This is a genomic window from Hypericibacter sp. (assembly GCF_050729195.1).
Classification (GTDB): Bacteria; Pseudomonadota; Alphaproteobacteria; order Dongiales; family Dongiaceae; genus Hypericibacter.
Genome location: NZ_JBOHKS010000210.1, coordinates 1 through 43,617 on the forward strand (window position 1 = coordinate 1; position 43,617 = coordinate 43,617).

44 protein-coding genes are annotated in these 43,617 nt (G+C 65.3%); 18 read left to right on the forward strand and 26 right to left on the reverse strand.

The window, feature by feature from the left end:
- The first annotated feature begins 87 nt into the window (after positions 1-87).
- From ACREE8_RS16280 to ACREE8_RS16290, 3 genes are all read left to right on the forward strand, one after another.
- The gene (locus ACREE8_RS16280) at positions 88-1,485 is read left to right on the forward strand and encodes an aminotransferase (protein ID WP_431574065.1); all 1,398 of its coding nucleotides are present in this window, start codon (positions 88-90) and stop codon (positions 1,483-1,485) included.
- 72 nt (positions 1,486-1,557) lie between these two features.
- A complete protein-coding gene (locus ACREE8_RS16285) occupies positions 1,558-3,687 on the forward strand; it encodes a tetratricopeptide repeat protein (RefSeq protein ID WP_431574066.1) in 2,130 nt (709 codons plus the stop codon).
- 24 nt (positions 3,688-3,711) lie between these two features.
- Positions 3,712-3,975, forward strand: a complete 264-nt coding sequence (locus ACREE8_RS16290) for a DUF3303 domain-containing protein (protein ID WP_431574106.1) — start codon at positions 3,712-3,714, stop codon at positions 3,973-3,975.
- Positions 3,976-4,107: 132 nt separating this feature from the next.
- Here the strand turns inward: ACREE8_RS16290 and ACREE8_RS16295 are convergent, their stop codons facing one another.
- The 3 genes from ACREE8_RS16295 to ACREE8_RS16305 form a co-directional block, all read right to left on the reverse strand.
- Positions 4,108-4,623 (reverse strand): hypothetical protein, encoded by a 516-nt coding sequence (locus ACREE8_RS16295; protein WP_431574067.1) that lies wholly within the window; start codon positions 4,621-4,623, stop codon positions 4,108-4,110.
- 15 nt (positions 4,624-4,638) lie between these two features.
- Entirely contained in the window at positions 4,639-6,318 is a 1,680-nt protein-coding gene (locus ACREE8_RS16300) for an FAD-dependent monooxygenase (protein WP_431574068.1), read from the reverse strand.
- A gap of 633 nt (positions 6,319-6,951) precedes the next feature.
- The gene (locus ACREE8_RS16305) at positions 6,952-7,851 is read right to left on the reverse strand and encodes a LysR family transcriptional regulator (protein ID WP_431574069.1); all 900 of its coding nucleotides are present in this window, start codon (positions 7,849-7,851) and stop codon (positions 6,952-6,954) included.
- A gap of 165 nt (positions 7,852-8,016) precedes the next feature.
- Here ACREE8_RS16305 and ACREE8_RS16310 point away from each other — a divergent pair, with 165 nt between their 5' ends.
- Together ACREE8_RS16310 and ACREE8_RS16315 are read left to right on the forward strand one after the other, a co-directional pair.
- Complete coding sequence (locus ACREE8_RS16310) at positions 8,017-9,429, forward strand: aldehyde dehydrogenase family protein (RefSeq protein ID WP_431574070.1); 1,413 nt, start codon at positions 8,017-8,019, stop codon at positions 9,427-9,429.
- A gap of 187 nt (positions 9,430-9,616) precedes the next feature.
- Positions 9,617-10,066, forward strand: coding sequence for a nuclear transport factor 2 family protein (locus ACREE8_RS16315; protein WP_431574071.1), 450 nt, complete (start codon positions 9,617-9,619; stop codon positions 10,064-10,066).
- A gap of 153 nt (positions 10,067-10,219) precedes the next feature.
- Here ACREE8_RS16315 and ACREE8_RS16320 read toward each other — a convergent pair whose 3' ends face one another.
- The 13 genes from ACREE8_RS16320 to folK form a co-directional block, all read right to left on the reverse strand.
- A complete protein-coding gene (locus ACREE8_RS16320; RefSeq protein WP_431574072.1) occupies positions 10,220-10,684 on the reverse strand; it encodes an N-acetyltransferase family protein in 465 nt (154 codons plus the stop codon).
- A 15-nt stretch (positions 10,685-10,699) separates the two neighbouring features.
- Positions 10,700-11,122 (reverse strand): hypothetical protein, encoded by a 423-nt coding sequence (locus ACREE8_RS16325; RefSeq protein WP_431574073.1) that lies wholly within the window; start codon positions 11,120-11,122, stop codon positions 10,700-10,702.
- A gap of 34 nt (positions 11,123-11,156) precedes the next feature.
- On the reverse strand, positions 11,157-13,394 hold the full coding sequence (gene parC, locus ACREE8_RS16330) for a DNA topoisomerase IV subunit A (RefSeq protein WP_431574074.1): 2,238 nt from the start codon (positions 13,392-13,394) through the stop codon (positions 11,157-11,159).
- 90 nt (positions 13,395-13,484) lie between these two features.
- Positions 13,485-14,759, reverse strand: coding sequence for an NAD(P)/FAD-dependent oxidoreductase (locus ACREE8_RS16335; protein ID WP_431574075.1), 1,275 nt, complete (start codon positions 14,757-14,759; stop codon positions 13,485-13,487).
- 57 nt (positions 14,760-14,816) lie between these two features.
- Positions 14,817-15,569 (reverse strand): DNA repair protein RecO, encoded by a 753-nt coding sequence (gene recO, locus ACREE8_RS16340; protein ID WP_431574076.1) that lies wholly within the window; start codon positions 15,567-15,569, stop codon positions 14,817-14,819.
- Between the two features lie 264 nt (positions 15,570-15,833).
- The gene (era, locus tag ACREE8_RS16345) at positions 15,834-16,772 is read right to left on the reverse strand and encodes a GTPase Era (protein WP_431574077.1); all 939 of its coding nucleotides are present in this window, start codon (positions 16,770-16,772) and stop codon (positions 15,834-15,836) included.
- Positions 16,769-17,491 (reverse strand): ribonuclease III, encoded by a 723-nt coding sequence (rnc, locus tag ACREE8_RS16350; RefSeq protein WP_431574078.1) that lies wholly within the window; start codon positions 17,489-17,491, stop codon positions 16,769-16,771. Before rnc ends, era begins: the two co-directional genes overlap by 4 nt.
- Entirely contained in the window at positions 17,488-18,216 is a 729-nt protein-coding gene (gene lepB, locus ACREE8_RS16355; protein ID WP_431574079.1) for a signal peptidase I, read from the reverse strand. Before lepB ends, rnc begins: the two co-directional genes overlap by 4 nt.
- Positions 18,217-18,367: 151 nt before the next feature.
- Positions 18,368-18,775 (reverse strand): holo-ACP synthase, encoded by a 408-nt coding sequence (acpS, locus tag ACREE8_RS16360; RefSeq protein ID WP_431574080.1) that lies wholly within the window; start codon positions 18,773-18,775, stop codon positions 18,368-18,370.
- 25 nt (positions 18,776-18,800) lie between these two features.
- Positions 18,801-19,568 (reverse strand): pyridoxine 5'-phosphate synthase, encoded by a 768-nt coding sequence (locus ACREE8_RS16365; protein ID WP_431574081.1) that lies wholly within the window; start codon positions 19,566-19,568, stop codon positions 18,801-18,803.
- 56 nt (positions 19,569-19,624) lie between these two features.
- A complete protein-coding gene (locus tag ACREE8_RS16370) occupies positions 19,625-21,778 on the reverse strand; it encodes a RelA/SpoT family protein (RefSeq protein ID WP_431574082.1) in 2,154 nt (717 codons plus the stop codon).
- A 135-nt stretch (positions 21,779-21,913) separates the two neighbouring features.
- The gene (gene rpoZ, locus ACREE8_RS16375; protein ID WP_431574107.1) at positions 21,914-22,336 is read right to left on the reverse strand and encodes a DNA-directed RNA polymerase subunit omega; all 423 of its coding nucleotides are present in this window, start codon (positions 22,334-22,336) and stop codon (positions 21,914-21,916) included.
- A 202-nt stretch (positions 22,337-22,538) separates the two neighbouring features.
- Entirely contained in the window at positions 22,539-23,057 is a 519-nt protein-coding gene (gene folK, locus ACREE8_RS16380) for a 2-amino-4-hydroxy-6-hydroxymethyldihydropteridine diphosphokinase (RefSeq protein WP_431574083.1), read from the reverse strand.
- A 175-nt stretch (positions 23,058-23,232) separates the two neighbouring features.
- Here folK and ACREE8_RS16385 point away from each other — a divergent pair, with 175 nt between their 5' ends.
- Together ACREE8_RS16385 and ACREE8_RS16390 are read left to right on the forward strand one after the other, a co-directional pair.
- The gene (locus ACREE8_RS16385) at positions 23,233-23,829 is read left to right on the forward strand and encodes an NYN domain-containing protein (RefSeq protein WP_431574084.1); all 597 of its coding nucleotides are present in this window, start codon (positions 23,233-23,235) and stop codon (positions 23,827-23,829) included.
- Positions 23,830-23,940: 111 nt separating this feature from the next.
- On the forward strand, positions 23,941-24,528 hold the full coding sequence (locus ACREE8_RS16390) for a uracil-DNA glycosylase (protein WP_431574085.1): 588 nt from the start codon (positions 23,941-23,943) through the stop codon (positions 24,526-24,528).
- Positions 24,529-24,548: 20 nt separating this feature from the next.
- Here the strand turns inward: ACREE8_RS16390 and smpB are convergent, their stop codons facing one another.
- Both smpB and dapA read right to left on the reverse strand, forming a co-directional pair.
- Positions 24,549-25,022 (reverse strand): SsrA-binding protein SmpB, encoded by a 474-nt coding sequence (gene smpB / locus ACREE8_RS16395; protein WP_431574086.1) that lies wholly within the window; start codon positions 25,020-25,022, stop codon positions 24,549-24,551.
- 25 nt (positions 25,023-25,047) lie between these two features.
- A complete protein-coding gene (gene dapA, locus ACREE8_RS16400; RefSeq protein ID WP_431574087.1) occupies positions 25,048-25,923 on the reverse strand; it encodes a 4-hydroxy-tetrahydrodipicolinate synthase in 876 nt (291 codons plus the stop codon).
- A 340-nt stretch (positions 25,924-26,263) separates the two neighbouring features.
- On the opposite strand from dapA, the gene ACREE8_RS16405 reads away from it, so the two are divergent.
- The 4 genes from ACREE8_RS16405 to ACREE8_RS16420 all read left to right on the forward strand — a co-directional run bounded on the left by ACREE8_RS16405 (position 26,264) and on the right by ACREE8_RS16420 (position 30,892).
- The gene (locus ACREE8_RS16405; RefSeq protein ID WP_431574088.1) at positions 26,264-28,255 is read left to right on the forward strand and encodes a lytic transglycosylase domain-containing protein; all 1,992 of its coding nucleotides are present in this window, start codon (positions 26,264-26,266) and stop codon (positions 28,253-28,255) included.
- Positions 28,252-28,944, forward strand: coding sequence for a haloacid dehalogenase type II (locus tag ACREE8_RS16410; RefSeq protein ID WP_431574089.1), 693 nt, complete (start codon positions 28,252-28,254; stop codon positions 28,942-28,944). The genes ACREE8_RS16405 and ACREE8_RS16410 overlap by 4 nt, the downstream gene beginning before the upstream one ends.
- A gap of 126 nt (positions 28,945-29,070) precedes the next feature.
- Positions 29,071-29,895 carry an alpha/beta fold hydrolase gene (locus ACREE8_RS16415; RefSeq protein ID WP_431574090.1) on the forward strand — a complete coding sequence of 275 codons (825 nt, stop codon included), beginning with the start codon at positions 29,071-29,073 and terminating at the stop codon, positions 29,893-29,895.
- A complete protein-coding gene (locus tag ACREE8_RS16420) occupies positions 29,864-30,892 on the forward strand; it encodes a threonine/serine dehydratase (RefSeq protein ID WP_431574091.1) in 1,029 nt (342 codons plus the stop codon). The genes ACREE8_RS16415 and ACREE8_RS16420 overlap by 32 nt, the downstream gene beginning before the upstream one ends.
- A gap of 94 nt (positions 30,893-30,986) precedes the next feature.
- On the opposite strand, the gene ACREE8_RS16425 is transcribed toward ACREE8_RS16420, so the two are convergent.
- From ACREE8_RS16425 to ACREE8_RS16445, 5 genes are all read right to left on the reverse strand, one after another.
- A complete protein-coding gene (locus tag ACREE8_RS16425) occupies positions 30,987-31,424 on the reverse strand; it encodes a bactofilin family protein (protein ID WP_431574092.1) in 438 nt (145 codons plus the stop codon).
- A gap of 28 nt (positions 31,425-31,452) precedes the next feature.
- Complete coding sequence (locus ACREE8_RS16430) at positions 31,453-32,859, reverse strand: peptidoglycan DD-metalloendopeptidase family protein (protein WP_431574093.1); 1,407 nt, start codon at positions 32,857-32,859, stop codon at positions 31,453-31,455.
- Between the two features lie 336 nt (positions 32,860-33,195).
- Positions 33,196-35,094, reverse strand: coding sequence for an adenylyl-sulfate kinase (cysC, locus tag ACREE8_RS16435; RefSeq protein ID WP_431574094.1), 1,899 nt, complete (start codon positions 35,092-35,094; stop codon positions 33,196-33,198).
- A gap of 14 nt (positions 35,095-35,108) precedes the next feature.
- On the reverse strand, positions 35,109-35,903 hold the full coding sequence (gene cysD, locus ACREE8_RS16440) for a sulfate adenylyltransferase subunit CysD (protein WP_431574095.1): 795 nt from the start codon (positions 35,901-35,903) through the stop codon (positions 35,109-35,111).
- 195 nt (positions 35,904-36,098) lie between these two features.
- Positions 36,099-36,482 (reverse strand): cupin domain-containing protein, encoded by a 384-nt coding sequence (locus ACREE8_RS16445; protein ID WP_431574096.1) that lies wholly within the window; start codon positions 36,480-36,482, stop codon positions 36,099-36,101.
- Between the two features lie 297 nt (positions 36,483-36,779).
- Here ACREE8_RS16445 and ACREE8_RS16450 point away from each other — a divergent pair, with 297 nt between their 5' ends.
- From ACREE8_RS16450 to ACREE8_RS16480, 7 genes are all read left to right on the forward strand, one after another.
- Positions 36,780-37,028 (forward strand): BufA1 family periplasmic bufferin-type metallophore, encoded by a 249-nt coding sequence (locus ACREE8_RS16450; RefSeq protein ID WP_431574097.1) that lies wholly within the window; start codon positions 36,780-36,782, stop codon positions 37,026-37,028.
- Between the two features lie 84 nt (positions 37,029-37,112).
- Positions 37,113-37,964 (forward strand): MNIO family bufferin maturase, encoded by an 852-nt coding sequence (bufB, locus tag ACREE8_RS16455; RefSeq protein WP_431574098.1) that lies wholly within the window; start codon positions 37,113-37,115, stop codon positions 37,962-37,964.
- A complete protein-coding gene (locus ACREE8_RS16460; RefSeq protein ID WP_431574099.1) occupies positions 37,951-38,739 on the forward strand; it encodes an HvfC/BufC N-terminal domain-containing protein in 789 nt (262 codons plus the stop codon). The genes bufB and ACREE8_RS16460 overlap by 14 nt, the downstream gene beginning before the upstream one ends.
- A 55-nt stretch (positions 38,740-38,794) precedes the next feature.
- Positions 38,795-39,514: a glycosyltransferase family 2 protein gene (locus tag ACREE8_RS16465; RefSeq protein ID WP_431574100.1), complete on the forward strand. Its 720-nt coding sequence runs from the start codon at positions 38,795-38,797 to the stop codon at positions 39,512-39,514.
- Between the two features lie 19 nt (positions 39,515-39,533).
- The gene (locus tag ACREE8_RS16470; RefSeq protein ID WP_431574101.1) at positions 39,534-39,812 is read left to right on the forward strand and encodes a lipid-A-disaccharide synthase N-terminal domain-containing protein; all 279 of its coding nucleotides are present in this window, start codon (positions 39,534-39,536) and stop codon (positions 39,810-39,812) included.
- Positions 39,813-39,843: 31 nt separating this feature from the next.
- Positions 39,844-41,529: an ArnT family glycosyltransferase gene (locus ACREE8_RS16475; protein WP_431574102.1), complete on the forward strand. Its 1,686-nt coding sequence runs from the start codon at positions 39,844-39,846 to the stop codon at positions 41,527-41,529.
- On the forward strand, positions 41,513-42,202 hold the full coding sequence (locus tag ACREE8_RS16480) for a phosphatase PAP2 family protein (protein ID WP_431574103.1): 690 nt from the start codon (positions 41,513-41,515) through the stop codon (positions 42,200-42,202). Before ACREE8_RS16475 ends, ACREE8_RS16480 begins: the two co-directional genes overlap by 17 nt.
- Here the strand turns inward: ACREE8_RS16480 and ACREE8_RS16485 are convergent.
- The 3 genes from ACREE8_RS16485 to ACREE8_RS16495 form a co-directional block, all read right to left on the reverse strand.
- Complete coding sequence (locus tag ACREE8_RS16485) at positions 42,199-42,402, reverse strand: hypothetical protein (protein WP_151177027.1); 204 nt, start codon at positions 42,400-42,402, stop codon at positions 42,199-42,201. The genes ACREE8_RS16480 and ACREE8_RS16485 overlap by 4 nt on opposite strands.
- 201 nt (positions 42,403-42,603) lie before the next feature.
- Positions 42,604-43,389, reverse strand: a complete 786-nt coding sequence (locus ACREE8_RS16490) for an enoyl-CoA hydratase-related protein (protein ID WP_431574104.1) — start codon at positions 43,387-43,389, stop codon at positions 42,604-42,606.
- 26 nt (positions 43,390-43,415) lie between these two features.
- Positions 43,416-43,617 (reverse strand): hypothetical protein (locus ACREE8_RS16495; protein WP_431574105.1); only part of this gene is annotated, 202 nt, incomplete at its 5' end.

Consider the following 43,617-nt stretch of genomic DNA (forward strand, 5'->3'; position numbering starts at 1 on the left):
CCGCAGCCGCACCCCTCCCCCTACCCCCTCCCGCAAGGGGAGGGGGCGTGATTTCTTTGCAATGGATCGCAGCCCTGGGAGATACCCATGAAGAACATGAAATATGACGGCAAGGCGCTCTGGCAGATGGACCGGGATCACTACATCCATCCCTGGACCGACTTTTCCACCTTCAAGGAGACCGGCTCGGACGTCATCGCCGAGGGCGACGGCATCTATGTGTTCGATGCCGACGGCAAGCGCTATATCGACGGCATCGGCGGCCTCTGGTGCGTCAATATCGGCTATGGCCGCGAGGAGATGGCGCAGGCGCTGGCCGAGCAGGCGCGGCGCATCTGCTACTACTCGACCTTCACCCATCTGACGACGCCGCCCGCGGCCGAGCTGGCGGCGAAGCTGGCGCAGCTGGCGCCGGGTCCGCTCAACCACGTCTTCTACACGACCGGCGGCTCGGAATCGAACGACAGCGCGGCGCGCCTCGTCGCCTTCTACTTCAATCGCCTCGGCAAGAAATCGAAGAAGAAGATCATCGCGCGCGTCGACGGCTATCACGGTTCGACCCTGCTGACCGCGACCATCACCGGCGTGGGGTTCGACAAGATCGGCTTCGATACGATCGACGACATGGTCCATCACATCCCCTGCCCCAATCCCTATCGCCGGCCGGACGGCATGACGGTCGCGGAATATGGCGACCAGTGCATCGCCGATATCGAGAACAAGATCCTCGAGCTGGGGCCGGAGAATGTCGCCATGTTCTTCGCCGAGCCGATCATGGGCGCCGGTGGGGTGATCGTGCCGCCGCCGGGCTATCACAAGCGCGCCAAGGCGGTCTGCGAGAAATACGAGGTCATGTACATCTCCGACGAGGTGGTGACGGCCTTCGGCCGCCTCGGCCATTTCTTTGCCTCGAAGGATCATTTCGATTTTCAGCCGGACATCATCACCTCGGCCAAGGGCATCACCTCCGGCTATCAGCCGCTGGGCGCCATCCTGCTGTCGGACGAGATGTATGACGTGATCAGCGTGCCCCAGGAGAAGGGCGCGATGCTCACCAACGGCTTCACCTATTCCGGCCACCCGATCGCCTGCGCGGCGGGGCTCAAGAACATCGAGATCATGGAGCGCGAGGATATCTGCGGCCATGTGCGCGAGGTCGGGCCCTATTTCCAGAAGCGGCTGGAGAGCCTCTACGACCTGCCGATCGTGGGCGACGTCCGGGGCAGCCATTTCATGCTCTGCGTCGAGTTCGTCGCCAACCAGAAGACCAAGGAACTGCTGCCGCACGAGGCCGCGATCGGCAGCCGCATCTCCCGGCTGGCCCAGGAACGGGGCGCCATCATCCGGCCGATCGGCCATCTCAACGTGATGTCGCCGCCTCTGACCATGACCAAGGCCCAGGTCGACGATCTGGTGGAGATCATCCGCCAGTCGGCGGTCATCGCCATGGACGAGCTCAAGCGCGAGAAGCTCTGGAACGGCTGAACCGGGAAGAATCGGGAGCAAGGCCGGTCGGATTAACCCGTCCCTAGGGTGACCGGCCTATCCTGCCTTCCCATGGGGGACGAACCGGCCGTCAACAATCTGACCGCGGCGGTCGACCGGCTGAAGGCCGGCCGGCCCGAGGAGACCCTCGCCATCTGCCGGGCGCTGGTAACGGCCCAGCCGCAGGATGTCGAAGCCTGGCATCTCATGGGCGTCGCCCATGCCGCGCTGCGCCAGCCGCCGCAGGCGCTGGTGGCCTTGCGGGAGGCCGCCCGCCTCAAGCCCGATCATCTGGAGATCCAGCGCAATCTGGGCGCCATCCTGGCGCAGGGCGAGCGTTTCGAGGAGGCCGTGCCCTATCTCGAAGACGCTCACCGGGCCGACCCCGATCACGCCGGCACGCTCATGAATCTCGTGCGCGCCTTGCGCCAGAGCGGCGACAGCGCCGCCGCGATCGCCCGCCTGGAATCCTATCTCGCCCGGCATGGGCAGGACGCCCAGGGCTGGTACGAGCTGGCGCTGTTGCGCGAGGCTCAGCGCCAGTCGGGCCGCGCGATCGAGGCGCTGGAGCAATTGCTGCGGCTCGACCCGGCCCACAATGCCGGCGAACGGATGCTGGCCACATTGTATTTCAACCGCCGCGACTTCACGGAGGCCGCCGATTGCTGGCGCCATGTCGCCGCGCGCATGCCCGACGACGCGATGGCGCAGCGTCAACTCGCCGATGTCCTCGCCATCCAAGATGAGGACGAAGCCGCCGATGCGGCCTATGCCCGCGCCCTGGAACTGCGCCCCGACTGGGGCACCGAGTTCCGGCGAGCGACGTTGATGCCCTCGATCATGGAGAGCAGCGCCGCGATCGTCCGGTTGCGGGCGCGTTATGGCGAGCGCATTGCCGCCCTGGCGCAGCGCAATCCCCGGCTTGCCGATCCCGAGCGCGAGGTCAGCACCTGCGTCGCCTTCAACCTCGCTTATCACGGCCATGACGACCTCGCGCTGCAGCGCCAGCTGACGGCCCTCTACCTTTCGGCCTGCCCCGCGCTCGGTGCCCGGGCGAAGCATCTCGACGCCTGGAAGCCGGGGAGCCGGTTGCGGCTGGGCGTGGTCTCGACCAACCTCACGGCCCACACCGTGGGATTCGTGACGCTCGGCCTGCTGCAATGTCTCGACCGGGAGCGGTTCGAGCTGGTGCTGCTTCGGCCGCCCGCGCCGGACAACGCCTTCCATACCGCGTTCGGCGTGCTTGCCGACAAGGATGTCCGTATTCCCTCGGACCTCGCCGGCGCGCGCACGGCGATCGCGGAGCAGGCCTGCGACATCCTCTATTATCCCGACATCGGCATGTCGCCCTTCACCTACTTCCTCCTGTTCTCGCGCCTGGCGCCGGTGCAATGCGTCGGCTGGGGCCATCCCGATACGACCGGCATTCCCAATGCCGATTACTGGATGTCCTCTTCCGTCTGGGAGCCGCCCGGCGCTCAAGCGCAATACAGCGAGACGCTGGTCCGATTGGCAGCGCCACCGATCCACTACCGGCCGATGATCCCCAACCCGCCGTCGCGCAGCCGCCAGGATCTCCGCCTGCCGGAGACAGGGCGGCTCTATCTCTGCGCCATGAGCCTGTTCAAACTTCACCCGGCCTTCGACCCGATGCTGCGCGCGGTCCTGCGACGGGATCCGACAGCGTGGCTGCTGCTGGCCGAAGGCCACAGCACGGCCTGGCAGGAGCCGTTGCGGCGGCGCATCGCCGGCGGCGACGAGGCCCTGCTCCAGCGCATGATCTTCCTGCCCCGCTACCCGCTGGAGGAATTCACCGCCCTCGCCTCGGTCGTGGATTGCCTGCTCGACCCGATCTATTTCGGTGGCGGCCGGACCAGCCTCGACCTGTTCCATACCGGCGCGCCGATCGTGACCTGGCCGGGACCTTTCATGCGCAGCCGCATCACCAGCGGCCTCTATCGCCGCATGGGCGTCGACGAGCTGGTCGCGCGCGACACCAAGGACTATGTGGAACGGGCGCTTCGCGTCGCGCAGGATGAGGATTATCGTCACGCGGTGAAGGCCCGGATCCGCGAAGCCTCGGGCGCGCTCTACGAGACGGTCGAGGCGGTGCGCGAGGTCGAGGACTTCTTCGCCGCTGCCGTCGCCGCGGCGGCCTCGGGCAGCGGTCCCGTGAACTGGGACCGGTCACCGCCGCCATAACGAAGGAGACGTCGCGTGCTCTTCATGGTGATCGAGAAATTCCGGGACCAGAACGTCAAGGCGGTCTATCGCCATTTCCGCGACAAGGGCCGGATGATGCCGGAGGGGCTGACCTTCGTGAACAGCTGGGTGACGGCCGATGTCGGGCGCTGCTTCCAATTGATGGAATGCGACGACGTCACACTGCTGCAGCGTTGGGTCGCGGAATGGTCGCACTTGGTCGAGTTCGAGATTGTGCCGGTGGTCACCGGGAAAGACGCGGCTGCCGCTTTGGCGTCGCAGCTCTAGGTCGTGTACTCATAAATCAAGATCGATGAAGTACGGTTCCAATCCACAACATGGGATTCGCGACTATGCGTTTCCGCTGCCTGGGTAGCCCCAACGGAAATTCTCACCGCGGAACTCAGCGCTTTTATCCCCTCAATGGGAATTGTCGAACTCCGAGACGCGTTTCAGGCTGTTGATCCAGAGATCATGCGCTCTGTGCATGGCGCCTGGGTCTGAATCGCGAAAAGCAACAGCGTTGGCCCCCTTCACCACCTCTTCTGTCACGACCTGGCAGCCGTTCAGCTTCTCGATCAAAAGCCATGTGTGAAAGGTAGCGAGGCCATCCGCCTCGCTGAACCAACCAATACGGCTATTGGGGAGAAACTCGTATACCCAGCTTTTGATGGCCAGGCCGAAGGTAGTCCATCGGAATCGGCCGCCTTCGCGCAAGACACCAGAGCGGTCGTCTAAGATCTGCACGTCTTCAGAGTTCGTGTACCAATGCGGCCAGTTCTCCGCCTCAACTATGTGCTGCCACACGGTTACAGTCGACGCATGGATGAAAACCTCATTGTGAGCGAACAAAACGGCGTCATCGGGCGAAAATTCTGGTGGCCAATGAACTTCAGTGGATTTCATTTTCAAGTCATCGCTCATGGTGGATGCCATCGGCTACCTCCGTCGCTACTTTCTTTCCCAGTGCGACCTCTGATCAATCTCTCCCCATCCCGTCGCGCGAGCGGCAAGCGCGGCGGCGTTGTCTGGCGGGCTGTCACCGCGCCAGGCGATGTGCAGGTCCGGCCGGAGCAGCAACGCCTTGCAGCCATAGACGTCCTGGATGCGAGGCTCGCCCAGGCGCACGACGTCAAACGGCGCGCCGATTTCGCGGAAAGCTACTTCCAGCGATCCCGTTTCGAACCGTCCCACCAGGTCGAGCAGCGTATATTCCTCGCCAAGCAGATCCTGCAGCGCCCGTCCATCCTTCAGCCACATATGCGGAACGCGCACCCCGGGCCGGGTGTGAGGTGTGTAGATGCAGGTATCCCACTCCGCGACGTTGTCCGCCTCCTCGGCAATCAGCGGCGAACCTGCATAGGAGTAGCCGAGCTCGACACCTCGCATGTCATGCATGCGACGATGATGGACTTTGGCGGAGGCGGCGATCGTAGCCCGCGCTGCAACACCTTCGGGTGTGACGTCGCGAACATTGGGTGTAATGAGCTTTCGCCAGATGGGTACGCTTGCAGCGGCCCATTCGCACGCTTGGCGATTGCGCAGGCCGATCGGGCGACGCTCCTGCTCGTACCCATCGAGCAGGCCTGGCCCGCCCCAACCCTCAATGACGCCGGCGAGTTTCCAGGATAGATCAAATGCGTCACCGACCCCTGTGTTCATGCCCAGACCGCCGAAGGGGATAAGCAGGTGGACTGAGTCACCCACTAGGAAAACGCGGCGGTCGCGGTAGCGCTCGGCGACGAGCAGATGATGGCGCCAAGGGACCACGTGGCGGATCTCGATCTCACAGGGGAAGCCGACGATGTCACGGATGACTGCCTCGAAATCGGTGTCGGGTGGCAGGCCGGTGTGCAAGGTGAACTCCTTACGACTGCCCTGTACGACCAAGGTCTCGACATGCGGCCAAGCGAAATTGTAGTGCCGGCCTTTACCGATCGGAATGCGCTCATAGAGATCGCTTGATCTGAAGATGACTTGGCAGGCGTCCCGGATTCGGCCCCGGCCTTCGAGCTTGATACCAAGCTTCTTGCGAACTGTACTCACGCCGCCATCGCAGCCTGCCAGGTAAGCGCCGCGCAGCAACTGCTCGGAGCCGTCCAGCAGGCGCGCCAGTACCGTCACACCAGAGTTGTCTTGCGCAAAATCGATGAGTTCGCAGCCATTGCGCACGGTGACGTTTAGCGTTGCTTCGGCGACCTCCTTCAGCAGAGGCTCGAGAGCATTCTGCGAGACGAGTTGATAGGGCTCTAGCGGAAGTGATCCGTCTTGGCACGACGCGATCCCTGCGCGGCTCTCGGCCACCGAGGGATAAGGCAGTACTGCCAGCGGTGGATCGCAGAGCCGGGTGACAATGAAGACATCCATCGGATTCTCGGGCGGATAACCCAACGCGCGGACACGATCAACGATGCCTATGCGGCGATAACATTCCATCGTGCGCGCATTGGAGCGATCCATTTTGGGCCAAGGTGCGGTTGTCGGGTTGCGCTCCACGATCAAGCACCGAACGCCGCGTCGACCCAAATCGATCGCCAAGGTCAGGCCCACGGGGCCCGCGCCGGCAACGATCACGTCAAAGTCACTCGCGTCGCCAATCGGTGTATCCACACTGTTGAGGGAATGTCTCACCACGCACCTCGATAATCGTTTGCCCAAGCCATTGAGTTGCCTCCGTTGATCTCACCATCGACCCCTCGCTTATCAAGGTTGTGGCGCGAATAGCGGTGATGAACTGAATGGATGAGCTGCGTGCGACGCCGGTGCGCCAGCGACAATCGGGGAGATCCAACGGCACCGAGCGGAACGCTACTTCTGGACGGGCGCGCGAAAGATGCTTAAGCGATCTGATCCTATTTCCCGCGGTCTCCAATGAAGAACCTGAGGCCCCGTAACCCTGACACTCGCAAATCGGCAAAGTCCCGCACCAGCCGGGCCAAGCGCCTGGCCGAGGGCTTGCTGCCGACTATCGGGGCCGTCCGCAGCAACGGCGTCGTCACTCCCCGGGGGAATGGCTGGGCATTCAATGAGGAGGTCATATCAGCGCCTGGCGGACCACATAGGTGCAGAGGATCTTGGCGCGTGCGAGCTGGAGGAGTTCGTCACCTCGCTGCAGCGGTTGCCCCGGCGTGCCTTGCGGCAGCCACCCCGCTTCACGCCGAGCCCGTCACGGTCGGGGTCGTTGCTGTGACAGCGATGCCTGGAGAGCCGATCGGGAGAGCCGGCCGGCTAAAGACGGCGTGGGAGTGGCCAACGCAAGCGTCGTCATTCGCCGAACAAATCCAGCACGATGCTGCGCAACCACCGATTGCCCGGATCGGAATGCTGTTGCCGATGCCAATACTGCATGATGTCGATGGACGGGATCGGAAAAGGAGGTTGAAGAATCTGCAGATCGGCGATCCGTCCAAATAGCTCACCAATCGGGACGGGTACTGTCACGACGAGGTCGGTTGATGCGATGACCATCGGGATGCTCAAGAAATGCGGTGAACGCAACAGCTCCCGTCTGCGGACCCCGTGTCTGCGCAAATATTGTTCGACGATCTCCTGGCTTCGGCCTTCGGTCTGCACTACAGCGTGCGGCAGGTCCCGGAACCGCTTCGGCGTCAGTCCGCCATGAGCCGCGGGATGCCCCGCGCGCACGACGCAAACGAAGCGGTCCCGGAACAGCCGTTGCTGGAGAAGGTCCGTGCCGCCGATGTCGGGAAAATGGCCAATCGCCAGATCGACTTGACCATTCTGCAAAGCAGCCGTCAGGTCCCGGGGCGGCATCGAAACTGAGCGGACGTCGACCGCTGGCGCCTCGGACATCAGCCGCCCCACTAGCTTCGGCAACATGGCGAGCTCGCCGACGTCCGTCATCGCGATCGTGAAGCTTCGGCGAGCAGTCTTCGGGTCGAAGACAGGCGCCGCCAGCACGCGCTCGCGTACACTCGCCAACATCGATTGCACGACAGGCGCCAGTTGCACCGCTCGCGCGGTGGGCTGCATTCCGGTAGGCACCTTCACGAACAGTGGATCGCCGATGCTCTTGCGCAACCGCTTCAGCGCGTGGGAGAGCGCCGGCTGGCTCAGCTCGAGCTCCTTGGATGCAAGCCCGAGATGCCCGTGACGCCACACGGCGTCGAAGACGCGCAGCAGGTTCAGGTCGAACTTATCCATTCCGCTCATCACCGTTATTCATGCCATCGACTTGAGTCATATGACGTTGATGGCCAGATCACCAAGGGTCAAGGGCGCCAATTCGAGACAAGCCCGTGCGAGATCTGCGGAGACCAGGTCTCGGAGACGCCCACTAAGCATGAGCCAGAGGGCAAAGGAGAACATATGAGCGACTACAAGCTACTGATCGGCGGCAGGCTCGTACCCGGAGCGATGACGCTGAATGTGATCAATCCGGCGACGGAGGGCGTGCTGGCCATGGCGCCGCGCGCCGACTGCGCGCAGCTGGAGGAGGCTGTTGCGGCCGCCAAGGCCGCCTTCCCGGCATGGTCGGCGACGCCGATCCGCGAACGCGGCGCGTTGCTGGCCAGGCTGGCCGACGCGATGGAGGCCCGGCAGGGCGAGTTCGCCCGGCTCCTGACCGAGGAACAGGGCAAGCCGCTGGCGGCGGCCATGCATGAGATGGATGCCGCCATTGCCAGGATACGCTACTTCGCGACCCTCGATTTGCTCCCCAGAGTGCTCCGCGAGGACGCGACGCGCAGGATCGTGCAAGAGCGCATGCCGCTCGGCGTGGTTGCAGCGATCACGCCATGGAACGTTCCGGTTCTCCTTCTCGCCCAGAAGATTGCGCCGGCGCTGCTTGCCGGCAACACGGTGGTGGCAAAGCCGGCGCCGACGACACCGCTGACGACGCTGAAAGTGGGCGAACTCTGTGCCCAGATTCTGCCGCCCGGCGTGATCAACATCATCGTCGACCAGAACGATCTGGGCGGCGCGCTCACCAGTCACCCCGATGTCGCCAAGGTCACCTTCACCGGATCGACCGCGACCGGCAAGAAAGTGATGGAGAGCGTCGTGAGCACGCTGAAGCGCCTGACGCTGGAGCTTGGCGGCAACGACGCCGCGATCGTGCTCGACGATGTCGATCCGAAGGAGGTGGCGCCTAAGTTGCTTGCCGGTGCACTCTTCAACTGCGGCCAGGGCTGCATCGCCATCAAGCGTCTCTATGTCCATGAGTCCCAATATGACGAGATCTGTGACGAGTTGGGGCGGCTTGCCCGTAAAATCATCATCGACGATGGGCTCAAGCAGGGCACCCAGATGGGGCCGCTACAGAACAAGGCGCAGTTCGAGAAGGTGAAGGACTTCCTTAAGAGCGCCAGCGAGAGTGGCAAGATCATAGCAGGCGGCAATGCGCTGCCCCGCAAGGGCTATTTCATCCAACCGACGATAGTGCGCGATATCGATGACGACGCGCGGCTGGTCAAGGAGGAACAGTTTGGTCCGATCCTGCCGGTGCTGCGCTACTCCGATGTCGACGACGCCATCGCTCGCGCCAACGATACGGACTACGGGCTCGGCGGCAGCGTCTGGTCGAACGATCTCGCGCGTGCCGCTGCAGTGGCCGCGAAGGTCGTCTCCGGCACGGTCTGGATCAACCAGCATCTCGACATGCACCCCGACATACCCTTCCGGGGCGCCAAGCAGTCTGGCATCGGCACCGAGCAGGGTCAGGAAGGGTTGGAGGAGTACACGCAGGCCAGAATTGTGAACATGGCGAAGGCGCGGGCATAGGGCGCCCCTCCTCCTCGCCGCAGCGAGCGCGGCGGGGAGGACTCTTGATCAGGGGGTGGGTCGAGGCTCGTGCTGGTGGCGTTTGCGAGTCGCAAGAGTGATTCGCAACGCGCTCGGGTGAAATTGGATGAATCGAAAGGATGGCACGCCAATGGTAGTAACGTTACGCACGCCAGGATGTTTCGCCATGCGCTCAGTTCTCATGGCGATCTCTATCGCCCTGCTGCTCATAGCGCCGGCTTCGGCGTCCGACGCCGGGGTGTTCTCTCGGGTGGAGCGCTTTATCGACGCCTGGAACAGGAACGACGCTGCGGGAGTGACCGATTGCATGTCGGCCTCTCCGACGATCATCGACGATTTTCCGCCCCATTACTGGTCGGGGTCGAGCGCCCTTGTTGACTGGGGAAAGGATTATGCGATCCTCATGAATGAGAATGATATCACCGATCCTCGCGTGATGTTGTCGAGGCCAACCATCATCGACGTGCACGGCACCAAGGCGTATGTCGTGGTGCCAGCGACCTATAGCTACAAACAGCACGCCAGACCGATGCAGGAGAAGGGCATCCTGACTGTTGCGCTCGAAGGATCACATCAAGGCTGGCGCATCACGGCATTCGCCTGGACAAAACAATAGGCAATACCCACTAAGTGGCTATCCTGACGGATGGCCGTTTCGGGTCAAACTCGGCCGCAGCAACAAGTCTGCATCGAGTCCGCTGTTGCCCCAACATCGGAAATCGCCGGTCGGATTCACGGCTTCAGGAAGTTGCCCTGCAACGGCTCGCTCTTAGCCCAGTAGCAACCGCATGCCGGTATGGTTCGCCTCGAACCCAAGGGATTCGTAGAAGCGCCGGGCGTCGGTCCGGGATTGGTGGACGAATAGCTCGACCACCTGACAGTCCTTCTGCTTGGCCTGATCGACCGCCCAATCCAGCAACCGATGGCCGATGTGGCGATTGCGATAGCGTTTATCGACGCGGACATCCTCGATCAGCATCCGTCCCGCGCCTTGATGGCTGAGGCCGATCATGAAATTGAGCTGCAGGCAGCCGATGATCGTCTTGCTGCTGTCCTGCACCACGGCCAGCACGGCGTTGGGATCGCGGCGCAGCTTGTCGAACGCCTCCCAATAGCTATCGGACAAGGGTTCGTCGGGCTCCTCGCGGTTACGGCCCAGCGGATCGTCGGCCAGCAGCCGGACGATCGCCGGAACATCGTCGCGCAACGCCCGGCGGATGGTGATGTCATCCATGGCAGGCCGCGACGATCACCGCACCCGTTCTGGCGATTGTCGGCGGGCTTCGATCGCCATTTCCAACTCGCGCTCTCGCTTGGCATGGTCGGCCGATTTGATCTCGGTCCTGCCCATCAATCGCCCCCAGGAGGTCTTATCGGTCCAGACTATGCCCGTGGCCACGGCCCACCATTTCACCCTCGGCCAATCATCTGCTCGTTCCAAGGCCCAAAGGCGCCACCGCGGCACGGATATGGACCACCAGAGCCACCCCAATGCGACGGCCAGGAACAAACAGATATAAAAAATGGTGCCGGGCATCTCGCCCAAGGTGAAGCCTACCAGATCGCTCAAAATGAAGATGGCCGTTGTAATCAAGGCCATGGTGGGAACGACGACCCCGAAAACGCCTGCCAAGATCACCTTTCCGACAGTGAGCTGAGTGGCGGCTGTCACTCTTAGACCTCGTTATCCACGGTCAAACTACCTTTTAGAACTTGTTCGAGCGCGGGAAACCCTGCGGCGGCAGACGGCCCGCCTGGGCTCGCTGGCCGATCCAATCCTTGAGGCCGGTTTCGGTCCGGCTCCGGTCGCCCGAGCGCCAGCTCAGGCCTTGCTTCAGCCGGAAGCTCTTCACGTCCGAGAGGCCGCCATCCTTGTATTTCTGCAGAATCACACCGCGGCCGCGCGTCATCTCAGGCAGTTCGTTCAAGGGGAACAGCAGCAGCTTGCGGTTAGTCCCGACCACGGCGACATGGTCGTCGCCCTCTTCCACGAACGCGAAAGCCGTGGCCTCCTCGCCTTCGGTCAGGTTCAGCACCTGCTTGCCGGCGCGGGTCTGCGCGATCACCTCGTCCTCGGGCACGACGAAGCCGCGGCCCGCGGTCGAGGCCACGATCAGTTTGCGGCCGGGCTTGTTGACGAACATACCGACGGGATCCTGCTCGCCCAGATCGATCATCAGCTTGAGCGGCTCGCCATAGCCACGGCCGCCCGGCAGCTTGTCGATGCCGATGGTGTAGAAGCGGCCGTTGGTGCCGAACACGATCAGCTTGTCGGTGGTCTCGGCCTGGAGATGGAAGCGCGGCCGGTCGCCTTCCTTGAACTTGATCTCGTCATCGGCCTCGACATGGCCCTTGAGCGCGCGCACCCAGCCCTTGGCCGAAGAGACCACGGTGACCGCCTCGCGCTCGACCATCGCCTCCATCGGGATCTCGACATCGGCCGGCACGGTCCCGAGGTCGGTGCGGCGCTTGCCCAGCGGCGTCTTCGGTCCGAAGCGCTTCTTGATGTCGGCGATCTCGTCGCCGACGCGCTCCCACTGCCGGTCCTCGTCCTTGAGCAGGCCCTTCAGGGTCTTGCGCTCGGCCGTCAGATCGTCGTTCTCCTTGCGGATCTCGATCTCTTCCAGCTTGCGCAACGCCTTCAACTTCATGTTGAGGATGGCGTCGGCCTGGACCTCGGAGAGATCCCACTTCTTGATCATCTTCGCCTTGGGATCGTCCTCCCGGCGGATGATGCGGATGACCTCGTCGATATTGAGATAGGCGATCAGCAAGCCGCCCAGCACTTCCAGGCGGCGCTCGATGTCGGCCAGGCGGAAGCGGCTGCGGCGCAGCAGCACCTCGCGCCGGTGATCGAGATAGGCCCGCAACACCTCCGCCAGCGACATGACACGCGGCGTCTGGTCGGCGCCCAGCACGTTCATGTTGAGCGGGAAGCGGACCTCCAGATCGGTCTGCCGGAACAGCTGCTCCAACAGGTGATCGGGATCGACATTCCGGCTCTTGGGCTCGAGCACGATGCGCACGTCGGTCGTGGATTCGTCATGCACGTCGTCCAGGAGCGGCAGCTTCTTCTGCTGCAGCAGGTCGGCGATCTTCTCGATCAGCCGCGATTTCGGCACCTGATAGGGAATCTCGGTGATGACGGCCTGCCAGGTGCCGCCCTTGAGCTCTTCCTTGACCCATTTGGCCCGCACGCGGAAGGAACCGCGCCCGGTCTTGTAGGCTTCCAGAATGGCCGAAGGATCCTCGACCAGGATGCCGCCGGTCGGGAAGTCCGGTCCTTTGATATGCTTGACCAGCGAGGCGATGGTCGCATTCGGCGACTTGATCAGATGCAGCGCCGCGTCGCAGATCTCGCCGATATTGTGCGGCGGGATCGAGGTCGCCATGCCGACGGCGATGCCTTGCGCGCCGTTGGCCAGGAGGTTCGGGAAAGTCCCCGGCAACACCAGCGGCTCGGAGCCCTCGCCGTCATAGGTCGGGCGGAAATCGACCGCGTCCTCGTTGATGCCCTCGAGCATCAGGGCCGCGACCTCGGTCAGCCGCGCCTCGGTGTAGCGCATGGCGGCCGGGTTATCGCCGTCGATATTGCCGAAATTGCCCTGGCCATCGACCATCGGGTAGCGCTGCGCGAAATCCTGCGCCAAGCGCACCATCGCGTCATAGATCGAGGAATCGCCATGGGGATGGAACTTGCCCATGACGTCGCCGACGACGCGGGCCGATTTCTTGAAGCCCGAGCCCGGATCGAGATGGAGCTGACGCATCGCATAGAGCAGCCGGCGATGGACCGGCTTGAGACCATCGCGCACGTCGGGCAGCGAGCGCGCCATGATGGTCGAGAGCGCATAGGAGAGGTAGCGCGAGCTCAGCGCATCGGCGAGCGAAACGATATTGATGTCGCCGCTGGGCGGCGGAGGGGCGGCTTTGGTCTTGGCCATCTCGGACTCTGGCTGGGGAATCGCGAGTTATAGTAGACCGAGGGGGTCGCCGGTCAATGGATTGGGTGTCGCGGGGGATTTCCGGGCCGGCTACCAGCGGCGATCCACGCGATAGGGCGTCATGTCGAACCCCGAAGGACGGCTCGCGACCAGATCCGCGATCAGCCGCCCGGTGATGGCGCCGTAGGTCAGGCCCAGATGACCATGGCCATAGGCGAAGAAGCAGTTGGCATAGTCGCCGCCGCTGATGACCGGCACGGAGTCGGGCACCGAGGGCCGGAAGCCCATCCATTCGGTCTTGCCCTGCTCCTGGAGCCCCGGAAACACGGTGCGGCCGCGCTCCAGCAGCACCCGCGCGCGATCATAGTTGGGCGGCAGATCGAGCCCGCCCAGCTCGACCGTGCCGGCGAAGCGAAGCCCATGCTCCAGCGGCGTCGCGACGAAGCCGTAATCGGCGATATGGATCGGCCGGCGCGGCGTGACCGCCGGGTTCGGCAGCATGACGTGATAACCGCGCTCGGTGTCGAGCGGCACCTTATGGCCCAGCATCTGGGTCAGCCGCTTCGACCAGGCGCCGGCCGCCAGCACGACGGCATCGATCGCATGCTTGCCGGCGGCGGTCACGATATGGGTCGGCCCTTGCGGCCCCATCTCGAAGCCGCGGACGTCCTCCTGCAGGATCCGCCCGCCCTTCCTCACGAAATGCTGCGCCAGCTCTTGCACCAGGCGGAAATTGTTCACCGTCTGCGCATGCTCGGGATAGAGCACGCCATGCTTGAAGTCGGGCGCGAGCGTCGGCTCCATCTGGCGCAGCTCATGCTGGCCGAGGATCTCCACCTTCACGCCGCGCCGGCGCGAGAGCTCCAATTCATGCTGGGCGCCGGCGAAGCTCTTGTCGCTGCGATAGACGCTGAGCCAGCCTTCCTCGCGCAGCATGTCGAGCAATCCCGCCTCGCCCATCAGCGTCTTGAAGGCGGGAACCGATTGCTGCGACAAAGCCCAGAGCGCGATCGAGGCATTCTCGACCCGCGCCGGCGCGCTGGCCGCCACGAACTTCAACAGCCAGGGCGCCAGCTTCGGCAGATAGCTCCAGCGGATCGCGAGCGGCCCCAGCGGATCCATCAGCATGCCCGGCACGCGCCAGAGGATCCCCGGCATGGCGACCGGCTCGCAGGAGGCACCGGCGATGATCGCGGCATTGCCTTTCGAGGTCCCCTCGCCCGGCGGCCCCCGGTCGATCACGGTGACGCGATGTCCGTCGCGCTGCAGATAGAGCGCGGCGCAGATCCCGACAATCCCGGCGCCGATGACACCGATATGGCGCGGCGCGGCGGGCTGAACCGGCGCCTTGGATTCAATCGTCATCAGGGGGAGTCCTCTTGCGGATGGGCCCTTATCGGGTAGAGGAACCGAGGGCCGGAATCAAGGCGTCAGCGGCCGCTGTTCCCGGCGGCGCATCCGGTCGACGAAGCGCTCGCGCGAGGGCGGCAGGCCGCCCCGGCCGCCGACGGCCACCAGCGCGTGCTGCTCCAGAAAATAGCCGGTAAGAGCGAGCCCCTGCATCAGCTCCTCGCCTTGCGCCGTCCGAGCGGGGTCGGCCACGAAAGGCGGCAAGGGCAGCAGGCGATCGCGCCAGGGCTGGGCCGCCTCGGCCGCGACCGCCCGACCGCTCTTGGGCGAGACGAACGCCAGCCCCTCGGTCACGCCGGTGATGGCGCAGGAGGCGAGGTCGAGCCCATAGCCCAGATCGCCCAGCAGGGTGAGCTCCCAGCGCACATACGAGGAAGTCCAGCCGGGGCTTTCGCCTTCGAGCTCCTCGATGAAAGCGACCAGCCCGTCGAACACGCTCGGATGCGGCTCGCGCTCCGGCAAGGCGGCCTCGGTCACCGAGAGCGCCGAAGAGAGGCCCGCCAGGCGATCGGGATCGTCGAGCAGCCGCGCCGCGGGGCAGTCGAGCAGCTCGCAGGTGAGGTGGCCCAGATGCTCCGCGAGCCGCGCGCGCCAGACCGCCTGCACGCGATTGCCCGGCTGGTAGCGCCCGCCGGCCGACCGGCTCATGGCGCCCTTCACCAGCCCGGCATGACGCCCCTGCCCGCGCGTCAGCAGCGAAACGACCGCGCTGCCCTCCCCCAGAGCCCGCGTCGCCAGCAGGATGCCTTCCTCTTGCCATTCCATCGGGGGTGACCGGACTCACGATAAATATTCACGCCCCCCTTGCGGGAAGGGGTAGGGGGAGGGGTTTTCCTCGAGCACAAGCGCTGCTCCGCAAATGCTAGTGCCCATCTTCGCAGTTACAAAGCCGAACTGTTTTGGCGACGCTCTACGCGCGTGAGCATTCACGGCGCCTCAGTCGCATAGATCGAGAAGACCCCTCCCCCTACCCCCTCCCGCGAGGGGGCGTGGAATCTCTTGAGATCCCCTCGCCCTTAAGAAACCACCTCACGCGTCCCAGTCGAGGCCGAGGTCCCTGAAGCGTTCGCGTTCTTCGCTCCACCCCTGGCGGACCTTGACGGCGAGGAAGAGGTGGACCTTGCGCTCCAGCATTTCCTCGAGCTCGGCCTGCGCGGCTTCGCGCACCGCCTTGGCGCGCGTGCCGCCCTTGCCAATCACGATCGCCTTCTGGCCGTCGCGCTCGACCAGGATCATCTGCTGGATCTTGACGCTGCCGTCCTGGAAATCCTCCCAGCTCTCGGTCTCGACGGTGAGCGCATAGGGCAGCTCCTGATGGAGCTGCCGGAAGAGATGCTCGCGCGTGACCTCGGCCGCGAGGAGGCGCAACGGCACGTCGGTGGTCTGGTCCTCGGGATAGAGCCAGGGACCGGAAGGCAGGCGCGATATCAGCAGCTTCATCAGGTCCTCGACGCCGTCGCCAGTCTCGGCCGAGATCATGAAAATGTCGCTGAAGCACCCGGTCGCGTGCATCTCGGCGGTGAGGGCCAGAAGCCGCTCATGTTGTTTGACCAGATCGACCTTGTTGAGGGCGAGGATGATCTGGCGGTCGGACCGTTTCAGGTCCGCGATGATCCGCGTGGTCTCCTCGTCGGGCTGCTTGTGGCTGGTGTCGATCAGCAGCACGACGAGATCGGCATCGCCCGCCCCCTGCCAGGCCGCCGCCACCATGGCGCGGTCGAGCCGGCGGCGCGGCGCGAAAATGCCGGGCGTGTCGACGAACAGGATCTGCGCATTGTCGCGCATGGCGATGCCGAGCACGCGGCTGCGGGTGGTCTGGACCTTGGGCGACACGATCGAGACCTTGGCGCCGACCAGCCGGTTCACCAGTGTCGATTTGCCGGCATTGGGCGCGCCGATCACGGCGACGAAGCCGCAGCGCGTCTTCGCCGGCTCGTCTTTCTTCCTGGCGCTCTTCTTGAGGCTCATGGCTTGAATCCGTCGGGATCGATGCGGGCGAGGATCGCGGCCGCCGCGGCCTGCTCCGCCGCCCGTTTCGACTTGCCCGATCCGGTCGCCTTGCCATGGCCCTCGACCCGGACCTCGACCACGAAGCGCGGCTCATGCGCGGGGCCGGCGGTCGAGGCCAGCGCATAGGCCGGGAGGGCCAGGCCCTGCCCTTGCGCCCATTCCTGGAGCGCCGTCTTGGCATCCTGCGGCGGGCTGATTTCCTCGGCAACGAGCGGGCGCCAGGCCGGTTCGACGAAGCGGCGCGCGGCTTCGAGGCCGCCATCGAGATAGAGCGCCGCGATCACCGCCTCGCCGGCATCGGCCAGCAGCGCGGGGTTGTCGCGTCCGCCCGAGCCCGCCTCGCTCGCGGCCAGGCGCAGATGGCGGCCGAGGCCGATCGCCGCCGAGATGCGCGCGATGCTCTCGCGACGCACCAGCTCGGCGAAGCGCCGTGCCAGGGCCCCCTCGTCTTCCTGCGGAAACGTCCGATAAAGCATCTCAGCCACGATCAGGCCCAGCACGCGGTCGCCCAGGAATTCGAGCCGTTCATAGGTGCCGAGGCCGCGCCCGCCCTTCAAGCCGGCCAGGCTCGGATGGGTCAGGGCCGACAGCAGCAGCGACTTGTCATCGAAAACGTGGCCGAGGCTGGTTTCGAGCTCGGCGACCTCGGACCCGTTGATGTCGGGTCCCCCGCTCACCGCACCGCCTGGAACAGGCGATCGTAGCGGACGGCGCTGAACCATTTCCAAGGCTCGAGCCAGCCGGCGGTGCCGTCGGTCGAGAAGAACAGGAACTCGGCGCGGCCGATCAGATTCTCGGCGGGGACGAAGCCGACATCGCTCATGACGCGGCTGTCCTGCGAATTGTCGCGGTTGTCGCCCATGGCGAAATAGTGCCTCGGCGGGACGAGATAAGGCGCGGTGTTATCGAGGAACTCATGGTCGCTCGTCTCTAGGATCGGATGCTTCACGCCATTGGGAAGCGTCTCGATATAGCGCGTATAGACGCGGCCATCGTCGTCGGTATAGGGGCCGACTTCCTCGCGGGTGACCGGTGTTCCATTGATCTGGAGGATGCCGCCCACGACCTGGATGGTGTCGCCCGGGAGCCCGATGATCCGCTTGATATAATCGGTCTGGTTGTCGGTCGGCTTCTTGAACACCGCCACGTCGCCGCGCTCCGGCTCCCCGCCCAGGATGCGCCCGCTGAAGAGGTTGGGGCTGAAGGGCAGCGAGAAGCGGCTATAGCCATAGGAGAATTTCGAGACGAAGAGATAGTCGCCGATCAGCAGCGTCGGCTTCATCGAGCCCGAGGGGATGTTGAACGGCTCGTAAGCGAAGGTCCGGATCACCACGGCAATCAATACCGCATAGACGACCGTCCTGATGGTCTCGCCGAAGCCACCGGAATTCTTTCGCGCCATAACCCTCTACGCCGACTCAGATTGTGCGCCCCGCCGAGCCGGAGCCGCGCGGATCAAGCCAGTTAGCGGCACCCCATGTCAAGCGCACTTCCAGCCGCAGAGCGCCTGTCGAGCCCGGCCGGAACCCGGCAATTCTAACGGGATTTCAAGATTATCGAGGCCCGGCCGGCAAGGCCGAGATGATCACGAAGGCCTGGGCCTGCGGGTCGTCGTCGGTGATGGTCAGATCGATCTGGGCGACCATGCCCGCCGGCGTGATCTTCGCCAGCCGCGCCGCCGCCCCGCCCGTGAGCTTCATGGTGGGTTTGCCCGAGGGCAGATTGACCACCCCCAGATCCCGCCAGAACACACCCTGGCTGAAGCCGGTGCCGAGCGCCTTGGCGCAGGCCTCCTTGGCCGCGAACCGCTTGGCATAGCTCGCCGCCCGGTTGGCCCGCCGATCGGACTTCGCCCGCTCGATATCGGTATAGACCCGCTCGATGAAGCGTTCGCCGAACCGCTCGAGCGTCCGCTCGATACGCCGGATGTCGATGATGTCAGAACCGATACCGAGGATCATTGCGTTCAATCCTTGCAGGAAGGGGTCATGGCCGGCCCACGCTCTGCCGCGTGCCGCCGGCCTCCGCACGGGCCTGGTCCATGAGCTTGCGCATGCCGCGGATGGCGCTCTCGAAGCCGACAAAAATTGCCTCGCCCACGAGGAAGTGGCCGATATTGAGCTCGGCCAGGGTCGCAATCGCGGCGATCGGGCCGACGGTGTCATAGGTCAGGCCATGGCCGGCATGGCATTCGAGCCCCACGCCCTCGGCATGCGCGGCGGCGGCCACGATGCGGGCAAGCTCGCGATCGCGCGCCACGCCTTCGGCATGGCAATAGGCACCGGTATGCAGCTCGACCACCGCCGCACCGATCGCCTTGGCCGCGTCGAGCTGAGCCGGGTCTGCTTCGACGAACATCGAGACGCGGATCCCGGCCGCCGCCAGCTCCCGGACGAAGGGCTCGAGCTGGGCGCGCCCGTGCGCCACGTCGAGCCCGCCTTCGGTGGTCCGCTCCTCCCGCTTCTCCGGAACGATGCAGGCGGCATGAGGGCGATGCTTCAGCGCGATCGCCAACATCTCGCGGGTCGCGGCCATCTCGAGGTTGAGCGGCAGCTCGATCTCGCGCGAGAGACGTCCGATGTCATCGTCGGAGATATGACGGCGATCCTCGCGCAGATGGGCGGTGATGCCATCGGCACCAGCCTGGGCCGCGAGCCGTGCCGCGCGGACGGGATCGGGATGCGGGCCGCCCCGCGCGTTGCGGATGGTGGCGACATGGTCGATGTTCACGCCGAGGCGCAAAGAGCTTTTCATACGGATCTCATCCTTGGCCGAGGACGGGCACCGGCGACGCGCCGCATGGCCGGAATCTATCCTCGGGCCCTTTCGACCGACGATACGGTCGGAGTCGCGCGCAACGCGGCGATGATGTTGGTCAGGTGACGCACATCCTTGACCTCCACGTCGATCATCATCTCGAAGAAATCGAGCGACCGGCGCGTGATCTTGAGGTTCGAGATGTTGCCCTCGCTCTTGCCGATCACCGAGGAGATGTTGCCGAGACTGCCGGGCTCGTTGTTGAGCACCACATGCAGCCGGCCGACATGGACCTCGGGGTCGCCGGAGCCGTTGTCCCAGCCGACATCGAGCCAGCGTTCCGGCGCATCGGCGAAGGCCTCCAGGCTCTCGCAGTCGATGGTGTGGATGGTGACGCCCTTGCCGGTGGTGACGATGCCGACGATGCGGTCGCCCGGCAACGGATGGCAGCAGCCGGCGAAATGCAGCGCCATGCCCGGGATCAGGCCCACGATCGGGATCGCCGGGCCCTTGGCCTTCTTCGTCGCCTTCGCCTTGCCTCCCGAGGTCATCGGCCCGATCTTCGGCGTTTTCGGCGCGGCCTTGGTGCCGGGATAGACGGCGTGGAGCACCTCGCGCCCGCTCTGCAGGCCGGCTCCCACCGCCGCCATCAGATCGTCGCCGCTCTCGAATTTGAGTTTCTTGAGGACGCCGTCGATGCCCTTGGTGGTGAAATCGAAGCCCTCCTGGCGGAATTCCTTCTCCAGGATGGCGCGTCCGAGCTCCATATATTGCGTGCGCTGCTGGGTGCGCACGAAGCGGCGGATGCGCGCGCGGGCCCGGCCGGTGACGACGAAGCGCTCCCAGGTCGGCGACGGCGTCTGCGCCCTGGAGGTCACGATCTCGACCTGGTCGCCATTGGTGAGCACGCTCGAGAGCGGCACGATGCGGCCATTGACCTTGGCGCCGACGCAGGTATCGCCGATCTGGGAATGGACCGCATAGGCGAAATCGACCGGCGTGGCGCCGCGCGGCAGCGCGATCAGGTCGCCCTTCGGCGTGAAGCAGAACACCTGGTCCTGGAACATCTCGAGCTTGGTATGCTCGAGGAACTCCTCGGGCCCCGCCGCATGCTCCAGGATGTCGAGCAGCTCGCGCAGCCAGCGATATTGCTTTCCGTCGATGCGCTCGCCGTTCTGCTTGTATTTCCAGTGCGCCGCGACGCCGAGGTCGGCGACCTCATGCATGTCGGGGGTGCGGATCTGGATCTCGATGCGCTGGCGCTCAGGCCCGATCACGCCGGTATGGAGCGAGCGGTAATTGTTCGGCTTGGGCGTCGAGATGTAGTCCTTGAAGCGGCCCGGAACCATGGCATAGCGGCTGTGGAGGATGCCCAGCGCCTGGTAGCACTGGCCGACATCGGCCACGACGATGCGGAAGGCCATGATGTCGGAGAGCTGCTCGAAGCCGATATTCTTGCGCTGCATCTTGCGCCAGATCGAATAGGGCGATTTCTCGCGGCCCGAGATCTGCGCCTCGACCCCGCCCTCGGCGAGATCGGCCTTGAGCTTGTCGATGATGCGCGTCACCACCACCCCGCCCTGCTCGCGCAGGAACGACAGGCGCTGCTTGATCGACTTGCAGGCCTCGGGATTGATCTCGGCAAAAGCCAGATTCTCGAGCTCGTCCTTCATCCGCTGCATGCCGATGCGCTCGGCCAAGGGCGCGTAGATGTCGAGCGTCTCCAGCGCGATACGCTTGCGCTTGTCCGGGTCCTTGATGAAATGGAGCGTCTGCATGTTGTGCAGCCGGTCGGCGAGCTTGACCAGCAGCACCCGGATGTCGTCCGACATGGCCAGCACCAGCTTGCGGAAATTCTCCGCATGCTTGGTGCTGTCGGATTGCAGCTCGAGGCGCGACAGCTTGGTGACGCCGTCCACCAGCCGCGCGATCTCCTTGCCGAAGAGCTGCTCGATCTGCTCGAGCGTCGCTTCGGTGTCCTCGACGGTGTCGTGCAGCAGCGCCGTCGCGATCGACGCGCCGTCGAGCTTCATGCGGGTGAGGATTTCGGCGACGCCGAGCGGGTGCGAGAAATAGGGATCGCCCGAGGCCCGCGATTGCGAGCCATGCGCCTTCATGGAAAAAACATAGGCGCGGTTGAGGGTTTCCTCATCCGCGCCTGGATCGTAGCCCTTGACCAACTCGACGAGCTCGAACTGGCGGATCATGACCGCCATCCCGAGCCCATCGGACTCATCACATTGGAAATCGCGTGGAGCTTCGGCGCCCCAGCACCGAAGGCCCGCGTCCGGACGACAATCGTCGTGTCGCGGCGCGGGTCGGGTTCGATGCCGCCTGCGACGTTACTCCGGACGCCCACCCTGGTCTGTGCCCTCTTGGCCATCCTCGTTCGGGACGTCGAGGTCGCTCGCCTCGTCGGCGTCTTCCTCGAGGTCGCCCTCGTCCTGTCCATCGCCCTCGGGCAATGTTTCCATGATGTCGTTAAGGAGTTCCGTGCCTTCGCCGAAGCTGCCTTCGTCCTCGGTCGGCTCATCCACCTCGGCGACCTTCTGCAGGCCCTTGATGAGGCTCTGGTTGAGCGCCTCGAGGTCGATGGTCGTGTCGGCGATCTCGCGCAGCGACACGACCGGATTCTTGTCGTTGTCGCGATCGACGGTGAGCGCGGAGCCCGCCGAAATGTCGCGCGCGCGCTGCGCCGCCAACATCACGAGTTCGAAACGGTTGGGAACCTTAAGGACGCAATCTTCTACGGTAACGCGCGCCATGCGTCGCCCTCCAGCTAAACGGTCAAGGGATTGGTTGATGTGAATATAGGAAGCCGATTTCAGAAACGCAAGGATTCCGAAGCCTTTACGACACAATTTGGAGACAACGGAGGGAGCCGCCGCGAAGCCTGCGGCAGGGCTTGCCAAAGCCGGCCAAGCCCTTGATCGGCAGGCGCCAAACCGGCGCCCGCGTCCCCTCCCCTCAACCCTCGACCCGCCGGATCCTCTGGCCTTCGGGCAATCGCGCGATCAATTGCCGCACGGATTCCCCGGAGACCGGGTGGTGCCAGTCGGGGGCCACCTCGGTCAGCGGCAGCAGCACGAAGGCCCGGTCGGCGAGACGCGGATGGGGCAGCAAGGGGGGCTCGGGGCCGTCCCGCCGGCGGTCGCCATAGGCCAGCAGATCGAGGTCGAGCAGGCGGGCTTCGTTCCGGGCTCCCCGGATGCGACCGAACTCGGCCTCGACCCCATGAAGCAGGGCCAGCAACGCAGCGGGCTCGAGGGTCGTGGCGATGGAAGCCACGCCGTTCACATACCAGGGCTGGTCGGAGACCGGCATCGGTTCAGACTCCCACCAGGAGGAGCGCCGGAGGATCTGCACGCCCTTGGCCGCGATCGCCGCCAGGGCTGCCTCCAGCGTGACACGGGGTGCGCCGAACCGCGCGCTCGGAAGGTTGGCACCAAGTGCGATGAGAATCGTTTCTTTGCTGGAGGCGGTCATGGGGATAGGTCCGAAAGCCCGCTAAATCCGTAAGGAAAGCTGACGAACTCGCCTTGCCTGCAGTGCTCGACAGACCCAGATAAGCAAGGTAACGAATGCGCCCCGAGTTGATATCACATCGTTGCCACAGATAGATCGAGCCTGTTTTAAATCCAACACATCAGGGATAAAGAGAATGGTCAGTAAGTTTTTCTATCCCCAGGAGAAGGTCGCCATTTTCATCGACGGCGCCAATACCTACGCAGCCGCCAAAAGCCTTGGCTTCGACATCGATTACAAGCGGCTGCTGGAGCTTTTTCAGGCCGGCTGCCACCTCGTTCGTGCGTTCTATTACACCGCCCTGACCGAGAACGAGGAGTATTCCCCGATCCGTCCGCTGGTCGATTGGCTCGATTACAACGGCTACACCATGGTGACGAAGCCGACCAAGGAGTTCGTCGACGCCACCGGCCAGCGCAAGCGCAAGGGCAATATGGATGTCGAGCTCGCGATCGACATGCTCGAGATGGCTGAGCATATCGACCATGCGCTGCTGTTCTCCGGCGACGGTGATTTCCGCCGCCTGGTCGAAGCGGTCCAGCGCCGGGGCGTCCGGGTGACCGTCGTGTCGACCGTCCGATCCCAGCCGCCGATGATCGCCGACGAGCTGCGCCGGCAGGCCGATCGTTTCATCGACCTGACCGATCTCGCCGATCGCATCCAGCGCCAGCATCCCCAGCATTCGGTGCGTGGTCCCGCCGACGAAGCCGGCCGGTTGGTGCAGCCCGCCTGAGTTCGTGATACCAACCCGCCTATGACGCCCCCCTCCCTTCGAGCGGGGGCGGTCGGCGATCCACGGCTCGACCCGGGGGCCGACTGCCCCCGCTGTCCCCGCCTCGTCCAGATGCGCGAGCGCAACCGCGCGGCCGAGCCCGATTGGCACAATGCGCCGGTGCCGGCCTTCGGCTCGCTGGAGGCGCGGCTGCTGATCCTGGGCCTGGCGCCGGGCCTGCGCGGCGCCAACCGCACCGGACGCCCCTTCACCGGCGATTATGCCGGCGACCTGCTCTATGCCAGCCTGAAACGGAACGGCTTCGCGCGGGGCGAGTTCGAGCGCCGTCGCGACGACAGCCTCGAGCTGATCGACTGCCGGGTCACCAACGCCGTGCGCTGCGTGCCGCCCGAGAACAAGCCGGTGCCGGCCGAGATCAAGACCTGCAACGGCTTCCTGGCGACGGAGATGGCCGCCATGCCCCGGCTCAAGGCGGTGCTGGCGCTGGGCGGGATCGCCCATGACGCGCTGCTGGCGGCCACGGGCGAACGGCGCAGCGCCCACCGCTTCGGCCATGGCGCGGTGCATCGGCTGTCGGGCGGGCTGGTCCTCGCCGACAGCTATCACTGCTCGCGGCTCAACACCAACACCGGCCGCCTGACCGAGGCGATGTTCGATGCCGTGGTCGCCAATCTGAAAATGGAGATCGACCGGGCCTGACCCGGTCGCGGGGGGACCGGCTAGCGGTTGCGGTTGCGCATCTCGCGCGCCTTGTCGCGCTTCCAGTCGCGCTCCTTGATGCTCTCGCGCTTGTCGACCTTGCGCTTGCCCTTGGCGAGCCCGAGCTGGAGCTTGGCGATGCCGCGGTCGTTGAAATAGATCGCGAGCGGGATCAGCGTCATGCCGTCGCGCGTGATCGAGCCCAGGAGGCGGCTCATCTCGCGCTTGCGCACCAGGAGCTTGCGGGCGCGCCGCGGCAGATGGTTGAAGCGCGAGGCCGAGTCATATTCCGGGATGAAGGCGTTGACGAGCCAGAGCGCGCCTTCCTTCTCGACCGCGAAGGCCTCGGCGATCGAGGCCCGGCCCGAGCGCAGCGACTTCACCTCGGTGCCGAGCAGCATCATGCCGGCCTCGAGCGTGTCCTCGATGAAATAATCGTGACGCGCCTTGCGGTTCTGCGCAGCGAAACGTTGCGCCTCGAGATCGCGCGCCATGATCAGAGCCTGGTCAGTCTCGGGCTCAGTTCAGAAGCCCGACCGAGACCATGGCGCTCTTCACCTTCTGCTTCGAGCTGTCCGCGATCTCGCAGAGTGGCAGGCGCGCCTCGGCCGTGCCACGGCCGAGCAGGCTCGCCGCATATTTCACCGGCCCCGGGCTGCTCTCGCAGAACAGCGCCTTGTGCAGCGGGAAAAGCCGCTCATGGATCGCGATGGCCTCGGGGAAGCGGCCGGCCTGCCAGGCATCGTGCATCTGGGCACAGAGCCGCGGCGCCACGTTGGAGGTGACCGAGATGCAGCCATGGCCGCCCTGGGACAGGAAGGCGATCGCGGTGCCGTCCTCGCCCGAGAGCTGGCAGAACTCCGCACCGATCGCGAGCTTGGTCGAGAGCGAGCGGGTCAGGTCGGCGGTCGCGTCCTTCACGCCGACGATGCGCGGCAGCTTCGCCAGCCGCGCCATGGTCTCGACCGTCATGTCCACCGCGCTGCGCGGCGGGACGTTGTAGATGATGATCGGGATTTCGACCGCGTCGTGGATCGCCTTGTAATGCTGGTACTGCCCCTCGGGCGTCGGCTTGTTGTAATAGGGCAGCACGACCAGCGCGGCGGTGGCGCCCGCCTCCTTCGCATGCTGCGTCAGCTGGATCGCCTCGGCGGTCGAGTTCGAGCCGGTGCCGGCAACGACCGGAACCCGGCCCGCCGCCGCCTCGATGCAGAGCTCGACGACGCGCATATGCTCTTCATGGGAGAGGGTCGGGGATTCGCCCGTGGTGCCGACCGGAACCAGCCCATGGGTCCCCTCGGCAATCTGCCACTCGCAGAGATCCTGGAAGGCCCGCTCGTCGACCGCGCCGTTGCGCATGGGCGTGATCAATGCTGTGAAGGAACCCTTGAACATCGCTTCTCCTGGCGTCCGGTCGCCATAATTCGGCAGGAATGGGGAGACCTCGGGGCTGCGGCCGGACCAGGCCCCTGAACGGTCGGGGGGACCATACAAACCCCGCCCCGCCCCCGCAAGCCGCCTGACCCCGGTTCACCAGCCGCCGCCTTGTCCTGCGGCCGGCATCCAGCCATGGAAAAACCGCCCTCGCCTTCCAGCATGGAAGCCTGCGGTGGCCTGCGCAGTGGTAGGCTTGTTGGCACTTTGATAAGCATTAGGAAGCATGCTGGGCGACCGAGTCGCTCGACGCATCCGGCCCACTCGCTTACCGATCCGACCCGGAAAGGGGTCTTGTCTTTTGCGCGGCACCGCCGTTCTGCAGCGCCTTTTTCTGTTCGTGGCCCTGATCGCGGGCGCGTCCGTCCTTGGGCAGAGTGCCGCCGAAGCCAAGCTTCTGGGCGCCTCCGACAAGGCGATCTACGCCGACGCCTTCAAGCAGGTCGACAAGCAGAACTGGGCCAAGGCCCGGGAGATCGCGCAGCGGGCCAAGGAGAAGCTGCCGGCCAAGATGATCCAGTGGCTCGACCTGATCCGGCCCGGCCCCGGCCGGTCCTTCGACGAGATCACCAAATTCATGCGCGACAACCCGGACTGGCCCGGGCAGATCTCGCTGCAGCAGGCGGGCGAGCGGGCCATGCCGGGCGATTACGGCATCGCCGAGACGCTGGCCTGGTTCAAGGGCCGCGAGCCCCAGACCATCGAGGGCACGATCGCGCTCGGCCGCGCCTATGCGGCCGCGGGCCTGCGTGACGATGCCGCCCGGGTCGTGCGGGCCGGCTGGATCGAGATGTCGATCAGCCCCGACAAGGAGCAGGCCTATCTCGATCAATTCGGCGCCTTCCTGCGGCCCCAGGATCATCTGGCGCGCCTCGACCACCTGCTCTGGGCGGGCGATGCCGACGATGCCCGCCGCGTGATGGCCCGCGTCGACGACGATCACCGCAAGCTCGCCGAGGCGCGGATCCGCCTGATGACGGGCGGTCCCAATGTGGATGCCGTGGTCGCGGCAGTGCCGAAATCGTTGCAGAACGATCCGGGCCTGATCTATGAACGGGCCCGCTTCAAGCGCCGCAATGACGACGATGTGGGCGCCGCGGCGCTGCTCGATCCGCCGCCGCCGACCAATCCTTATCCCGTCCTGATGTGGAAGGAATATGAGTACGCGGCCCGCCATGCGCTCGAGCGCGGCGACATCTCGGTCGCCTACCGCCTCGCCGAGGCCCATGGCGCCGACGATGGCGCCGTCTTCGCCGATGGCGAGTTCCTCGCCGGCTGGATCGCGTTGCGGTTCCTGAACGAGTACAAAACCGGCTACGACCATTTCACTCGGCTCTATGCCGGCGTCGGATCGGCCATCAGCAAGGGGCGCGGCGCCTATTGGGCCGGACGCGCCGCCGAGGAGATGGGCGAAAAGGCCCTGGCGCAGGAATGGTACAAGAAGGCGGCCGAGAGCCTGTCCAGCTATTACGGACAATTGGCGGCGCAGCGGCTGGGCACGGCCGACGGGCTGAGCTTCCCGCGCCTGCCCAAGATCACCAATGAAGGCAAAGCCAAGTTCGAGAAGCTCGAGCTGGTGCGGCTGGTGCGGATGCTGGGCGAACTCGACGAAGCCGACCGCTGCCGCAGCTTCCTCCTGCGCCTGACCGAGCGGGCGAAGGAGCCGGCCGACTACCGCATGATCGCCGATCTCGCCGACGATATCGGCCGGCGCGATTATGGCGTCGCCGTCGCCAAGCAGGCCCGCACGCAGGGCGTGGAGCTGCTGGACTATCTCTATCCGATGCAGGCGCTGCCGGCCGGCGACAATCCGGAAGACGCGCTGATCCTCGCCGTCATCCGCCAGGAAAGCGCCTTCGACCAGAAGGCGACGAGCTCGGCGGGGGCGCTCGGGCTGATGCAGCTGATGCCGCGCACGGCCAAGCAGATCTCCAAGAAGCTGCAGCTTCCCTATAGCGATGCCAAGCTGACCAAGGATCCGACCTACAACATCAAGCTCGGCCGCGCCTATCTGGGCGACCTGGTCAACGGCTTCGACGGGTCCTATATCCTGGCGATCGCCTCCTACAATGCGGGCCCGGCGCGGGTGCAGTCCTGGATGTCCGAATATGGCGATCCGCGCGACCGCGGGGTCGATGCGATCGACTGGATCGAGACCATCCCCTTCTCCGAGACGCGCAACTATGTCCAGCGCGTGCTCGAGAACCTGCAGGTCTATCGCCACCGTCTGAACGGCAAAACCGAGATCGCCCTCTCGCTCGAGCAGGATCTCGGCCGGAGCGCCACCCCGTGACGGCGGCGGCCGCTGCGCCGCTTCGCTCCGTCCGCGCGTTCGTCTTCGACGCCTATGGCACCTTGTTCGATGTTGCCAGCGCCGCCGCCCGGCATCGCGAGGCGCTGGGCGATCGCCATGCCGCGTTGAGTCGCCTCTGGCGCCAGAAGCAGCTCGAATATAGCTGGCTGCGGACCTTGATGGGACGCCACGCCGACTTCCAGCAGGTCACCGCCGACGCGCTGGATTACGCGCTCGAGGCCCTGTCCCTGCCGGCGGCGCTGCGCCAGCGGCTGCTGGAGATTTATCTGGAGCTCGATGCCTATCCCGATGCGGCGGCGACGCTGCGTCTCCTGCGCGGACTGGGCCTCCAGACGGCCATTCTCTCCAACGGCACGCCCGCCATGCTGGAAGCCATCGTCGGCAAGGCGAAGCTCGCGGCACTGTTCGACGCGGTTCTCTCGATCGAGACGGTCGGCCGCTACAAGCCGGTTCCTCCGGTCTATCAACTCGCGGTCGATCGCCTCGGCATCGAAGCCGCCAGGATCGCCTTCGTCAGCGCCAATGGCTGGGATGCCGCGGGTGCCGCCGCCTTCGGTTTTCAAACCATCTGGGTCAATCGCGAGGCGGCGCCGCTCGACCGCCTCCCCGGTCGGCCGCTGGCGCAGGTGACGCAGTTGGCGGAGCTGCCGGATCTGCTTGGCGCATAGCCGCGAAGAGTGAGAAGCTTTCTTCAACCCTCGCCCGCGCAAAGCGAGGGGGAGAAAAAAGGAGCGGCTTTCCTGCATTCATCTTCCCCACCCCCCGACCGTTTCGAAGCGCGTCATTACAGCGCCGTGGATGGGCTTCGGCTCTATTATCGCGCCTATGGCGATCCGTTGGCGCCGGGACCGGCCGTGCTCTGCCTTTCCGGGATCACGCGCAACTCGAAGGATTTCCATAACCTCGCCAGCCATCTGGCGGCGCAGGGGCGGCGGATCATCTGTCCCGATTACCGTGGCCGCGGCCTCTCCGCCTACGATCCCGACTGGCGGAAATACAAACCCGAGACCTATCTCGAGGATCTGCTGCAGCTCCTGACGCTCGAAGGCATGAACCGCTTCGTCGCCATCGGCACCTCGATGGGCGGGCTCCTGACCATGGGGCTCGCCGTGGCGCGGCCTGCGGCGCTCGTGGCCGCGGTGCTGAACGATATCGGGCCCGAGATCGAATCCGGCGGCGTCTCGCGGATCATCGATTATATCGGCCAGGATCATCCGCAACCCGACTGGGCCGCCGGCGTTGCCCATCTCAAGGCGACCTATCCCGAGCTGGGCCTGCCCGATGAAAAGGCCTGGCAGAACCTCGCGCGCTCCACCTTCCGGGAGGCCGATGACGGGCTCCATGTCGATTGGGACGTGGCGCTGGCGCGGCCCTTGCGCGAGGGCGGCCCCATCCCCGATCTCTGGCCCCTGTTCCGGGCCCTCGACCGCCGGCCGGTGCTGGTCATTCGCGGCGGCCGGTCGGACGTGCTGTCGGATGGCAGCCTTGCGAAAATGATCGCTGCAAAACCCGACCTGATTCATGTGACCCTGCCGGGCGTGGGCCACGCGCCCATGCTGGACGAACCCGCTGCCCTGGAGGCCATCGATGCCCTCTTCGCCCGCCTCGACCGCCGCTGAGGCCGTCGCGACCCAAGACCTGCCGACCTATCTCGATATCGAGCAGGCGGCCTTGCGGCTGGCCGGCCATGCGACCCATACGCCCCTGCTGCGCTCGCCGGCGCTCGACCGGCTGACCGGCGCGCGGGTCCTGATCAAGCCCGAGACCCTGCAGCGCACCGGCTCCTTCAAGTTCCGCGGCGCCTTCAACAAGATCCGCAAGCTGGTCGAGGAAGGTCCAAAGCCCAAGGCGATCATCGCCTTCTCTTCCGGCAATCACGCGCAAGGCGTCGCGGCGGCGGCGGCGCTGCTGGGCCTGCCGGCGACGATCGTGATGCCGGCTGATGCGCCCGCCATCAAGCTCAACAACACCCGCGCGCTGGGCGCCGAGGTCATCGCTTACGACCGCTACCGGGAAGATCGCGAGCAGGTGACCCAGAAGCTCGCCGCCGAACGCGGAGCCGCCATCGTGCGCCCCTATGACGATCCCGACATCATCGCCGGCCAGGGCACGATCGGACGCGAGATCGCGACCGACGCGCTGGCGTTGGGATTGACGCCCGATATCGCGCTGGTGCCTGCCGGCGGCGGCGGGCTGATCGCCGGGACCGCGCTCGCCCTCAAGCACATCTTGCCGAACATCAAGGTCTATGCCTGCGAGCCCCGCGACTTCGACGATACCAGGCGCTCGCTCGAAAAGGGCGAGCGGGTCGGCAATGGGCCGGATGCGCGCAGCATCTGCGATGCCTTGATGGCGGCAACGCCCGGCGAGCTCACCTTCGCCCTCAACCGGCGGCAACTGGCAGGCGGTCTCGCCGTCAGCGACGATGAGGTCATGAAGACGATCGCGATCGCCCACACGCTGCTGAAGCTGGTGGTCGAGCCCGGCGGCGCCGTGGCGCTGGCGGCCCTGCTGACGGGCAAGCTCGATGTCAAAGGTCGCACCGTCGCCGTCGTGCTGTCGGGCGGCAATGTCGACCCCGACCTCTATGCGCGGGCGCTGGCCCTGCCGGCCTGAACCGCCCTAAGACCCTGATGCCGAAAACGCAAACGCGCCGCCACGGCCCCGCAACAGGGCCGGACGACGCGTTTTTTGTAGGCCGCGGTCTCGACTAGAGGTTGGCGGCTGCCGGAACCGATTCCGAGCTGTGCCCGCGATCATGCTCGATCAGGGGCGTCACGGTGGTGTCGGCGGTCACGCTCTCAATGCGACGGCAGTGCCCTTCCAGAAACGCGCCCGGCTCGATCGCCAGGCTCGCATGAAGGATGTCGCCGGAAACGCGCGCGGTGCGATCGAGCGAAACCGTGTTGCCACGGATCTGCCCGGTGACCGCACCACAGACCCGCACCGTCTCCGCGGAAACCGAGCCGCGCACATGCGCGGTGGCGCCGATGGTGATGGTCCGGCTCTGGATGTCGCCTTCGATCTCGCCATCCACCTGGATGTCGCCGTTCGACACCAGATCGCCGATCACATGCAGATCGGCGCTGATGATGGACGGAGTCGAAGAGGTTCGTGTCGTGGTGCGCGCCGGCTCGTTTTGAACCATGGTCGAAGAACTCGACGGCTGTCTGTTGTTACCCTTTGAAAACATAGCGTCCTGCCTCAAGGAAGTTCATCGGATCGTAGGCTTTATCGTCCACGCGCACTTCGTAGTGAACATGGGGGCCAGTGCTGCGCCCGGTATTGCCGAGTGCGCCGATCTGCTGCCGGTAGGTTACTTCATCTCCCACCTTAACAGTGATGGACTTCAAATGCCCATAGCGGGTGTGAATCCCCAGACCATGGTCGATTTCCACCATTTTGCCATAATCGCCCTTCCACCCGGCAAAGACGACCTTGCCGGGCGCCGTCGCCATCACGGGGGCACCCAACTCGCTCAGAAAATCCAACCCTTCATGGACCGCCAATCTTCCATTGATGGGGTCGCGCCGGCTGCCGAAGCCGCTCGACAACAGGAAATGGTCCAGGGGTGCCGCCAGCGGCAGGGTATGCAGCACGAACTGCAGCCGGTCCCAGCGATCCACCTCGTCATCGAGGCTGGCCACCGTCAGCATCGCGCTTTCGGCCGCATTCAAATCGCTCACCTGCCGCAGATCGACGAAGGGCCCGCCGATCCCCGGCATATTCTCGCCGGCCCGTGACAAGAGTGTGTCCACGTCGAGGCCGGTCATGGCGACGGTCTTCAGCACCTCGTCCACATTCGTGCGGGTGCGCGCCGCCAGATTCTCGACCACCGACTGCTGCGAGGTCTGATAGGCGACCAGCCGCTGCTCGAGCTTCTTGATCTCGTCGGAAAGCTGCGTGCGCCGGTCGGCCAGCGCGTTGCGGTCATGGGTCAGCGCCGCGACCGCCTGCTGCAGCAACCGGACCCGCTCCTCGCGGCGCTCATGGTCGGTCGTGACCGAGGCGATCTGCTCGCCGGTGTCGTTCAGCGCCGCGCTCAACGCCGCATTCTCGGCATGCAACTGGCTCTGCTCACGGCCGGCCAGGCGCAGATCATCCTGGAGAACCGCGATCGTCTCGTTGAGCTTCTGATGCTGGGCCGCGATCGAGGTGAGGTCGCCTTCGAAGACCGCGAGCTTGGCGCGAATCGCGGCATCCGCCTCGCCGAGCGACTGGCGGGCCGCCGCCGCGCGGCGGGTGATCTCGGCCAACTGGGCCGGATCCTGCGACGCGCCCAACTCGGAATCGGCGAGACCGAGCAATTCATTCTGACTTTTCTGGAGATTGCCGACGAGCCTTGCGAACTCGTCATAGGCGCTGCCGACGCCATTCATCAGATTGTCGTAGGCCTGACGGGCAGCGGCGACCTCGACATTCTTCCGCTCGATGACGCGCTCGTTCACCATCATGCCGACCGAGCTGTAGGTCGTCCAAACGATGCCGGCCAGAATCGTCAGAGCGGCGGCCTTCTGCAGGCCCGGCGAGATCGAGATGTATGTGACTTTACCGTCGGCCCGGATGAGGACTTCGCGAGTCATGAACACACGCGCTTGCCAGCGCGTGGTCCGTTGTCGGATCCCTTGCAGCCAAGCTGACATCCCCGTCCCCCAAGCGATCAATGGGACGCGGCGAACCGCGCCGAAAACAGGACCAAGGGGTCGACACCTAAGGCGTCGGCCTGGTTCCTAGCACAATTGCATCAATCTATCGCCCCGGTCCCTGCTCCGGAGCCATGAAGGGCCTGTGATTCGGTGCCGCATTGGGCGGCAGATCGTTAATGGGTTGGACCGTAACCGGCGGGTCTGAAGGGTGCAAGCAGAAATCACCCCAACCCACGCCAATCCCCCGCGAATCTGTGGAGAAATCGTGGCGAATCAGCGGGGCTTTACGGGGCCCTTCAACGCCATATGCCGTTCGATATATGCGAGCACCTTGCTCACGCTGTCGGCCACCGAAAGTTTCTTGGTATCGACCACCAGCTCGGCCGCCTCCGGCGGCTCATAGGGGGCCGACACGCCGGTGAACTCGGCGATCTCGCCGGAGCGCGCCTTCTTGTAGAGGCCCTTCGGATCGCGGCTTTCGCAGGTCGCGACGTCGGCCTCGACATAGATCTCGTGGAAGGCGCCCTTGGCCGCCTCGCGCGCGCGCTGGCGATCCGAACGATAGGGCGAGATGAAGGCGGTGATCGCGATCATGCCGGCATCGGCGAAGAGCGACGCGACCTCGCCGATACGGCGGATGTTCTCGGCGCGATCGTCGGGCGAGAAACCGAGATTGGCGTTCAGGCCGTGGCGCACATTGTCGCCGTCGAGCACATAGACCTGATAGCCGCGCACGAACAGCTCCTGCTCGACCGCCATCGCGATCGTGGATTTGCCGGCGCCGGAAAGGCCCGTGAACCACAGCACGCCGCCCATATGGCCGTTACGCGCGGTGCGGGCATCGACGGCGACGCCGTGGGCGACGCGCTTGATGTTGCGGCCCTTGGTCGTCACCAGCTCGCGCTGGTCGGGATAGCCCTCCATGCTGACGACGCCGCCAGCGACGATGTTGTGAGCGTCGCTGAGCGCGAAGCGGCCGGAGCGCGCCATGTCGCGTCCCTCGTCCAGCGCCAGCAGGCCACGGCTCCGCAGGATGACGTCCGCCACGCCGTGACGCGGCACCTCGATCGCGGCCTTCTCGGAGAGATCCTCCGCATCGAATACGCGCTCGATCTTCTGCACCGTGACCGGCGTCGCGCGGGTCATCAGCTTCAGGTCGTAGGTATCGCCAACCTTGAGCGGCTCATGGCCCAGCCAGAACAAGCGGCCGCGGAAGACGTTGGTCTCGATCGGCGCGTCGCCCTCGTGGCTCGCCAGCTCGCCGCGCTCGAGGAAAAGCTGGTCGTCCAGCATGATGCCGACCGACTGGCCGGCCTGCCCCTCGACCGGCTTCGAGGGCGTGCTCCAGCTCTCGATCGAGGAGACGCGGGCGGTCTTGTTGGTGGGCGAGAACATCAGCCGGTCGCCGACCGACAGCACGCCGCTCTCGATGCGGCCGACGATGATGCGCCGGTCGTCGAACTTGTAGACGTCCTGGATCGGCAGGCGCAGCGGCTGGTCGGTCGGGCGCGCGGTTGGATGGAAGCTGTCGAGCGCCTCCACCACCGTCGGTCCCTGATACCAGCTCATGCGCGCCGAGTGCTCGGCCATGTTGTCGCCGTCGCGCGCCGAGATCGGGATGAAATAATCGGGGGTGACGCCGAGGCCGCTCAGATAATGGGTGTATTGCTGGCGGATCTCGGCGAAGCGCTGGGCCGAGTAATCCACCAGATCCATCTTGTTCACGACCACCGCCACCTGGCGGATGCCGAGCAGATTCAGCAGGAACCCGTGCAGGCGCGACTGCTGCTGGATGCCGTGGCCGGCATCGATCAGCAGCATCGCCGCCTCGGCGCTGGAGGCGCCGGTGATCATGTTCTTGATGAACTCGCGATGGCCGGGCGCGTCGATGATCACATAGTCGCGCTTCTGGGTCTTGAACCAGATCTGCGAGGTGTCGATGGTGATGCCCTGGTCCCGCTCCGATTGGAACGAGTCCATGAGGAAAGCCCATTCGAAGGGCATCCCGCGGCGCTCGCACATCGCCTTGATGGCTTCGAACTTGCCCTCGGGCAGCGAGCCCGTGTCGTGGAACAGCCGCCCGACGAGGGTCGACTTGCCGTGATCGACATGGCCGACGATGACAATGCGCAGCTGCTCACGCGCCGCGCTCGATTTTGCTTTGTTCGACATCCCGGTTTCCAGGCTCACATATAGCCGTCGGCGCGCAGGCGCTCGAACGCGTCCTCGGTCTCGCGGTCCATGGCGCGGCCGGCACGCTCGGGCGTGCGGGTCGCTTCCAGCTCGGCGATGATCTCCGGGATCGTGGTGGCGGTGCTGTTGAAGGGAGAGGTGATGTCGGCATCGCCGAGCGAGCGGTAGCGCTTGCCATCCCTGGCGAAATAGAGCGGCACGCAGGGGATCTTCTCGCGCTCGGTGTAGCGCCAGATGTCGATCTCGGTCCAGTGCAACAGCGGATGCACCCGCAGATGCGTGCCCGGCGGCAGGTCCGTGTTGAAATGATCCCAGAATTCCGGCGGCTGATCGCGGAAGTCCCACTGGCCGGCATCGCCGCGCGGGCTGAAATAGCGTTCCTTCGCGCGGACCGCCTCTTCATCGCGCCGGATACCGGCGATGATGCCGGTAAAGCCATGCTTCGCGATCGCGGCGCGCAGGCCCAGCGTCTTGCGCGCGGCCGAGCGGGCCGCCGGCGGCAAGGACGCGTCCGTCTCTTCGATCGGCGGGCAGACCTCGCGGATGAAGTTCAGATTCCATTCCTTCGCGTAGCGATCGCGGAAGGCATACATCTCCGGGAACTTCTTGCCGGTATCGATATGCATGGTCGGAAACGGCACATGGCCGAAGAAGGCCTTGCGCGCGAGCCAGATCATGACGTTGCTGTCCTTGCCGAGCGACCACAGCATCGCGAGCTTTTCGATGCGGTTGAAGGCCTCGCGCAGGACATAAACGCTCTGCGATTCGAGCTTATCGAGATAATCCATTGACCAGCCGATGATGGTGGGAACGGGTCCGGTGCGAAGGCTCTGGAGGAGCCTTCCAGGTGCAGCGCCTAGGGCCGCCAGGGGCGACCCCAGAAAAACTATACCCTACCTGGGTGCGGGCGATTTAGCCCCTCGAAGGGGGAAAAGCAACGGGTTATCCGTCGCGGTCACGAAAAACCCACAAGTTCAGGGGATTTAAGACGTCTGGGTCGCCATTCCTCCGGCCCTGCCCCGCTCCACCCCCCATTCGAAAACGATGATGACGCAGCCGCTCTCGGTCCAGGAATTGTGATGGGTGCCTGGCTCATAGCTCACGAAATCGCCCGCGCGCAAACGCCGTCCGTCGCTGTCGATCAGCTCGCCTTCGAGCACCATGAACTCCTCGAAGCCCGGATGATCATGCGCGATCGTGACCGCGCCCGGGTCCATTCGCATCAGATAGCAGCCTTCCTTGGTCTCGTTCCGGTAGCTCAGGGGCAGATAGCTGATGTCCCGCTGCAACGGCCCCTCCATGTCATATTCGCGATAGGGAATGTTGCGGGTGGCAATCACCCGTCGGCCCGCGACTGACTCCGGCATCGATAGGTCTCCTGATCTGACCGCTCTGGAGCCGGCTTCCGGCCGGCTCGCGGGCGATGGTGACCCCGTCCGTCTGCCCGAGACAAGCCCGATCACAAAGTCGAGGGTCACGACCGTTTGATCGCGCCCGGAGCGGTTTCAGCGCCACACTGAGCCGCCGTCCCAGGAGTGGAGGCTCAAAGGCTTGATAACGTGGCCATAACATCGTCGTGAAAGCGCGTTTCCATGCCTAAAATGTATCCTGGTCCGGTGTCATCTCTGGACCGCCATTGAGCCCCAACCCAGGAGACCTCGTTTATGAAGACCCCACTGCTTCTTGCTTCCGCGATCGCCGCCGCCATCTCGATGGCGCAAGCGACGACGGCGTCCGCCGCGGATAACGAGAAGTGCTACGGCATCTCGGCCACCGGCAAGAATGACTGCCAGACCGCCTCCAATTCTTGCGCCGGCACCACGACGAAGGACAAGCAGCCGGATGCCTGGATCTATATGCCCAAGGGCACCTGCGAAAAGATCTCGGGCGCCAGTCTCGAACCGAAGACCTGACCGAGGATCCGGGGATTGGACTCCGCTTTTCCCATGACGGCGCCTCCCTCGCCTCCAGACGGGAACGCAGGCCCGCTGCCGGCCATGGCCGGAATCGGCCTGCGTCATCCGCATCATCGGGCACTGCTCGAGAGCGAGCGATGCACGGGATGGCTGGAGGCCCATGCGGAGAACCACATGTCGGGCGGCTGGTCGGCCCATGTCCTGGACCGGCTTCGCCAGACCTATCCTCTCAGCCTCCACGGCGTCGGCTTGTCCCTGGGCGGCGCGGGCGGGCTCGACGAAGATCATCTCGGCCGCCTGAAACAGCTGGTGCAACGGATCGAGCCGGCGCTGGTCTCCGAGCATGTCGCCTGGACCGGCCAGGCCGGTCTCTATCTCAACGACCTGTTGCCGCTGCCCTGGACCGAAGAGGCGCTCGCCACGCTCGTCGCGCATATCGACCAGGCGCAGACGGCCTTGGGCCGTCCCATCCTGATCGAGAATCCGTCGAGCTATCTCGCCTTCCGTCATGCCGAGATGAGCGAACCCGAGTTCCTGGTCGAGACCTGTCGCCGCGCCGGCTGCCGGCTCTTGCTCGACGTCAACAATGTCTATGTGAGCGCGCGCAATCTGGGCTTCGACGCCGGCGCCTATCTCGAGGCCATTCCGGGCGACCTCGTGGGCGAGATCCACCTTGCCGGCCACAGCCGGCAGGAGGTGGAAGGGATCGAGCTGCGGATCGACGATCACGGATCGCCGGTCATGCCGGAGGTCTGGGCACTCTATCGGTCGACCCTCGCCAGGATCGGGCCGCGCCCGACGCTGATCGAATGGGATTCCGAGATCCCCGCGCTGAATATTCTGCTCGAAGAATCGGCCAAAGCCGACAGACTTCTGAGCGAGCGCCGTCAAGCGGACATCGCCGCCGCCAAGGCCCGTCATGCGGCTGCATGATCTCCAGCAAGCCATGGCCGAGCGCGTGCTCGACCGTTCGCCCGATCGGCGGGACGGCGAATTGCTCGACCATATCGACGGGCTCGGCCTGGCGCCGTCGCAACGCCTGCAGATCTACCGCAACAATTGCCTGATCAGCCTGACCGAGGCGTTGAAGGCCACCTTCCCCGTGATGCACCGCCTGGTCGGCGATAGTTTTTTCCGTACGGCCGCCACGGCCTTCATCAAAGACCATCCGCCCCGCGAACCTCGTCTCGCCGCCTATGGCGCGGCTTTTGCGGATTTCATCGCGCATTATCCGCCGGCCGCATCCCTGATCTATCTCGCCGACATGGCCCGGTTGGAATGGGCGCTCAATCGGGCCTGGCACGCGCCGGACGCGCCCGTCCTGACGCCGGCAGATTTGGCGCAAGCGGCCGAGACCCTGCCGGTGCTTCGACTCCACCCCGCCTGCCGCTTGCTGGAGTCGCCCTGGCCGATCGAGACGATCTGGCGCGTCCATCAATCCGATGATGACGCGAATGTCAGAATCGATCTCGACGAGGGCGGCAGCCGCCTGCTGGTCTATCGCCAGGAATTCGATGTGGCGATGGCCGCGATCTCGCGGGGCGAGTTCCTCATGCTGGCGCGCTTGGCCACCGGCGCCACGCTCGAATCGGCACTGACCGAGGCCCTGGAGGCCGACCCCGCCCTCGATGTCGCCGCAGCCCTGGCCGGCGCCTTGACGCGAGGCTGCCTGATCCAGGTCACAGCGGAAACGAGCCGGCAGACCTGACGCTGCGCGAAATCGCGGGCTAGAGTGGGATCGAGAAGAGAATCGCTCATCCCGCATGCAATACAGCTTGGTCATCCCGGCCCATAACGAAGCCGACAATCTGCCGCCTCTGCTGGGCGAGATCCTTGTCCTGCCGGAATCGCATCGCCCCATCGAGATCATCCTGGCGGATGATGGGAGCCGGGATCGCACATCCCTGCTCATGACGGAGATGATGGCCGCCGATCCGCGGTTGCGGCTGGTGCGATTGCCGGTGCGCAGCGGGCAGAGCGCCGCCATGCTGGCCGGCGTCAAGGCCGCGCGATCGGCGTGGGTGGCGACGATCGACGCCGATGGCGAGAACGACCCGGCCGACCTGCCGCGCCTGATCGATCTGGCCCTCGCCTCGGGTGCGGACCTGATCGGAGGCCTGCGCCAACGCCGCAAAACGCCCTGGTCGAAGCAGGTGGCGTCCCGCCTTGCCAACGGCCTTCGCCGGCGCGTGCTGAACGACGGATGCAGCGACAGCGCCTGCGGCCTCAAGCTGTTCCGGCGCACGTTGCTGCTGCAGCTGCCGAGCTTCAATGGCATGCATCGGTTTTTGCCGGCGCTGGTTCAGATCGCCGGCGGTCGAACGCGCTTCATCGAGGTGAACGACCGACCGCGGCGACATGGCCGCTCCAACTATGGCAATCTCGGTCGTGCCGCGCGGGGTCTGGTCGATCTCTGGGGCGTCTTCTGGCTCCAGCGGCGCAGCCTGACAAAGGCTGTCGGGGCTGCCAAAGAAGGATCCTGACGATGGCAGGCAGAAACTCATGACCGGCTGGCTGGTGGTCGGCTTCATCGGCCAGACGATGTTCTCGCTGCGCTTCGTGTTCCAATGGATCATGAGCGAGCGGGCGGGCCGCAGCATCGTGCCGGAGATCTTCTGGTATTTCAGCGTCGCAGGCGGTGCCGTCCTGCTCGCTTATGCGATCTGGCGGCAGGACCCCGTCTTCATCGTCGGCCAGGGCGCCGGCCTCGCGATCTATGCGCGCAATCTCTTCTTCATCTGGCGCGACAAGCTGCGCGCACGCCATGCCGCCCGCCCCTGACACTTCCCGATCGGATGTCCGGCCGGGCGCCATGGCGTCGCTGAGCGCGATCCTCGAGCATCCGCGGAAGGGATCGCTGCTGCTGGCCGTCGTGGCCCTGCTGTGGCTGTTGCCCGGCTTCTTCAGCCTGCCGCCGATCGATCGCGACGAATCCCGCTTCGCCCAGGCCACGCGCCAGATGATGCAGAGCGGCGACTTGATCGACATCCACTTCCAGGACACGCCACGCTACAAGAAGCCGGTCGGCATCTATTGGCTGCAGGCGGCGGCCAACTGGATCACCGGGGGGTCGCCCGACGGTCCCAGCATCTGGCGCTTCCGCCTCCCCTCGCTCGCGGCGGCATTGGCCGCGGTGCTGCTGACCGCCTGGATGGGACGCCTGCTGTTCTCGCCCCCGGTCGGATTCCTGGCCGGCCTCATCCTGGCCGCCGCACCGCTGTTCGGGATCGAGATCCGTCAGGCCACGACCGACGCGGTCCTGTTGGCGCTCATTCTCGCGGCCATGGTGGCTTTGCTGCGCGTCTATCTGGCCGAGATGCGCCCCGCCGGCTCCGCGCCACCGGGCGTTGGCAATGCCTTGATGTTCTGGCTCGCCATCGGTGCCGGGTTCCTCATCAAGGGGCCCGTCATTCTGTTTTTCGTCGGCCTCACGGCCCTGGCGCTCGCCTTGCTCGAGATGCGCGCGCGCTGGCTGTTGCGGCTCTATCCGCTGCCGGGCGCGCTCCTGGCCTTGGCGCTGGCCGCGCCCTGGTTCTTCGCCATCATGGCCAAGAGTGGTGGCGCCTTCGTCCAGCAATCCATCAAGCATGATTTCTTCGACAAGATCCTGGGCGCGCAGGAGGGTCATGCCGGATTGCCCGGTTACTATGCCGCCACGCTCTTCCTCGGGCTCTGGCCTTTCGCGCTGCCGGTGGGATTGGCGATGTTCCGATTGGCGCGCCGCCGCGGCGAGCCCGAGATCCGCTTCTGCATCGCCTGGCTGATCCCGGCCTGGCTGATTCTGGAGATGATCCCGACCAAGCTGCCGCATTACGCGCTGCCGCTCTATGCCGGGCTGGCGCTGCTGACCGCCTACTCGATCAGTCAGAACCTGTCGTCGCTCGCTTCCACCACGGCCGTCTGGCAGCGGTTCCTCGGCTGCCTCAATCTCGGGGCAACGATCGTCATCGGCGTCGCTATCGCCGGCGCCGGCCTCTGGCTGCCGCGGTTTCTGCATCAGCCGATCGATCCCATGGCCTGGCCCTACGCCTTCGTCATTGCCGCCGCGATGCTGATCGGCAGCATCATGACGGCGCGAGGACGCGCCTTGCCGGGGGTGGTCTGTCTCCTGGTGGCGAGCCAGCTCGCCTGTCTTTCGATCTATGGCCGGCTGCTGCCCAATCTCGATGTGCTCTGGCCCAGCCGCATGGTGGCCGAGGCGATCCGGGCCTATGCCGATTGTCCCTCGCCCCGTCTTGCCAGCGTCGGTTTCGGCGAGCCCAGCCTTGTCTTTCTGCTGGGCACCGAGACCCAGCTGACCGACCCTGGCCAGGCCGCCGCCTCGCTGGCCGATCATACCCGTTGTCGCTTTGCCCTGATCACCGAGGATGCCCGGGCCGCCTTCGATGCGGCCGCGACGAAGGGCGCCATCTCGACCGAGATCCTGGCCCAGCTCGACACCTTCAATTACAGCAAGGGCGATTGGCAGCGCCTGACCCTCTATGCCCCCGGTCCCTGACCGTTCGAGCGCAAAACGCCGGCCTGCGGCCGTCATCCTGACGGTCGCGCTGGCGACATTGTCGATCCCGCCCTTGATGCTGTTCGTGGACCGGCCCGTCGCTTTGGCGATGGAGACGCTGCCTGGTTGGTTCAGAAGTCCTGCGGGCGATATCACTTGGCTCGGCAAGTCTCTCGGCTGGCTGCTCCTGAGCGGGGTCTTGGCGCTCTTCTGGGCGTGGCGTGCCCGCCGGGCCGAACACGGCAGTCCGCTTGGATCGCGGGAAAGAAAGCGCGCGTTCGCGGCGGCCTTCCTGTTCGCAACCGTCGCGCTGGCCGGAATCCTCACCAACCTGATCAAGCTTCTGGTCGGGCGCTCGCGGCCCAACTCTTTTCTCCATGAAGGAATCTACGAATTCAGACCCTGGCATCTCGCCGCCGATCTACGAGGATTCCCGTCGGGCCATGCGACGACGGTCTTCGCCCTGGCTTTCGCGTTCGCGATGATCCAGCCGCGTTGGCGGCTTCCCGCTTTCGCGGTTGCCATCGTCATCGCGGCGACGCGCGTCATCATCAACGCGCATTTCCTCAGCGATGTCGTCGGCGGAATGGTGGTGGCGCTGCTGACGGCGGTCTGGCTCAGATCTATTTTCGAGCGCCGCGGGTGGCGCTTCGCCGGCGAGGCCGATGGCTAGAAGCCGAGGACCGCGCCGTAGAACAGCAGCCCGATCAAGGACAGCAGCGAGACGCCGGTCGTGGTGACGAAGATCAGCAACAGGCGGCGCAGATTCTGGCCGGGACTCACCGGATCGCGCACCGGCGCATAGCCGCGCGCCGCTTCCGCGCGGCGGTTGAGCTCAGTCGATTCGAGGCCGAAGATCCGAACGGTAGCCATGATGGTTTCCTCGGGGGCCGGTCTTCCGCACGCATCCTGGCGCGGAGAGACCGCCGGTGAGAACTATCGCTTGGCTATCGTTTCTATAAGCTAAAGACAGCGAAAAATTGCTGTATTTACGGCATTTTCACGATGTTTGGCCGGTCCGGCCCGAGACTTGGCGCATGCGTGACGATGCTGCGCCTGCTCAGTGCCGGACGCTCAGCGTCCCTTCCAGACCGGCGGGCGGCGTTCCTGGAACGCCTTGGGCCCTTCCCAGTAATCCTCCGAATCGCGCATGCGCTGATATTCGGGGAGCGTGCCGCTGGCCAGGAACTTGTAACCCTCCTCCACCGACATCGCTTCGGTCGCCTGCATGACGGCCTTGGCCGCCATCACCGCCAGCGGTGCGGACTTGACCAGATCGGCGGCGAGCGCGCGCGCGGCGGTCATCAGCTCCGGCAGCGGCACCAGCCGGTTGAGCAGGCCGTGGCGATCGGCCTCGGCGGCGCTCATCGTCCGTCCGGTCAGGATCAGCTCGTTCGCGAGCGATCGCGGCAGGCGCTTGGGCAGCCGCAGCACGCCGCCGCCATCGGGGATCAGGCCGATCTTGATCTCGGGCACCATGAACTCTGCGCTCTCCGCCGCCACGATCAGATCGCAGGCCAGCGCCAGCTCGAAGCCGCCGCCGGCGGCAATGCCGTTGACGGCTGCGATCACCGGCTTGCGTAGATTGAATATCTCGGTCAGCCCCGCGAAGCCGCCCCGGCCGAAATCCTGATCCGGCGCCGCCGCCTTCAGATCCCAGCCGCCCGAGAAGAAGCGCCCGGCCGCGGTCACGATGGCAACGCGCAAGGTCGGATCGTCGCGATATTCCGAGAAGATCTCGCCCAGCCGCTGGCTCAAGCCGGGATCGATCGCATTCGCCTTCGGCCGGTCCAGCGTGACCTCGATAACCTGGTCATGGCGCTCGGTACGCACGCCTTCGGCATAGCTCGTGACGGTCATCGGAGGCGGTCTCCTCGGGTTCGGGATTAATCGGAGCGCGACGGCGGCGGGCCCATCAAGGCCGGCAGGAACAGGAAGATGGTCGAGAGCATGATCAGGAGGGACAGCAGCAGCAGCAATCCCATGCCGGCCGTGCCAGGATGGGTGGAGAGCGCGAGGCCGCCGAAGGAGGCGGCGGTGGAAAGCGCGCTGAAGAGCACGGCCCGCGCCGTGCTCGAGGTCAGCGGA

What these genes read in the sequence shown, in the direction of transcription:
- ACREE8_RS16280 (WP_431574065.1), top strand. Translation starts at nt 88, where the DNA reads ATGAAGAACATGAAATATGACGGCAAGGCGCTCTGGCAGATGGACCGG.
- ACREE8_RS16285 (WP_431574066.1), top strand. Translation starts at nt 1,558, where the DNA reads ATGGGGGACGAACCGGCCGTCAACAATCTGACCGCGGCGGTCGACCGG.
- ACREE8_RS16290 (WP_431574106.1), top strand. Translation starts at nt 3,712, where the DNA reads ATGGTGATCGAGAAATTCCGGGACCAGAACGTCAAGGCGGTCTATCGC.
- ACREE8_RS16295 (WP_431574067.1), bottom strand. Translation starts at nt 4,623, where the DNA reads ATGGCATCCACCATGAGCGATGACTTGAAAATGAAATCCACTGAAGTT.
- ACREE8_RS16305 (WP_431574069.1), bottom strand. Translation starts at nt 7,851, where the DNA reads ATGGATAAGTTCGACCTGAACCTGCTGCGCGTCTTCGACGCCGTGTGG.
- ACREE8_RS16310 (WP_431574070.1), top strand. Translation starts at nt 8,017, where the DNA reads ATGAGCGACTACAAGCTACTGATCGGCGGCAGGCTCGTACCCGGAGCG.
- ACREE8_RS16315 (WP_431574071.1), top strand. Translation starts at nt 9,617, where the DNA reads ATGCGCTCAGTTCTCATGGCGATCTCTATCGCCCTGCTGCTCATAGCG.
- ACREE8_RS16320 (WP_431574072.1), bottom strand. Translation starts at nt 10,684, where the DNA reads ATGGATGACATCACCATCCGCCGGGCGTTGCGCGACGATGTTCCGGCG.
- parC (WP_431574074.1), bottom strand. Translation starts at nt 13,394, where the DNA reads ATGGCCAAGACCAAAGCCGCCCCTCCGCCGCCCAGCGGCGACATCAAT.
- ACREE8_RS16335 (WP_431574075.1), bottom strand. Translation starts at nt 14,759, where the DNA reads ATGACGATTGAATCCAAGGCGCCGGTTCAGCCCGCCGCGCCGCGCCAT.
- recO (WP_431574076.1), bottom strand. Translation starts at nt 15,569, where the DNA reads ATGGAATGGCAAGAGGAAGGCATCCTGCTGGCGACGCGGGCTCTGGGG.
- era (WP_431574077.1), bottom strand. Translation starts at nt 16,772, where the DNA reads ATGAGCCTCAAGAAGAGCGCCAGGAAGAAAGACGAGCCGGCGAAGACG.
- lepB (WP_431574079.1), bottom strand. Translation starts at nt 18,216, where the DNA reads ATGGCGCGAAAGAATTCCGGTGGCTTCGGCGAGACCATCAGGACGGTC.
- acpS (WP_431574080.1), bottom strand. Translation starts at nt 18,775, where the DNA reads ATGATCCTCGGTATCGGTTCTGACATCATCGACATCCGGCGTATCGAG.
- ACREE8_RS16365 (WP_431574081.1), bottom strand. Translation starts at nt 19,568, where the DNA reads ATGAAAAGCTCTTTGCGCCTCGGCGTGAACATCGACCATGTCGCCACC.
- ACREE8_RS16370 (WP_431574082.1), bottom strand. Translation starts at nt 21,778, where the DNA reads ATGATCCGCCAGTTCGAGCTCGTCGAGTTGGTCAAGGGCTACGATCCA.
- rpoZ (WP_431574107.1), bottom strand. Translation starts at nt 22,336, where the DNA reads ATGGCGCGCGTTACCGTAGAAGATTGCGTCCTTAAGGTTCCCAACCGT.
- folK (WP_431574083.1), bottom strand. Translation starts at nt 23,057, where the DNA reads ATGACCGCCTCCAGCAAAGAAACGATTCTCATCGCACTTGGTGCCAAC.
- ACREE8_RS16385 (WP_431574084.1), top strand. Translation starts at nt 23,233, where the DNA reads ATGGTCAGTAAGTTTTTCTATCCCCAGGAGAAGGTCGCCATTTTCATC.
- ACREE8_RS16390 (WP_431574085.1), top strand. Translation starts at nt 23,941, where the DNA reads ATGCGCGAGCGCAACCGCGCGGCCGAGCCCGATTGGCACAATGCGCCG.
- smpB (WP_431574086.1), bottom strand. Translation starts at nt 25,022, where the DNA reads ATGGCGCGCGATCTCGAGGCGCAACGTTTCGCTGCGCAGAACCGCAAG.
- dapA (WP_431574087.1), bottom strand. Translation starts at nt 25,923, where the DNA reads ATGTTCAAGGGTTCCTTCACAGCATTGATCACGCCCATGCGCAACGGC.
- ACREE8_RS16420 (WP_431574091.1), top strand. Translation starts at nt 29,864, where the DNA reads ATGCCCTCTTCGCCCGCCTCGACCGCCGCTGAGGCCGTCGCGACCCAA.
- ACREE8_RS16425 (WP_431574092.1), bottom strand. Translation starts at nt 31,424, where the DNA reads ATGGTTCAAAACGAGCCGGCGCGCACCACGACACGAACCTCTTCGACT.
- ACREE8_RS16430 (WP_431574093.1), bottom strand. Translation starts at nt 32,859, where the DNA reads ATGACTCGCGAAGTCCTCATCCGGGCCGACGGTAAAGTCACATACATC.
- cysC (WP_431574094.1), bottom strand. Translation starts at nt 35,094, where the DNA reads ATGTCGAACAAAGCAAAATCGAGCGCGGCGCGTGAGCAGCTGCGCATT.
- cysD (WP_431574095.1), bottom strand. Translation starts at nt 35,903, where the DNA reads ATGGATTATCTCGATAAGCTCGAATCGCAGAGCGTTTATGTCCTGCGC.
- ACREE8_RS16445 (WP_431574096.1), bottom strand. Translation starts at nt 36,482, where the DNA reads ATGCCGGAGTCAGTCGCGGGCCGACGGGTGATTGCCACCCGCAACATT.
- ACREE8_RS16450 (WP_431574097.1), top strand. Translation starts at nt 36,780, where the DNA reads ATGAAGACCCCACTGCTTCTTGCTTCCGCGATCGCCGCCGCCATCTCG.
- bufB (WP_431574098.1), top strand. Translation starts at nt 37,113, where the DNA reads ATGGCCGGAATCGGCCTGCGTCATCCGCATCATCGGGCACTGCTCGAG.
- ACREE8_RS16460 (WP_431574099.1), top strand. Translation starts at nt 37,951, where the DNA reads ATGCGGCTGCATGATCTCCAGCAAGCCATGGCCGAGCGCGTGCTCGAC.
- ACREE8_RS16465 (WP_431574100.1), top strand. Translation starts at nt 38,795, where the DNA reads ATGCAATACAGCTTGGTCATCCCGGCCCATAACGAAGCCGACAATCTG.
- ACREE8_RS16470 (WP_431574101.1), top strand. Translation starts at nt 39,534, where the DNA reads ATGACCGGCTGGCTGGTGGTCGGCTTCATCGGCCAGACGATGTTCTCG.
- ACREE8_RS16475 (WP_431574102.1), top strand. Translation starts at nt 39,844, where the DNA reads ATGGCGTCGCTGAGCGCGATCCTCGAGCATCCGCGGAAGGGATCGCTG.
- ACREE8_RS16480 (WP_431574103.1), top strand. Translation starts at nt 41,513, where the DNA reads ATGCCCCCGGTCCCTGACCGTTCGAGCGCAAAACGCCGGCCTGCGGCC.
- ACREE8_RS16485 (WP_151177027.1), bottom strand. Translation starts at nt 42,402, where the DNA reads ATGGCTACCGTTCGGATCTTCGGCCTCGAATCGACTGAGCTCAACCGC.
- ACREE8_RS16490 (WP_431574104.1), bottom strand. Translation starts at nt 43,389, where the DNA reads ATGACCGTCACGAGCTATGCCGAAGGCGTGCGTACCGAGCGCCATGAC.